At 59.5% G+C, this 53,713-nt stretch carries 64 protein-coding genes and 2 tRNA genes (2 of these 66 cut by a window edge); 10 read left to right on the top strand and 56 right to left on the bottom strand.

Annotation, left to right across the window (positions count from 1 at the left end; genetic code table 11):
* From rlmN to trmJ, 12 genes are all read right to left on the bottom strand, one after another.
* A protein-coding gene (gene rlmN, locus AC1MEK_RS06640) for a dual-specificity RNA methyltransferase RlmN (protein ID WP_480395468.1) crosses the window boundary here: on the bottom strand, positions 1–893 show its 5' portion. 256 nt of this gene lie to the left of the window's left edge; 893 of the gene's 1,149 nt are visible here — the first part of the coding sequence; it begins with the start codon at positions 891–893; its stop codon lies off the left edge, out of view.
* Between the two features lie 27 nt (positions 894–920).
* Complete coding sequence (gene ndk / locus AC1MEK_RS06635; protein ID WP_404637306.1) at positions 921–1,346, bottom strand: nucleoside-diphosphate kinase; 426 nt, start codon at positions 1,344–1,346, stop codon at positions 921–923.
* Between the two features lie 90 nt (positions 1,347–1,436).
* The gene (gene iscX, locus AC1MEK_RS06630) at positions 1,437–1,637 is read right to left on the bottom strand and encodes a Fe-S cluster assembly protein IscX (protein ID WP_274134052.1); all 201 of its coding nucleotides are present in this window, start codon (positions 1,635–1,637) and stop codon (positions 1,437–1,439) included.
* 13 nt (positions 1,638–1,650) lie between these two features.
* A complete protein-coding gene (gene fdx / locus AC1MEK_RS06625) occupies positions 1,651–1,992 on the bottom strand; it encodes an ISC system 2Fe-2S type ferredoxin (protein WP_480395467.1) in 342 nt (113 codons plus the stop codon).
* Between the two features lie 3 nt (positions 1,993–1,995).
* Entirely contained in the window at positions 1,996–3,858 is a 1,863-nt protein-coding gene (hscA, locus tag AC1MEK_RS06620) for a Fe-S protein assembly chaperone HscA (RefSeq protein WP_480395466.1), read from the bottom strand.
* 45 nt (positions 3,859–3,903) lie between these two features.
* Positions 3,904–4,422, bottom strand: coding sequence for a co-chaperone HscB (gene hscB, locus AC1MEK_RS06615; protein ID WP_480395465.1), 519 nt, complete (start codon positions 4,420–4,422; stop codon positions 3,904–3,906).
* A gap of 8 nt (positions 4,423–4,430) precedes the next feature.
* Positions 4,431–4,754, bottom strand: a complete 324-nt coding sequence (gene iscA / locus AC1MEK_RS06610) for an iron-sulfur cluster assembly protein IscA (protein WP_400598025.1) — start codon at positions 4,752–4,754, stop codon at positions 4,431–4,433.
* 40 nt (positions 4,755–4,794) lie between these two features.
* The gene (gene iscU, locus AC1MEK_RS06605; RefSeq protein WP_133752242.1) at positions 4,795–5,181 is read right to left on the bottom strand and encodes a Fe-S cluster assembly scaffold IscU; all 387 of its coding nucleotides are present in this window, start codon (positions 5,179–5,181) and stop codon (positions 4,795–4,797) included.
* A 93-nt stretch (positions 5,182–5,274) separates the two neighbouring features.
* Entirely contained in the window at positions 5,275–6,489 is a 1,215-nt protein-coding gene (locus AC1MEK_RS06600; RefSeq protein ID WP_480395464.1) for an IscS subfamily cysteine desulfurase, read from the bottom strand.
* Between the two features lie 44 nt (positions 6,490–6,533).
* Positions 6,534–7,025, bottom strand: coding sequence for a Fe-S cluster assembly transcriptional regulator IscR (gene iscR, locus AC1MEK_RS06595; RefSeq protein ID WP_404616970.1), 492 nt, complete (start codon positions 7,023–7,025; stop codon positions 6,534–6,536).
* 168 nt (positions 7,026–7,193) lie between these two features.
* Complete coding sequence (cysE, locus tag AC1MEK_RS06590) at positions 7,194–7,985, bottom strand: serine O-acetyltransferase (RefSeq protein WP_480395463.1); 792 nt, start codon at positions 7,983–7,985, stop codon at positions 7,194–7,196.
* Positions 7,985–8,758 carry a tRNA (cytosine(32)/uridine(32)-2'-O)-methyltransferase TrmJ gene (gene trmJ / locus AC1MEK_RS06585; RefSeq protein WP_480395462.1) on the bottom strand — a complete coding sequence of 258 codons (774 nt, stop codon included), beginning with the start codon at positions 8,756–8,758 and terminating at the stop codon, positions 7,985–7,987. The genes cysE and trmJ overlap by 1 nt, the downstream gene beginning before the upstream one ends.
* 226 nt (positions 8,759–8,984) lie before the next feature.
* On the opposite strand from trmJ, the gene suhB reads away from it, so the two are divergent.
* Positions 8,985–9,800 carry a type III secretion system regulator SuhB gene (suhB, locus tag AC1MEK_RS06580; RefSeq protein ID WP_480395461.1) on the top strand — a complete coding sequence of 272 codons (816 nt, stop codon included), beginning with the start codon at positions 8,985–8,987 and terminating at the stop codon, positions 9,798–9,800.
* A gap of 154 nt (positions 9,801–9,954) precedes the next feature.
* Here suhB and AC1MEK_RS06575 read toward each other — a convergent pair whose 3' ends face one another.
* A complete protein-coding gene (locus AC1MEK_RS06575) occupies positions 9,955–10,884 on the bottom strand; it encodes a LysR family transcriptional regulator (RefSeq protein WP_480395460.1) in 930 nt (309 codons plus the stop codon).
* Positions 10,885–11,016: 132 nt separating this feature from the next.
* Here AC1MEK_RS06575 and AC1MEK_RS06570 point away from each other — a divergent pair, with 132 nt between their 5' ends.
* The gene (locus AC1MEK_RS06570; RefSeq protein WP_480395459.1) at positions 11,017–12,228 is read left to right on the top strand and encodes a cation:dicarboxylate symporter family transporter; all 1,212 of its coding nucleotides are present in this window, start codon (positions 11,017–11,019) and stop codon (positions 12,226–12,228) included.
* A 111-nt stretch (positions 12,229–12,339) separates the two neighbouring features.
* Here AC1MEK_RS06570 and AC1MEK_RS06565 read toward each other — a convergent pair whose 3' ends face one another.
* From AC1MEK_RS06565 to queA, 8 genes are all read right to left on the bottom strand, one after another.
* Complete coding sequence (locus tag AC1MEK_RS06565) at positions 12,340–13,941, bottom strand: argininosuccinate lyase (RefSeq protein WP_480395458.1); 1,602 nt, start codon at positions 13,939–13,941, stop codon at positions 12,340–12,342.
* A 64-nt stretch (positions 13,942–14,005) separates the two neighbouring features.
* Positions 14,006–15,244: an OprD family porin gene (locus tag AC1MEK_RS06560; RefSeq protein ID WP_480395457.1), complete on the bottom strand. Its 1,239-nt coding sequence runs from the start codon at positions 15,242–15,244 to the stop codon at positions 14,006–14,008.
* A 286-nt stretch (positions 15,245–15,530) separates the two neighbouring features.
* On the bottom strand, positions 15,531–16,079 hold the full coding sequence (locus AC1MEK_RS06555; protein ID WP_480395456.1) for a glycine zipper 2TM domain-containing protein: 549 nt from the start codon (positions 16,077–16,079) through the stop codon (positions 15,531–15,533).
* Positions 16,080–16,200: 121 nt separating this feature from the next.
* Positions 16,201–17,112, bottom strand: coding sequence for a protein translocase subunit SecF (gene secF / locus AC1MEK_RS06550; protein ID WP_480395455.1), 912 nt, complete (start codon positions 17,110–17,112; stop codon positions 16,201–16,203).
* Between the two features lie 9 nt (positions 17,113–17,121).
* Positions 17,122–18,990, bottom strand: a complete 1,869-nt coding sequence (gene secD, locus AC1MEK_RS06545; protein WP_480395454.1) for a protein translocase subunit SecD — start codon at positions 18,988–18,990, stop codon at positions 17,122–17,124.
* A gap of 62 nt (positions 18,991–19,052) precedes the next feature.
* A complete protein-coding gene (gene yajC, locus AC1MEK_RS06540; protein ID WP_480395453.1) occupies positions 19,053–19,391 on the bottom strand; it encodes a preprotein translocase subunit YajC in 339 nt (112 codons plus the stop codon).
* 53 nt (positions 19,392–19,444) lie between these two features.
* Positions 19,445–20,560 carry a tRNA guanosine(34) transglycosylase Tgt gene (tgt, locus tag AC1MEK_RS06535; RefSeq protein WP_480395665.1) on the bottom strand — a complete coding sequence of 372 codons (1,116 nt, stop codon included), beginning with the start codon at positions 20,558–20,560 and terminating at the stop codon, positions 19,445–19,447.
* 14 nt (positions 20,561–20,574) lie between these two features.
* Positions 20,575–21,645 (bottom strand): tRNA preQ1(34) S-adenosylmethionine ribosyltransferase-isomerase QueA, encoded by a 1,071-nt coding sequence (gene queA / locus AC1MEK_RS06530; protein ID WP_480395452.1) that lies wholly within the window; start codon positions 21,643–21,645, stop codon positions 20,575–20,577.
* Between the two features lie 107 nt (positions 21,646–21,752).
* Between queA and AC1MEK_RS06525 the strand changes: the two genes are divergently transcribed.
* A tRNA-Leu gene (locus tag AC1MEK_RS06525) sits at positions 21,753–21,837 on the top strand.
* Between the two features lie 165 nt (positions 21,838–22,002).
* Positions 22,003–23,256 carry a tyrosine-type recombinase/integrase gene (locus tag AC1MEK_RS06520; RefSeq protein ID WP_480395664.1) on the top strand — a complete coding sequence of 418 codons (1,254 nt, stop codon included), beginning with the start codon at positions 22,003–22,005 and terminating at the stop codon, positions 23,254–23,256.
* Between the two features lie 20 nt (positions 23,257–23,276).
* On the opposite strand, the gene AC1MEK_RS06515 is transcribed toward AC1MEK_RS06520, so the two are convergent.
* The 35 genes from AC1MEK_RS06515 to AC1MEK_RS06345 form a co-directional block, all read right to left on the bottom strand.
* Entirely contained in the window at positions 23,277–25,274 is a 1,998-nt protein-coding gene (locus AC1MEK_RS06515; RefSeq protein WP_480395451.1) for a hypothetical protein, read from the bottom strand.
* 65 nt (positions 25,275–25,339) lie between these two features.
* Positions 25,340–25,741 (bottom strand): hypothetical protein, encoded by a 402-nt coding sequence (locus AC1MEK_RS06510; protein WP_480395450.1) that lies wholly within the window; start codon positions 25,739–25,741, stop codon positions 25,340–25,342.
* Between the two features lie 2 nt (positions 25,742–25,743).
* Positions 25,744–26,034, bottom strand: a complete 291-nt coding sequence (locus AC1MEK_RS06505) for a hypothetical protein (RefSeq protein ID WP_480395449.1) — start codon at positions 26,032–26,034, stop codon at positions 25,744–25,746.
* A 57-nt stretch (positions 26,035–26,091) separates the two neighbouring features.
* The gene (locus tag AC1MEK_RS06500) at positions 26,092–26,577 is read right to left on the bottom strand and encodes a hypothetical protein (RefSeq protein WP_480395448.1); all 486 of its coding nucleotides are present in this window, start codon (positions 26,575–26,577) and stop codon (positions 26,092–26,094) included.
* A 62-nt stretch (positions 26,578–26,639) separates the two neighbouring features.
* Positions 26,640–29,210, bottom strand: a complete 2,571-nt coding sequence (locus tag AC1MEK_RS06495) for a hypothetical protein (protein WP_480395447.1) — start codon at positions 29,208–29,210, stop codon at positions 26,640–26,642.
* Entirely contained in the window at positions 29,210–30,955 is a 1,746-nt protein-coding gene (locus tag AC1MEK_RS06490; RefSeq protein WP_480395446.1) for a hypothetical protein, read from the bottom strand. Before AC1MEK_RS06490 ends, AC1MEK_RS06495 begins: the two co-directional genes overlap by 1 nt.
* Positions 30,952–33,057 (bottom strand): hypothetical protein, encoded by a 2,106-nt coding sequence (locus AC1MEK_RS06485; protein WP_480395445.1) that lies wholly within the window; start codon positions 33,055–33,057, stop codon positions 30,952–30,954. Before AC1MEK_RS06485 ends, AC1MEK_RS06490 begins: the two co-directional genes overlap by 4 nt.
* A gap of 4 nt (positions 33,058–33,061) precedes the next feature.
* Complete coding sequence (locus AC1MEK_RS06480) at positions 33,062–33,532, bottom strand: virion core protein, T7 gp14 family (protein WP_480395444.1); 471 nt, start codon at positions 33,530–33,532, stop codon at positions 33,062–33,064.
* Entirely contained in the window at positions 33,520–33,996 is a 477-nt protein-coding gene (locus AC1MEK_RS06475) for a hypothetical protein (protein WP_480395443.1), read from the bottom strand. The genes AC1MEK_RS06480 and AC1MEK_RS06475 overlap by 13 nt, the downstream gene beginning before the upstream one ends.
* On the bottom strand, positions 33,977–36,298 hold the full coding sequence (locus tag AC1MEK_RS06470; RefSeq protein WP_480395442.1) for a phage tail protein: 2,322 nt from the start codon (positions 36,296–36,298) through the stop codon (positions 33,977–33,979). The genes AC1MEK_RS06475 and AC1MEK_RS06470 overlap by 20 nt, the downstream gene beginning before the upstream one ends.
* Positions 36,298–36,930: a phage connector family protein gene (locus AC1MEK_RS06465; protein WP_480395441.1), complete on the bottom strand. Its 633-nt coding sequence runs from the start codon at positions 36,928–36,930 to the stop codon at positions 36,298–36,300. Before AC1MEK_RS06465 ends, AC1MEK_RS06470 begins: the two co-directional genes overlap by 1 nt.
* 55 nt (positions 36,931–36,985) lie before the next feature.
* Positions 36,986–37,363 (bottom strand): hypothetical protein, encoded by a 378-nt coding sequence (locus AC1MEK_RS06460; RefSeq protein WP_480395440.1) that lies wholly within the window; start codon positions 37,361–37,363, stop codon positions 36,986–36,988.
* An 11-nt stretch (positions 37,364–37,374) separates the two neighbouring features.
* A complete protein-coding gene (locus tag AC1MEK_RS06455) occupies positions 37,375–37,833 on the bottom strand; it encodes a Bbp16 family capsid cement protein (protein WP_480395439.1) in 459 nt (152 codons plus the stop codon).
* A 10-nt stretch (positions 37,834–37,843) separates the two neighbouring features.
* Positions 37,844–38,848 carry a major capsid protein gene (locus tag AC1MEK_RS06450; RefSeq protein WP_480395438.1) on the bottom strand — a complete coding sequence of 335 codons (1,005 nt, stop codon included), beginning with the start codon at positions 38,846–38,848 and terminating at the stop codon, positions 37,844–37,846.
* 12 nt (positions 38,849–38,860) lie between these two features.
* Positions 38,861–39,574, bottom strand: a complete 714-nt coding sequence (locus tag AC1MEK_RS06445; RefSeq protein WP_480395437.1) for a hypothetical protein — start codon at positions 39,572–39,574, stop codon at positions 38,861–38,863.
* On the bottom strand, positions 39,571–39,876 hold the full coding sequence (locus tag AC1MEK_RS06440) for a Bbp19 family protein (RefSeq protein ID WP_480395436.1): 306 nt from the start codon (positions 39,874–39,876) through the stop codon (positions 39,571–39,573). Before AC1MEK_RS06440 ends, AC1MEK_RS06445 begins: the two co-directional genes overlap by 4 nt.
* A complete protein-coding gene (locus AC1MEK_RS06435) occupies positions 39,877–41,565 on the bottom strand; it encodes a portal protein (RefSeq protein ID WP_480395435.1) in 1,689 nt (562 codons plus the stop codon). It abuts the gene before it with no gap.
* Positions 41,566–41,568: 3 nt separating this feature from the next.
* Positions 41,569–41,889: a hypothetical protein gene (locus AC1MEK_RS06430; protein ID WP_480395434.1), complete on the bottom strand. Its 321-nt coding sequence runs from the start codon at positions 41,887–41,889 to the stop codon at positions 41,569–41,571.
* A 10-nt stretch (positions 41,890–41,899) separates the two neighbouring features.
* Complete coding sequence (locus AC1MEK_RS06425) at positions 41,900–43,390, bottom strand: terminase (protein WP_480395433.1); 1,491 nt, start codon at positions 43,388–43,390, stop codon at positions 41,900–41,902.
* Positions 43,371–43,904, bottom strand: coding sequence for a terminase small subunit (locus AC1MEK_RS06420; protein WP_480395432.1), 534 nt, complete (start codon positions 43,902–43,904; stop codon positions 43,371–43,373). Before AC1MEK_RS06420 ends, AC1MEK_RS06425 begins: the two co-directional genes overlap by 20 nt.
* A gap of 9 nt (positions 43,905–43,913) precedes the next feature.
* Positions 43,914–44,159, bottom strand: a complete 246-nt coding sequence (locus tag AC1MEK_RS06415; RefSeq protein ID WP_480395431.1) for a hypothetical protein — start codon at positions 44,157–44,159, stop codon at positions 43,914–43,916.
* Entirely contained in the window at positions 44,156–44,662 is a 507-nt protein-coding gene (locus AC1MEK_RS06410; protein ID WP_480395430.1) for a DUF2514 family protein, read from the bottom strand. Before AC1MEK_RS06410 ends, AC1MEK_RS06415 begins: the two co-directional genes overlap by 4 nt.
* Positions 44,659–45,168, bottom strand: a complete 510-nt coding sequence (locus AC1MEK_RS06405; protein WP_480395429.1) for a lysozyme — start codon at positions 45,166–45,168, stop codon at positions 44,659–44,661. Before AC1MEK_RS06405 ends, AC1MEK_RS06410 begins: the two co-directional genes overlap by 4 nt.
* The gene (locus AC1MEK_RS06400; RefSeq protein ID WP_480395428.1) at positions 45,155–45,367 is read right to left on the bottom strand and encodes a DUF7940 domain-containing protein; all 213 of its coding nucleotides are present in this window, start codon (positions 45,365–45,367) and stop codon (positions 45,155–45,157) included. Before AC1MEK_RS06400 ends, AC1MEK_RS06405 begins: the two co-directional genes overlap by 14 nt.
* Positions 45,364–45,594 carry a hypothetical protein gene (locus tag AC1MEK_RS06395; protein WP_480395427.1) on the bottom strand — a complete coding sequence of 77 codons (231 nt, stop codon included), beginning with the start codon at positions 45,592–45,594 and terminating at the stop codon, positions 45,364–45,366. The genes AC1MEK_RS06400 and AC1MEK_RS06395 overlap by 4 nt, the downstream gene beginning before the upstream one ends.
* Complete coding sequence (locus AC1MEK_RS06390) at positions 45,591–45,908, bottom strand: hypothetical protein (protein ID WP_480395426.1); 318 nt, start codon at positions 45,906–45,908, stop codon at positions 45,591–45,593. Before AC1MEK_RS06390 ends, AC1MEK_RS06395 begins: the two co-directional genes overlap by 4 nt.
* Positions 45,909–45,973: 65 nt before the next feature.
* Positions 45,974–46,050 (bottom strand) — tRNA-Met (locus AC1MEK_RS06385).
* Between the two features lie 321 nt (positions 46,051–46,371).
* A complete protein-coding gene (locus tag AC1MEK_RS06380; RefSeq protein WP_480395425.1) occupies positions 46,372–47,001 on the bottom strand; it encodes a hypothetical protein in 630 nt (209 codons plus the stop codon).
* A 189-nt stretch (positions 47,002–47,190) separates the two neighbouring features.
* A complete protein-coding gene (locus tag AC1MEK_RS06375) occupies positions 47,191–47,634 on the bottom strand; it encodes a RusA family crossover junction endodeoxyribonuclease (RefSeq protein ID WP_480395424.1) in 444 nt (147 codons plus the stop codon).
* Complete coding sequence (locus tag AC1MEK_RS06370) at positions 47,627–47,869, bottom strand: hypothetical protein (protein ID WP_480395423.1); 243 nt, start codon at positions 47,867–47,869, stop codon at positions 47,627–47,629. The genes AC1MEK_RS06375 and AC1MEK_RS06370 overlap by 8 nt, the downstream gene beginning before the upstream one ends.
* Entirely contained in the window at positions 47,866–49,293 is a 1,428-nt protein-coding gene (gene dnaB, locus AC1MEK_RS06365) for a replicative DNA helicase (RefSeq protein WP_480395422.1), read from the bottom strand. The genes AC1MEK_RS06370 and dnaB overlap by 4 nt, the downstream gene beginning before the upstream one ends.
* Positions 49,286–50,122: a hypothetical protein gene (locus tag AC1MEK_RS06360; RefSeq protein ID WP_480395421.1), complete on the bottom strand. Its 837-nt coding sequence runs from the start codon at positions 50,120–50,122 to the stop codon at positions 49,286–49,288. Before AC1MEK_RS06360 ends, dnaB begins: the two co-directional genes overlap by 8 nt.
* Positions 50,112–50,330 (bottom strand): hypothetical protein, encoded by a 219-nt coding sequence (locus AC1MEK_RS06355; protein WP_480395420.1) that lies wholly within the window; start codon positions 50,328–50,330, stop codon positions 50,112–50,114. The genes AC1MEK_RS06360 and AC1MEK_RS06355 overlap by 11 nt, the downstream gene beginning before the upstream one ends.
* Before the next feature lie 2 nt (positions 50,331–50,332).
* Positions 50,333–50,590: a CII family transcriptional regulator gene (locus AC1MEK_RS06350; RefSeq protein WP_480395419.1), complete on the bottom strand. Its 258-nt coding sequence runs from the start codon at positions 50,588–50,590 to the stop codon at positions 50,333–50,335.
* 53 nt (positions 50,591–50,643) lie between these two features.
* Positions 50,644–50,880, bottom strand: coding sequence for a helix-turn-helix domain-containing protein (locus AC1MEK_RS06345; RefSeq protein WP_480395418.1), 237 nt, complete (start codon positions 50,878–50,880; stop codon positions 50,644–50,646).
* Between the two features lie 115 nt (positions 50,881–50,995).
* On the opposite strand from AC1MEK_RS06345, the gene AC1MEK_RS06340 reads away from it, so the two are divergent.
* The 6 genes from AC1MEK_RS06340 to AC1MEK_RS06315 form a co-directional block, all read left to right on the top strand.
* Complete coding sequence (locus AC1MEK_RS06340; protein WP_480395417.1) at positions 50,996–51,679, top strand: helix-turn-helix domain-containing protein; 684 nt, start codon at positions 50,996–50,998, stop codon at positions 51,677–51,679.
* A 12-nt stretch (positions 51,680–51,691) separates the two neighbouring features.
* Positions 51,692–51,988, top strand: coding sequence for a hypothetical protein (locus tag AC1MEK_RS06335; protein WP_480395416.1), 297 nt, complete (start codon positions 51,692–51,694; stop codon positions 51,986–51,988).
* Positions 51,989–52,527: 539 nt separating this feature from the next.
* The gene (locus AC1MEK_RS06330) at positions 52,528–52,815 is read left to right on the top strand and encodes a hypothetical protein (RefSeq protein ID WP_480395415.1); all 288 of its coding nucleotides are present in this window, start codon (positions 52,528–52,530) and stop codon (positions 52,813–52,815) included.
* Positions 52,812–53,018, top strand: coding sequence for a hypothetical protein (locus AC1MEK_RS06325; RefSeq protein WP_480395414.1), 207 nt, complete (start codon positions 52,812–52,814; stop codon positions 53,016–53,018). The genes AC1MEK_RS06330 and AC1MEK_RS06325 overlap by 4 nt, the downstream gene beginning before the upstream one ends.
* 127 nt (positions 53,019–53,145) lie before the next feature.
* A complete protein-coding gene (locus AC1MEK_RS06320) occupies positions 53,146–53,418 on the top strand; it encodes a hypothetical protein (protein WP_480395413.1) in 273 nt (90 codons plus the stop codon).
* 119 nt (positions 53,419–53,537) lie between these two features.
* Positions 53,538–53,713 carry the 5' portion of a hypothetical protein gene (locus tag AC1MEK_RS06315; protein WP_480395412.1) on the top strand. The gene runs 124 nt beyond the window's last position, so only the first 176 of its 300 coding nucleotides appear in the window; it begins with the start codon at positions 53,538–53,540; its stop codon lies beyond the right edge, outside the window.

Here is a 53,713-nt window from a genome sequence, read left to right as displayed (position 1 = left end):
AGGTTGATCTTGCAAGGGGTGTCCTTGAGCAGCTCGATCATCTCGACGGCGTGCTCGGGACGGTCGTTGACGTCCTTGAGCAGGGTGTACTCGATGGTCAGGACGCGCTTCTCGCCCAGGGCCGACATGTAGTTGCGGCAGGACTCGAGCAGCATCTTGAGCGGATACTTCTTGTTGATCGGTACCAGCTGGTTGCGCAGCGCGTCGTTGGGCGCGTGCAGCGACAGGGCCAGGGAGACGTCGATGTGCTGCGCGAGCACGTCGATCATCGGTACCACGCCGGAGGTGGACAGGGTCACCCGGCGCTTGGAAATGCCATAGCCGAAGTCGTCCATCATCAGACGCATCGCGGAAATGACATTGTCGAAGTTCAGCAATGGCTCGCCCATGCCCATCATCACCACGTTGGTGATGGCGCGGTCGATGGTGGCCGGGACACTGCCGAAAGATTTGTTGGCAATCCACACCTGACCGATGACTTCGGCGGCGGTGAGGTTGCTGTTGAAGCCTTGCTTGCCGGTGGAGCAGAAACTGCAGTCCAGCGCGCAGCCCGCCTGGGAGGACACGCACAAAGTGCCGCGTTTGCCCTGCGGGATGTAGACGGTCTCGACGCAGCTGCCGGACGCCACACGAACGACCCACTTGCGTGTGCCATCGCTGGAGATGTCCTCGCTGACGACTTCAGGACCACGAATTTCGGCACGGCGCTCGAGCTTTTCGCGCAGCGCCTTGCCGACGTTCGTCATGGCTTCGAAATTGTCGACGCCATAGTGGTGAATCCACTTCATGACCTGCCCGGCACGGAAGCGTTTCTCCCCGATGGACTCGAAGAATTTTTCCATTTCCGGCTGGGTCAGACCCAACAGGTTGATTTTGCCAGTTGTTTCAGTCATGGATTCACCCTCACTCGAAGCGCAAGCTTAGCGAGTGGTTACCTCGGTAGCAGCGAAGAAGTAAGCGATTTCGCGAGCAGCAGCGGCTTCGGAGTCCGAACCGTGAACGGCGTTGGCGTCGATGGACTCGGCGAAGTCAGCACGGATGGTGCCTGGAGCCGCTTCTTTAGGGTTGGTAGCGCCCATCAGCTCACGGTTTGCCAGGATGGCGTTTTCGCCTTCCAGAACCTGAACGACAACAGGGCCCGAAGTCATGAAAGCAACCAGGTCACCGAAGAAACCACGGGCGCTGTGCTCAGCGTAGAAACCTTCTGCTTCGGCTTTGGACAGTTGCTTCAGTTTCGAAGCGACGACGCGCAGACCAGCTTTTTCAAAGCGGGTGGTGATCTCGCCGATTACGTTTTTAGCAACGGCATCAGGCTTGATGATCGAGAAAGTACGTTGAACAGCCATGGTGTAACTCCAGAAACGTTGAGTTTTGCGAAAAATTAAACCCGCGAATTATACGCGGGTTCTCATGTATTGCCTAACCTGCAGAGACGATCAGTCTATTTCGTCGACCCAAAGGGTCTGGACCGCTTCAAGGACCTTCTCGCCGACGCGGCCAGAGGTGTCATCGAAGTCCGGCAATTGCTGGATCATCTGTTGCAACTTGACGAACCCCACCGAGTACGGGTCGACGCCCGGATGGGCTTCGGCCAGTTCTTCGGCGATGCGTTGTACGTCATTCCAACCGTAGCTCATGACAATCCCTCGGTCAGTGCGGCGCTTCGGCTGCATGGTTTAGCGAATATTTCGGAATCTCGACGGTGAGGTCCTCGGTCCCGACCTTGGCCTGGCAAGCCAGACGCGATTGCGCCTCAAGGCCCCAGGCACGATCAAGATAGTCTTCTTCCAGCTCGTCGGCCTCTTCCAGCGAATTGAAACCTTCGCGGATGATGCAATGGCACGTGGTGCAGGCGCAGACACCGCCGCAGGCACTTTCCATCTCGATGTGGTGTTCGTGAGCGAGCTCCAGGATCGAGGTGCCAGGCTCAGCCTCGACCACCAGCCCGTCCGGGCAGAACTCGTGGTGGGGTAGAAAAATCACCTGCGGCATCAGTTATTCCTCAATCTCATTCAGGTTGCGCCCTGCCAAGGCGGCTTTCACCGTCGAGTCCAGGCGGCGGGCGGCGAACGCGTCGGTCACCTGCGACAGACGCTTGGTCTGCTGCTCGATGGCCATACCGTCGGTGCCCTTCATCAATTCACGGAGTTCGTCGACCTGCATGTCGATGACCATGCGCTCTTCGGCGTCGAGCAGGCGCTCGCCATCGACCGCCAACGCACCTTCGACCGCCTCGATCAGGCGCTGGGCATCGACCTGCTGCTCGCGCAGCACACGGGCGACCTTGTCGTCACCGGCATGCTGGAACGAATCCTTGAGCATGCGGGCGATTTCGCCATCGGTCAGGCCATAGGACGGCTTGACCTGGATGCTGGACTCCACGCCCGACGCCAGTTCGCGAGCGGAAACGCTCAGCAGACCGTCGGCATCGACCTGGAAAGTGACACGAATCTTGGCGGCGCCCGCGACCATGGCAGGAATGCCACGCAGGTCGAAACGCGCCAGTGAGCGGCAGTCGCTGATCAGTTCACGCTCGCCTTGCAGCACGTGAATCATCATGGCCGACTGGCCGTCTTTATAAGTGGTGAATTCCTGCGCGCGGGCCACCGGGATCGTGGTGTTGCGGGGAATGACCTTTTCCATCAGGCCGCCCATGGTCTCAAGACCCAGGGACAGCGGAATCACGTCGAGCAGCAGCAGTTCGCCACCATCGCGCTTGTTGCCTGCCAGGGTATCGGCCTGGATCGCCGCACCGATGGCGACCACCTGATCCGGGTCGATTTCGGTCAGCGGCTGGCGACCGAACAGCTCGGCGACCGCATCACGCACGCGCGGCACGCGGGTCGAACCACCGACCATGACCACCGCTTCGACTTCTTCCAGCTCGATGCCGCTGTCACGCACGGCGCGGCGGCAAGCCTTGAGGCTGCGCGCGATCATCGGCTCGATCAGCTCATCGAAGGCGCTGCGGGTCAGGGTGCCGGCCCAGGCGCCATAAGTGACTTCGACCGACTGAGCGTCGGTGAGTGCTTCCTTGGCCGCGCAAGCGGTCTGCATCAGGCTGCGCTGGGCAGCCGGGTCCAGATCGTCGGACAGGCCGGCCTGGGCGATGATCCAGCTGGCGATGGCGTAGTCGAAGTCATCGCCGCCCAGCGCACTGTCGCCGCCGGTGGCCATGACTTCGAAGACACCGCCGGTCAGGCGCAGAATCGAGATATCGAAGGTACCGCCGCCCAGGTCGTAGATCGCCACCACGCCTTCGGCGTTCTGGTCCAGACCATAGGCCACTGCCGCAGCGGTCGGCTCGTTGAGCAGGCGCAGCACGGTAAGGCCCGCCAGCTTGGCGGCGTCCTTGGTGGCCTGACGCTGGGCGTCGTCGAAATAGGCAGGCACGGTGATGACCGCACCGACAAGATCACCACCCAGCGTGGCTTCGGCACGCTGGCGCAGGACCTTGAGGATGTCGGCCGACACTTCCACCGGGCTTTTCGCGCCCTGCACGGTTTCGATGAACGGCATGTGCGATTCGCCGCCGACGAAGCGGTAAGGCAGTTGCTCACCCAGATGCTTCACATCGGAGACACCGCGGCCCATCAGGCGCTTGACCGAGATGATGGTGTTCAGCGGGTCAGTGGCGGCAGCGTCCTTGGCGGACTGGCCGACTTCCACGCGATCGGCGTGGTAGCGCACCGCTGACGGCAGAATGACTGCGCCATCGGCATCCGGCAGCGGTTCGCTGATGCCGCTGCGCAGGGCCGCGACCAGCGAGTTGGTGGTGCCCAGGTCAATCCCGACGGCAAGACGGCGCTGATGAGGTTTTGGACTTTGGCCGGGTTCGGCGATCTGCAGTAGAGCCATTGCTGTTCTGATATCACTTGCGCGCCGCCCAAGGGCGGCGCGGGGTTAATCGTCGAGGCGCTCTTCGAGCTGGCGCACTTCGTAGGAGAGCTTGTCGAGGAACTGCATGCGGCGCATCAGCCTTTCGGCGTGCTCACGCTGTGCAGCATCATCCCAACAGGCCGCGAAGCTTTCGTTCAGTGCTTCCTGAGCCACCTTGAGCCGACGCTTGAAAGGCGCCACGCCATCGATGTCCGCTTCGTCCTGCAGGTCTTCGAGCTCTTCGCGCCATTGCATCTGCTGCATCAGGAACTCGGGGTCGTGCACCGTCACTTCGAGCGGTACTTCGCCCTTGAGCGCCAGCAGATAACGCGCCCGTTTTGGCGCGCTCTTGAGCGTCTGATAGGCGTCGTTCAGGCTTGCCGAGCGCTCCAGCGCGACACGCTGCTCACGCTCGGAAGCGTCGGCGAAGCGGTCCGGGTGAACGCTGCGGGCAAGCTCGCGATAACGCGTGGCCAGCAGATCGAGGTCCAGCCGGAAACCCGGCTGCAGATCGAACAAGGCAAAATGACAAGGAGTACCCACGTTAAGCCTCAGACGTTGAAGCTTTCGCCGCAGCCACATTCACCGCGCGAGTTGGGGTTGTTGAACTTGAAGCCTTCGTTCAACCCTTCCTTGACGAAATCAAGCTCGGTGCCGTCCAGGTAAACCAGGCTCTTGGGATCGATGATCACCTTGACGCCGTGCTGTTCGAACACCGTGTCTTCGCTTTCCGGCTCATCGACGAACTCGAGCACGTACGCCAGGCCAGAACAACCTGTGGTGCGAACACCCAGGCGAATGCCGTCACCTTTGCCGCGCCCTTCAAGGGAACGACGCACGTGGTTGGCGGCAGCTTCGGTCATGCTGATAGCCATCAGGACTCCTTACCTCTAACTCGCGGGATGAAGTCTGCTCTCAGAGCAGGCCTTTCTTCTGCTTGTAGTCGTGAACGGCGGCCTTGATGGCGTCTTCAGCGAGTACCGAGCAGTGGATTTTCACTGGCGGCAGGGCCAGTTCTTCAGCCAGCTGGGTGTTCTTGATGGTCTCGGCCTCAGCCAGCGTCTTGCCCTTCATCCACTCGGTGGCCAGGGAGCTGGAGGCGATGGCGGAACCACAGCCGTAGGTCTTGAACTTGGCGTCTTCGATGATGCCCTGCTCGTTGACCTTGATCTGCAGACGCATGACGTCGCCGCACGCCGGCGCGCCGACCATGCCAGTGCCGACATCAGGATCTTCCGCGTTCATCTTGCCGACGTTGCGCGGGTTTTCGTAGTGGTCGATGACCTTTTCGCTGTAAGCCATGATGCAATCCTCAACAGGTTCGTCGCTCTTGGCGACACTTCAAAAACAGATCAATACGTTTTCAAAGCGCCGCATTCATGTGGCGACTTCGAATTAGTGTGCTGCCCACTCGATCTTCGAGATGTCGACGCCGTCCTTGAACATGTCCCACAGCGGCGACAGAGCGCGCAGCTTGGTCACGGCTTCGCAGACTTTCTGCGCGGCGTAGTCGATTTCTTCTTCGGTAGTGAAGCGGCCGAAGGTGAAGCGGATCGAGCTGTGTGCCAGTTCGTCGTTGCGGCCCAGGGCGCGCAGTACGTACGAAGGCTCAAGCGACGCCGAGGTGCAGGCCGAACCGGACGAAACGGCCAGGTCCTTGAGCGCCATGATCAGCGACTCGCCTTCGACGTAGTTGAAGCTCAGGTTCAGGTTGTGCGGCACGCGGGCGGTCAGGCTGCCGTTGACGTACAGCTCTTCCAGGTGCTCGACCTGCTTGTAGAAACGGTCGCTCAGGGCCTTGATGCGCTGGTTTTCAGCGGCCATGTCTTCCTTGGCGATACGGAAGGCTTCGCCCATGCCGACGATCTGGTGAGTGGCCAGGGTGCCGGAACGCATGCCGCGCTCGTGACCGCCGCCGTGCATGGTCGCTTCGATGCGCACGCGAGGCTTGCGGCTGACGTACAGCGCGCCGATCCCTTTCGGGCCGTAGGTCTTGTGCGCGGAGAAGGACATCATGTCGACTTTCAGCTTCGACAGGTCGATCTCGACCTTGCCGGTGGACTGGGCAGCGTCGACATGGAACAGCACGCCGCGCGAACGGGTCAGTTCGCCAATGGCAGCGATGTCGTTGACGGTGCCGATTTCGTTGTTCACGTGCATGACCGACACCAGGATGGTGTCGTCACGCAGGACGGCTTCAACCATGGCCGGCGTGATCAGGCCGTCTTCGGTCGGGTCAAGGTAGGTGACTTCGAAACCTTCGCGCTCCAGTTGGCGCATGGTGTCGAGTACGGCCTTATGTTCGATCTTGCTGGTGATCAGGTGCTTGCCCTTGGTGCTGTAGAAATGCGCAGCGCCCTTGATGGCCAGGTTGTCGGATTCGGTGGCACCGGAGGTCCAGACGATTTCACGCGGGTCGGCGTTGACCAGATCGGCGACCTGACGGCGGGCATTCTCGACCGACTCTTCGGCTTTCCAGCCAAAGACGTGGGAACGCGAGGCCGGGTTACCGAAGTTTCCGTCAACCAGCAGGCAATCGCTCATCTTCTGCGCGACACGTGGGTCGACCGGGGTTGTCGCGGAATAATCGAGGTAAATCGGCAATCTCATTGAATATCTCCTATCGGGCAGGCGCGCCGCGCGTTCATCTGCGTTCACTCAACGGCGGATGTTTCAATCTTGTCCAGAAGCTGGGCCTTGTTGTTGCAACGACGCAGATCCTGACGTTGCGCGACTTCCTGCACTTCACGGCGAGTGACGAGGTCGGCCAGGCTGATGCCGCTTAGAAATTCGTGAATCTGCTGGCTGAGGTCACACCACAAGTGGTGGGTCAGACAGGTATCGCCGGCATGGCAATCACCGAGCCCCTGGCAACGCGTGGCATCGACCGATTCGTTGACCGCATCGATCACCTGCGCCACCTGGATCCCCTGCATGTTGCGCGACAGCTGATAGCCGCCACCAGGACCCCGCACGCTGGACACCAGATTGCTGCGACGCAGCTTGGCGAACAGTTGCTCGAGATAGGAAAGGGAAATCCCTTGCCGCTCGGAGATGTCGGCCAGGGACACTGGCCCATGCTGCGCGTGTAACGCCAGGTCGAGCATGGCGGTTACGGCGTATCGGCCCTTTGTAGTCAATCGCATGACGTGTACCGCGGAGGTTCGGAATGAGGGCGAGTATGATATTCCCGAGTATTTAAGTCAACTATAAGACCTAGTAAAGCACTCGGGATTACCCGCAAAAACGCGGCGGTATGGTAGCAAAGACTGCGGCAAAAGGCATGCTTGCATTTTGCCGCGTGCGTCGGTCGCTTATTCCTGAGCGACCTTGCCTTCGCTGCGCTCCTTGATGCAGTCGAACACTTCCTTGTGCAGTTGTGGCAGTTCCTTCTCGCGGTACTCGCAGCCCAGACTCTTGAGCGCCTTGCCCATGTCTTCCATGCGCACGTCCACGGCCTGCAGGTGATCGAGCAATTGGCCAATGGCTTTGGCGACCGGGTCGGGCATGTCTTCGCTGACGCCGTAGGCATCGAAGCCGATCTTCTCGGCCATGGCCTTGCGCTTGGCTTCTGCGGCATCCGGCTCATCGCCGGACTTGACGATGATCTTGCCCGGAATGCCCACCACCGTCGCACCGGCCGGCACCGGCTTGGTGACCACCGCATTGGAGCCGACCTTGGCCCCCGCGCCTACGGTGAACGGGCCGAGCACCTTGGCGCCCGCGCCCACTACCACGCCGTTTTCCAGCGTCGGGTGGCGCTTGCCTTTATTCCAGCTGGTGCCGCCCAGGGTCACGCCCTGATACAGCGTCACGTCGTCGCCGATCTCGGCGGTTTCACCGATGACGATGCCCATGCCGTGATCGATGAAGAAGCGCCGACCGACCTTCGCCCCCGGATGAATCTCGATGCCGGTCAGCCAGCGACCGAAGTTGGAGACCATGCGCGCCGGCCATTTCAGGTCCTTGCGCCACAGCCAGCCGGACGCCCGGTGCAGCCAGATCGCGTGCATCCCGGGGTAGCAGGTCAGCACTTCAAAGGCATTGCGCGCCGCCGGGTCACGGTGAAAAACGCTCTGAATATCTTCTTGCAGACGCTCGAACATCACTGATCCTTCCGCTTGTAGGGCTCACCGTGGGCAACTTTCTGGGTCTCGGTGAGGATGCCACGCAAAATGCTCATTTCCGACCGACTGATTTCCGAGCGACCGTACAAGCGGCGCAACCGGGCCATCAGGTGGCGCGGTTTTTCCGGATCAAGGAAACCAATGTCCACCAGGGTGCTTTGCAGATGCTCATAGAATTTCTCCATGTCATCCATGGCCACTGGCTCGTCGGTGCCGGTAGACGTCGACTCGGGTTTCTTGAATGTGGTGGGCTGACCCTGCGCCGCCAGCCACGCCATGCGTGCTTCATAGCCGAGCACCTGAACTGCGGCCGCCAGATTGAGCGAGCTGAATTCCGGGTTGGACGGAATGTGCACGTGATAATGGCAGCGCTGCAGCTCTTCATTGGTCAGGCCCGCATGCTCGCGACCGAACACCAGGGCGATCTCTTCACCCTGCCCCGCATGCTCGATGGTCTTGACCCCGGCTTCGCGCGGGTCGAGCAAGGGCCAGGGAATCTTGCGATCGCGTGCGCTGGTGCCCATGACCAGATTGGCGCCCACCAGCGCGTCTTCCAGCGTGGCGACAACCTGGGCATTTTGCAGGATGTCATCGGCGCCGGAGGCTCGGGCATCGGCATCGGCATGGGGAAAATGAGCCGGGTTGACCAGCACCAGACGCGACAGGCCCATGTTCTTCATGGCCCGCGCGGCGCCACCGATATTCCCCGGATGACTGGTTTCGACCAGGACGACACGAATGTTTTGCAGCACTGGCGCAGTCTCGCTAGCAGGTGAAAAGGGGGACGGATGTTACAGAAGCACCCGGCCCAAGGCTACGAACCCGTGCTTCCCGATAGAGGCATACACCCGACGACACACCTTTGACCAGAGCCTGTGAGGCGACCGGACGCATGGCAAAGCCGGTTCTCGCGCTGGAAATCGTCGCCAAGAACCCATAGAATGCCCGGCTCTCTTTAACGACCTAGGTGATACATCCATGCAGCCCATGCTGAATATCGCGCTGCGCGCCGCCCGCAGCGCCAGCGAATTGATCTTCCGCTCCATCGAGCGCCTGGATTCCATCAAGGTCGACGAAAAAGACGCGAAAGACTACGTCACCGAAGTCGATCGCGCCGCTGAAAAAGTCATCGTCGACGCCCTGCTCAAGGCCTACCCGACTCACGGCATCCTCGGCGAAGAAAGCGGCCTGCACGCAGGCAGCGGCGAAGGCGCCGACTACCTGTGGATCATCGACCCGCTGGACGGCACCACCAACTTCGTACGTGGCGTTCCGCACTTCGCGGTCAGCATCGCCTGCAAATACCGTGGTCGCCTGGAACACGCCGTGGTTCTGGACCCTGTCCGCCAGGAAGAATTCACCGCCTCCCGTGGCCGTGGCGCCCAGCTGAACGGCCGCCGCCTGCGCGTCAGCCCGCGCAAGAGCCTGGACGGCGCCCTGCTGGGCACCGGCTTCCCGTTCCGCGACAACCAGATGGACAACCTGGAAAACTACCTGAACATGTTCCGTTCGCTGGTCGGCCAGACCGCTGGTATCCGCCGCGCAGGCGCTGCGAGCCTGGACCTGGCCTACGTGGCTGCCGGCCGTTTCGACGCGTTCTGGGAGTCGGGCCTGTCCGAGTGGGACATGGCAGCCGGCGCCCTGTTGATTCAGGAAGCGGGGGGCCTGGTCAGCGACTTCAACGGCGGCCACGAATTCCTCGAGAAAGGCCACGTCGTTGCGGGCAACACCAAGTGCTTCAAGGCCGTACTGACCTCGATTGCACCGTTCGTCCCGGCTTCGCTGAAGCGCTAAGCCTCAGTCGCAGCAGAAAAAACCGGCCAATGTGCCGGTTTTTTTTGTGCCCGTGAGATCGCCCCGCCGGCAAGCCGTGCTGCTACGGTACAGTGTGAATATCAATCCGTAGCAGCACGGCTTGCCGGCGGGGCGATCTTGAATGCGCTATCAATTACCGCAACGAACGACGCCCACAAGCTTTGCGTGACAACGCGATGAAATTCTGCAACGGCGGCAACTGGTTGAAACTGCGGCACACCAGGGTAATCGGCGCATGCAAGCGCGGGCGGGCGTCGCGGATTCGGCAATAGACCACGCTTTCCTTGTGCACATCACGCATCGACGCCGGCACGATGGACACGCCCTCGCCTGCCGCCACCAGGCTCACGTTGGTCAACATGCGCTCGACCTCGAAGGCGATCTTCGGATTGAAACCGGCGTTGTGACAGGCCTTGATCAGGTTGGCGTACATCCCCGGCGCGCCCGGCCTGCGCACAAGAATGAACGGCTCCTGCGCAAGATCATGCAGGGAAATCACAGGCGGCTCATCGACGGCGTCCTGCCCGGCCACCAAGCGATGGCCCACAGGCAGGGTGAACAGCATCTCTTCGTTGAGCAGCCGGTGAAATTCAAGGCTCTGATGACGCCCCACCGGCGCGCGCAAAATGCCGACATCGACACTGCCCTCGATGGCCGCATCGGTCAGTTGCTGAGCACTGCCTTCCTTGAGCGACACCGCAACGCCGGGAAAGCGCTCGCGATAGGCGCGAATCAGTTGTGGAATCAGCGGATGGGCCGCGGCCGAACTGGTGAAGCCGACGCTCAGCTGCCCTTCGATGCCATGGGCGGCGCGGGACGCCTTGAGCGAACCTTCCTGCACCCTCGCCAGAATCTCCTGGGCCTCTTGCAGGAACACTTGCCCGCCCGCTGTCAGATCCACACCTTTGGGGTGGCGCTTGAACAGATCGAAGCCCAGTTCCTCTTCCAGCGCGCGGATCTGCTGGCTCAACGGCGGCTGCTGCATGTTCAGTCGCGCGGCGGCGCGGGTGAAATGACGCTCTTCGGCCACCATGACGAAATAGCGCAGATGACGAAGCTCCATAGTGGTCTATCCCGCAGCGAGGTTTTATGATGGCCGCCCGGTCGATGCGACATTGGCCGGCAAGCGTGCCCAATCCGCCTCGCGCTGACAAGGCAGGCCCATAACAATAAGCACACCCGATCCGGAACGCCGATGCTCCAAAGGCTTGTTCGCAGTACCACGCTGCAGCTTCTGCTGGCCATCATTTGTGGCGCGCTGCTTGGCGTCTTCGAACCGGCACTGGCGGTGACGATGAAGCCGCTAAGCGACGCGTTCATTCGGGTGATCGGCTGGCTGATGCCGCTGATGATGTTCCTGCTGATCGCCTCCGGCGTCGCCGGTTTGCAGGTGCGCCAGCGCGGGCTGGCCGGCAAGGTGTTCGTGTATTTTCAGGCGATCGCGCTGCTGTCGCTGACACTGGCAGGCCTGATGGCCGAGCTCTTTCACCCTGGCATCGGGGTTATCACGAACACTTCAGTCAGCGCCCAGGAGGCGAGCGAGTTTTCCTGGTCGGCATTCGGCTCGCTGCTCACCCGCGGGTTGACCCACAACCCCATCCTGCAGGTGATGCTCGCAGGCCTTGTGACCGGCGCCATTCTCGGGCGCGCCCGAGGCCGTCGTCACGCCGACGCCCTGTGCACGACGCTTGAGAAAGTCGTCGAGTGGCTGTTCAAGGGCCTGAGATTGATCCTGCGCTTCGCCCCGCTGGCCGCGTTCGGCGCCATCGCCTTTACCATCGGCAAGTTCGGCCCTGCATCGGCCCTGCCGCTGCTCAAGTTCGTCGCGGTGATGTACCTGACATCCGCAGCGTTCATACTGCTGGTGCTGGCCCCTGTCGCGCAGTTGTCGGGCCTGTCGCTGTGGGCGCTGGTGATGCATCTGAAAGACGAACTGCTGCTGGCGATCTTCACCGGTTCTTCCGTCGCCGCGCTGCCCGGCTTGATCGGCAAAATGCAAATGCTCGGCTGCGATCGTCAATTGACCCGACTGGTGCTGACCACCGGCTACACCTTCAATCTCAGCGGTTCGAACATTTATCTGATCACGGCGGTGGTGTTTCTGGCGCAGATGGCGGGTATCGAGCTGAACGCGGCGCAACTGCTGACACTGCTGCTAATTTCGCTGGTGACATCGCTGGGCTCGACCAGCATGGCGGGCTCGGCCTTCTTCACCCTGATCGCCACGCTCAATCTGCTGAACCTGGTGCCGGTGGAGGGTGTGGGGTTGCTGCTGGGCGTGGAGCGCCTGATGAAATGCCGGGTGCTGACCAACGTGCTGGGCAATTGCGTGGCGTGCCTGGCGATCGCGCGGTGGCAGACCGCACGAGATGGGTTGAGGTTGAAGCGAATGAACCACACGCTGTAGGAGCGAATTCATTCGCGAAGATTGGACAGGCGATATAGATGCATCGTCTGCCCTATCGCATCGCGAATCAATTCGCTCCTACAGGTTTTGCGTATCGTCACATTGCGGTGGTCAACCTTTGGAAGACGACAACAACTTCTCGAACGCCCGATCCAGATTGCCTTCGGCCTGGGTCAGCTTCTCGCGCCGCTCACGCAGCCACGCCTGATCGGCTTCCAGGTTCTTGTGGGCCTCGGCCAGCATGCGCTTGACCTCCTGCGGCTGCGGCCCGCCGGTGCCCTTGCGGGTGTTGACCATGTTTTCTGGCGAAAGCGCCGCGCGGAAGGTCGCCTCATCCAGCGGCAGGGTGTTCTGCTTCCACTGATATTTGTCCGCCGCCTTGGTGTAGAGCTTTTGCGCATCGGCATAGGGGAAGGTCTTGGGCGTCAGGCCCTCGCTGCGCGCCTGCTCGACGATCAGCGAAGCGAAGCTGTGGCCGATGCGGAACGGCACTTTCTGGGTGCGCTCCAGGGTGTCGGCCAGCTCCATCGAGGTGGTCCACTCGTTCTCAAGTTCTTCGCGAGCGCGCTGCGGGTTGACCTGCAAGGCTTCGAGCACCGCGTCCACGGCACCGAACATCTCCTTGGTGGAATCGAACACGCCCAGCGAGTCGAAGGCGAACTTGTAGTCGGTCATCCCGGTGGTGACGTTATGCGCCCGCAGGGTCACGGACTGCGCCAGTCCTACCACATCCGATGCGCTTTCCCGCGCACGCATCAGCAAGCCCGGGTTGCGCTTCTGTGGCATCGCGCTGCTGGTGTAGGTTTTTTCTTCATCGAGCAGCAGCCACGGACGGATCTGATGGTACTGGGTGTGGATGTCGCCAATCATCGCGCCCACGCGAATCGCTGACGACGACGCAATATTGGCCGCCTCGATCGGGATGTCGTAGGTCGACACTTGGCTCGAATCCAGCGAATTCTCGCGCACGCCATCGAAGCCCAGCAGCTCGGCCAGACGTTCGCGATTGAGCGGATACGCCGAATTGGCCAGCACCGCCGTGCCCATCGGGCTCAGGTTCAGACGCTGATACAACTCGCGAATGCGCTGGCCGTCCCGGTCAAATGCCGCTTCGAACGCCAGCAGATAATGCGCGTAAGTGATCGGCATCGCCTGCACGCCATTGGTGTAGGCCGGAATCAGCGTGTCGACGTTCTTGTCGGCCAGCTCCAGCAGGCGCTTGCGCGTGGCGTTCATGGCTTCGCTGTAGGCCAGCACGTCGGAACGCAGCTTGGCCAGGCGATAAGTGGCGAGCATGTCCTGACGGCTGCGGCCGGAGTGGATCAGCGAGGCTTCGGGGCCGATCTTGTCGGTCATGATCTGCTCAAGCTGCAACACGTCGCTCGGGCGCTTGCCGTTGGGCTGGTCGGCCTGATCGATGGCATAACGCACGCCGCTGGCGATCTTCTGCCCCATCTCCGGCTTGACGATGCCCTCTTCGGTGAGCATCACGATCGAGGCCTTGTTGATGCGGTTCAGCCAGGAGAACTGGCTCTCGCTCTTGCTGCCCTTGGTCCTGGACTTGTCGACCGTGGCACCGATCTTCGCCGCCTGGGCGGCGCATTGTTCGGTGGTAGCACAGGGCACCTCGGCGGTGTTGGCTGCGTAAGCGCCATAGCTGTTGAACAGCGCAAAGGCGACTGCGAGGTGGATGAGTGTCTTTCTGATGGGCATTTCAGGCTCCGTTGCGGCCACAGCCGCGGGTACGCGTTTGAGGAAAAGTGTGAAGGGATGCGACTCAGAGCAGCGGCAAGGTGTAACTGACGATGACCCGGTTCTGGTCGATGTTGTTGCCGCCATTGCTGCGGTAGGTGCCGTTGCGCCACTTGAGTTCGAGGTTCTTCAGCACACCGCTCTGGAACACGTAGGCGATGTCGGTGTTGCGTTCCCATTCGGTGCCTTCCTTGGCGCCACGGGCGAAGTTGTCGCCCTGCAGGTAGCGCGTCATGAAGCTCAGGCCCGGCAGGCCGACCGCCGCGAAGTCGTAGTCGTAACGGGCCTGCCACGAGCGCTCGTCGGGGTTGGCGAAATCCGGGGAAATCATCACGTAGTTGACGAGGAAGGAATCGGTGCCCGCGAGATGCGGAAAGCCGGTGTCGCCGTTCATGCGTTGGTACGCCACGCCAAAACCGTGGCCGAGCACGTTGTAGGTGAAGCGCGCGCCGACAGCGGTGTTGTCGACGTTGGTGTTGCCGTCTTTCAGGGAGCGCGCATAGCGCAGGTCGCTCTTGAGCGACTGCGACTCGCCCAGCGGAAAGTTGTGCACCAGGGTGACGATGTGTTGCTTGTAATTGTTCTCCAGCCCGCCGTAGTTGTAGGACGTGGTCAGCCCCTTGCTCCAGTTGTAACTGGCGCTGGCGAAATCGAACTTGTCGCTGGGGCGACCACCCTTGATCCCCTTGCCTTCGGCCTCGATGTCTTCGTGGCCGCTGTCGTTACGCTCGCTGTTGCTGGTCAGCCGACCGACGTTGAGGGTCATGTCGGTGATGTCCTTGGACGTCACCTGAGCGCCACGAAACGTCTGCGGCAGCAGTCGTCCATCGTTGGGCAGCACGGTAGGCAATTTCGGCATCAACGTACCGACCCGCAGCACGCTCTTGGAGATGCGCGCCTTGGCGGTGACGCCTGCGCGGCCATAGTCGTCCGGCGCCTTTTCGTCGCCCACCGGCAGCAGGCCGGAATTGCGGCGGTCAGGGCCGGAATCGAGCTTCAGCCCGAACAGACCGATGGCGTCCACACCAAAGCCGACAGTGCCTTCGGTGAAACCGGATTCGTAGTTGAGGATCAGGCCCTGGGCCCATTCATCGCGCTTGGACTGGCTGGCGCCGTCTTGGCGGTAATCGCTGTTGAAGTAGAAGTTGCGAAATTCCAGATCGGCCTTGCTGTCTTCCAGGAAGTCGGCTTCGGCAAAGCATGGGATCAGGCTCAGTCCGAAGGCAGCAGACGTGAGGCCGAGAGAGATTGGGCTCTTTTGCATTGTTGTTTTCCGCATGGCGTAGCTGTTTTTTATTGGTTTTGTCAGGTGGCTTGGCACCTGGGAAAAGCTTACGCGGCGGGATTTCAAATAAAAAATATATAGTTAATACCAACTTGATATTTATTACATATGAATGCTTTTCGTAGCAGCACGGCTTGCCGGCGGGTGCGATCTTGAGAATGTCCCCGCCGGCAAGCCGTGCTGCTACGGGGTTGGTTGAAGGCTAAAAATCAGGCAAAAAAAAACGCCCCTGCATGAGGGGCGTTTTTGGGGGAACTGCCGAGGCTTATTGCTGGCCGGCCTGGCTCAACTCCAGCTGGCCGTCCTTGTTGACCGGAATCTGATTGCCCGGATCGCGGTCCATGCGCACTTGCCCGACCTTGTCGTTGAGCTTGTACTTGACGTTGTAGCCCACGACCTTGTCGCTGATGTCGTTGACCGTGTTGCAGCGGGTTTCGGTGGTGGTGTAGGTGTCACGGTTCTGCATGCCTTCCTGCACCTTATTACCGGCATAACCGCCGCCGACCGCACCGGCCACAGTGGCGATCTTCTTGCCGTTGCCGCCACCGACCTGGTTGCCCAGCAGGCCACCTGCGAGGGCACCGACCACCGTACCGACGATCTGATGCTGGTCCTTGACCGGCGCGCGGTGGGTGACCGCGACGTCCTTGCACACTTCACGCGGCGTCTTGATCTGTTCTTTCACAGGCTCGACGGCAAGTACCTGAGCGTACTCAGGGCCGTTGTTCTTAACGAGGCTATAGGTGGCCAAAGCGCCGCCGGCGGTCACACCGACAGCACCCAATACCGCACCAACTAGCAACGATTTGTTCACGTGAACCTCCTGACCGTATTCAGCGCAACAATTTCTTACGCTACTCCCAGCCTTGGAGCACAAAAAAAGGCGCGAGTTCACACTCGCGCCTTCTAACGTGATGACCGGTCAGATCAAATCGTTATGGACGGTCGTCCACCTGCTCGGCAGTGACCGGTGGCAACAGGTCTTCGGTACGCAGGTTCAGCCAGATCAACACCACGTTGGCGATGTAGATCGAGGAGTAGGTACCGGCCAGCACACCGATGAACAGCGCCACGGAGAACCCGTGCAGGCTGTCGCCACCGAAGATCCACAGGGCGATGATCGCCAGCAAAGTGGAGATCGATGTCGCCAGGGTCCGCAGCAGGGTCTGGGTGGTGGAGATGTTGATGTTCTCGATCAGCGACGCCTTGCGCAGCAGACGGAAGTTCTCACGAACCCGGTCGAAGACCACGATGGTGTCGTTGAGCGAGTAACCAATGATCGCCAGCACCGCCGCCAGTACCGTCAGATCGAAGGTGATCTGGAAGAACGACAGGATGCCCATGGTCACGACCACGTCGTGGATCAGCGAGATGATCGCGCCAACCGCGAACTTCCACTGGAAGCGGAAGGCCACGTAGACCAGAACGCCACCCAGCGCCAGCAACATGCCCAGGCCACCCTGGTCGCGCAGCTCTTCACCGACCTGCGGGCCGACGAACTCGACGCGTTTGACGGTGGCCGGGTTATCGGCACCGGTCTTGCGCAGCGCGTCCGCGACCTGGGCGCCCAGTTGCGGGTCTTCACCCGGCATACGGACCAGCAGGTCAGTGGTGGCGCCAAAGCTCTGCACCACCGCTTCGTGATAACCGGCGCTGACCAGCTCTTCACGCACCTTCCCGAGATCGGCCGGGCGCTCGTAGGTCAGCTCGATCAGCGTACCGCCGGTGAAGTCCAGACCGAAGTTCAGCCCTTTGTGGAACCAGCTGAACAGCGCCAGTACCGTGAGGAGCATGGTCAGGCCGAACGCAACGTTGCGAACGCCCATGAAGTTGATTGTACGTAACATGGCAGCCCCTTAGATCCACAGCTTCTTGAAGTCACGGCCGCCGTAAATCAGGTTGACCATTGCGCGGGTCACCATGATGGCTGTGAACATCGAGGTAAAGATGCCGAGCGACATGGTCACGGCGAAGCCTTTGACCGGGCCGGTGCCCATGGCGTAGAGAATGCCGCCGACCAGCAGCGAGGTCAGGTTGGCGTCGAGAATCGCCGTGTAGGCGCGGTCGAAACCTTCACTGATTGCACGTTGCACGGTCATGCCATTGGCCAGTTCCTCGCGAATACGCGAGAAGATCAGCACGTTGGCGTCCACCGCCATACCCATGGTCAAGACGATACCGGCGATACCCGGCAGGGTCAGCGTCGCGCCCAGGATCGACATCAGCGCCAGCAGCATGACCATGTTGAAGGCCAGTGCCACGGTCGCGATCAGGCCGAAGAAACGGTAGATGGCGATGATGAACAGCGACACGAACAGCATGCCCCACAGGGAAGCGTCGACACCCTTGGTGATGTTGTCGGCACCCAGGCTCGGGCCGATGGTACGCTCTTCAGCGAAGTACATCGGTGCGGCCAGACCACCGGCACGCAGCAGCAGCGCCAGCTCGGACGACTCACCCTGGCCGTTCAGGCCGGTGATGCGGAACTGCGCACCCAGCGGCGACTGGATGGTCGCCAGGCTGATGATTTTCTTGTCTTCCTTGAACGTCTGCACCGGCACGTCTTTCTCGACGCCGTCGACCATCTGCTTGACGTAGGTGGTCTGCGGACGCTGCTCGATGAAGATCACCGCCATGCTGCGACCGACGTTGGCGCGGGTAGCGCGGCTCATCAGGTCGCCGCCGTGGCCGTCGAGCTTGATGTTCACCTGCGGACGACCGTGCTCGTCAAAGCCCGCCTTGGCGTCGGTCACCTGGTCACCGGTGATGATCAGGCCACGCTCCACCGCGGCTGCCGGACGACCGCCTTCGCGGAACTCGAACATCTCGGTGGTGGCCTTGGTGTCATCCGGGCCTGCACCCAGACGGAACTCCAGGTTGGCAGTCTTGCCCAGAATACGCTTGGCTTCGGCAGTGTCCTGCACGCCTGGCAGCTCGACCACGATGCGGTTGGCACCCTGGCGCTGAACCAGCGGCTCGGCCACGCCCAGCTCGTTGACCCGGTTACGCACCGTGGTCAGGTTCTGCTTGATCGAATATTCGCGGATCTCGGCGACCTTGGCCTGGGTCATGGCCAGACGCAGGATCGGCATCTCGCCACGGTCAGCCGTGGTGATATCGAAATCGCTGTAATCCTTGCGGATCAGGCTGCGGGCCTGTTCACGCGAATCGGTGTCGCTGAAGCCCAGCTGAATGGCATTACCATCCTGCGGCAGGCTGCGATAACGCACTTTTTCCTTGCGCAGCAGGCTCTTGACTTCGCCTTCGTAGACGTTCAGACGCGCACTGAGTGCCTTGTCCATGTCGACTTCCAGCAGGAAGTGCACACCGCCGGACAGGTCCAGACCCAGTTTCATCGGGCTCGCGCCCACGTTGCGCAGCCACTTTGGCGTGGTCTGTGCCAGGTTCAGTGCAACGACGTAGTCGTCACCCAGCGCCTTGCGCGCGACATCCTTGGCCGGCAGCTGGTCTTCCTGTTTGGTCAGACGCAACAAACCGCCCTTGCCATTCTCGGCCAGAGACGCGCCCTTGACCGCGATGCCAGCATCGGTAAGCGCCTTGCTCACGCGATCCAGATCAGCCTGATTGACCTGCAGCGCAGTGCTTGCGCCGCTGACCTGAATGGCCGGGTCGTCAGGGTAGAGATTGGGTGCGGAATAAATAAAGCCGATGCCCAGTACAACCAGGATCAGGATGTATTTCCACAGTGGGTATTTGTTCAACATCACGCCGCCTGCTTATAACGCGGGGCGCCTTGCGCGCCCCGTCGATTGGTAAAAGACTGGAATCAGATGGCTTTCAGGGTGCCTTTAGGCAGGGTGGCAGCGATGGCGCCCTTCTGGATCTTCAGTTCAACAGTGTCGGAAACTTCGATCACCACGAAATCATCAGTCAGTTTGTTGATCTTGCCCGCGATGCCACCGGAAGTAACGACTTCATCGCCCTTCTGCAGGTTGTTCAGCAGGTTTTTCTGTTCTTTGGCACGTTTGGCCTGTGGACGCCAGATCATCAGATAGAAGATGACCAAAAAGCCGACCAGGAAAATCCACTCGAAACCCGAACCCGCCGGACCCGCAGCAGCAGGCGCAGCAGCGTCCGCCATGGCGTTGGAAATGAAAAAGCTCATTTAGCACTCCAGTTGCATAATTTTAATAAGAAGCGATCAAGACCGGCTGTCAATCAACCCAGCGGCGGCGTGGCAAGCCCGCGCTTGGCATAGAACGTATCGACAAAGGCGGCCAATGTACCCTGTTGAATAGCCTCGCGCAAACCAGCCATAAGCAGCTGGTAATACCGCAAATTGTGGATCGTATTGAGCATGCTACCCAGCATTTCGCCGCACTTGTCCAGGTGGTGGAGATAAGCGCGGGAGAAGTTCTTGCAGGTGTAGCAGTCGCATGTCGGATCCAGCGGCGAATCATCATGGCGATGGAACGCGTTGCGAATCTTCAGTACACCGGTGTCGATGAACAGATGACCGTTGCGGGCGTTGCGCGTAGGCATCACGCAGTCGAACATGTCGACTCCGCGGCGCACACCTTCAACCAGGTCTTCGGGCTTGCCTACACCCATAAGGTAACGAGGTTTGTCAGCGGGCATGCGGCCGGGCAGATAATCCAGCACCTTGATCATCTCGTGCTTGGGCTCGCCCACCGACAGGCCACCAATGGCCAGGCCGTCGAAATCCAGTTCGCTCAGGCCTTCCAGCGAGCGCATGCGCAGGTTTTCGTGCATACCGCCCTGGACGATGCCGAACAGTGCCGCGGTGTTGTCACCGTGGGCGATCTTCGAACGCTTGGCCCAGCGCAGCGACAGCTCCATGGAGGTGCGCGCCACGTCTTCGTCGGCCGGGTACGGCGTGCATTCGTCGAAGATCATCACGATGTCAGAGCCCAGATCGCGCTGGACCTGCATCGACTCTTCCGGGCCCATGAACACCTTGGAGCCATCGACCGGCGAGGCGAAGGTCACGCCCTCCTCCTTGATCTTGCGCATCGCGCCCAGGCTGAACACCTGGAAGCCGCCGGAGTCGGTGAGAATCGGGCCTTTCCACTGCATGAAATCGTGCAGGTCGCCGTGGGCCTTGATCACCTCGGTGCCGGGACGCAGCCACAGGTGGAAGGTGTTGCCCAGAATGATCTCGGCGCCGATGGCCTCGATATCCCGCGGCAGCATGCCCTTGACGGTGCCATAGGTGCCGACCGGCATGAAGGCCGGGGTTTCGACGGTGCCACGGGGAAAGGTCAGACGACCGCGACGCGCCTTGCCATCAGTGGCAAGCAGCTCGAAAGACATACGACAGGTGCGACTCATGCGAGATCCTCGGGGGCCGCATCTGATCCTTGAGGTGCAGTCGGCGCCGGATTGCGGGTGATGAACATGGCATCCCCGTAACTGAAAAAGCGGTAACCGTGCTCCACCGCCGCCGCGTAGGCCGCCATGGTTTCCGGGTAACCGGCGAATGCCGAAACCAGCATCAACAGCGTGGATTCAGGCAAATGGAAATTGGTGACCAGGGCATCGACCACATGAAACGGCCGGCCTGGATAAATGAAGATATCGGTGTCGCCGCTGAACGCCTTGAGCACGCCATCACGCGCCGCGCTCTCCAGCGAACGCACACTGGTGGTGCCCACTGCGACCACCCGGCCACCGCGCGCACGGCACGCGGCCACGGCATCGACCACGTCCTGAGTGACTTCCAGCCACTCGTTGTGCATGTGGTGATCCTCGATCCGCTCCACGCGCACCGGCTGGAACGTCCCCGCGCCCACGTGCAGAGTGACGAACGCAGTCTCGACGCCCTTGGCGGCAATCGCGTCCATCATCACCTGATCGAAATGCAGCCCCGCCGTCGGCGCCGCCACCGCACCGGCGCGCTGCGCGTACACGGTCTGATACCGCTCGCGGTCGGCGTCTTCGTCCGGACGATCTATATAAGGAGGCAACGGCATGTGCCCCACCCGCTCGAGCAGCGGCAGCACCGGCTCGGCGAAACGCAACTCGAACAGCGCATCATGCCGCGCGATCATCTCGGCCTCGCCCCCGCCGTCGATGAGGATCATCGATCCGGCCTTGGGCGACTTGCTCGAGCGCACATGGGCCAGCACGCGATGCTGATCCAGCACCCGCTCCACCAGAATCTCCAGCTTGCCGCCCGAGGCTTTTTGCCCGAACAAACGCGCCGGAATCACCCGGGTATTGTTGAAAACCATGAGATCGTCAGGGCGCAAATGCTCCAGCAAATCAGCGAATTGGCGATGCGCCAGCGCCCCGCTCGGCCCATCGAGGGTCAGCAGGCGGCTGCCACGACGCTCAGCCAGCGGATGGCGAGCGATCAGTGCATCAGGGAGGTCAAAGGTAAAGTCGGCGACACGCATGATGGGGTTCGTCTAGCAGGGCCGGGAAGTTTAGCGGAAAAGTAAAAAATTGACCATGAAACGTGATTGACCAACGGTAGGCACCTCTCTATACTCCGCCGCCACAAGCCCTGATGGCGGAATTGGTAGACGCGGCGGATTCAAAATCCGTTTTCGAAAGGAGTGGGAGTTCGAGTCTCCCTCGGGGCACCAACCATCTATTTCTGGCTGTTTCACTCTGTGCCAGAAACCCAGCAAACCCGGCCACCGCGCCGGGTTTTCTGTTTCTGTGTGTCTGCCTCTGTTTCCCTGTGTTTCTTGTCGCCGTGTATGGTCCCGTGTATGTTCGCGAAAACCACGGACTCGGCCATACAAGAATTGAAGCGATCAGACATCAAGCGTCGGCCTCTTGCTGACACCGTCCTTGCCTCCCTTGAACCCGAAGCAAAAGAGTATCGCGAAGCCTATGGCATTGATCGGCTCTACTTCGTCGTGTCCGCGAATGGGCGAAAGCGATGGGAGTTCCGATACAAGAAGCCGGACGGCAAATGGTCATGGCATGGACTTGGCGCCTATCCCGACACCTCGGCCAAGCGTGCAAGGGAGAAAGCGGCGGATGCCACCGACCTGATCGAGAGCGGCGTGGACTTGGCCAATCACAAGCACTCGGCGAAGAAGGCGCAGGACCTGGCCAGCGCCAGCACGTTCCGGGCAGCGGCTGAAGTCTGGTATCAGCAGAAAGTCGATTCAGGCCTGGCAGAATCCAGCCTCGACAAGATGCGCACCTACCTGGATAAAGACATCCTGCCAGCGCTGGGTGACATGCAACTGAACGACATCCACCGCCGTGACTGTGCAGCCTTGCAGGCGAGCATCGAGAAGCGCAACGCACACAACGTCGCCAAGAAGGTGCGCGGCTGGCTGCAAAGGATCTTCAGCCACGCCATTGCCCGCGGGCTGTGCGAGAACAACCCGGCCTCTGACCTCGTCGCGATCTCAGCTCCGGCGCCGAAAACGGTTCAGTACCCTCACCTGCTTGAGCCTGAATTGCCTGAGTTCATGAAGAGGATGAGGAACAGCAAAGCCCGCCCTGTCGGTAGAACGGCCACATGGCTAACAATCTGGACCGCAAGCCGTCCCGGCATGGTACGGCATGCTGAATGGCGTGACATAAATCTGGACACTGGGACGTGGGAGATCGATGGCGAGCGCATGAAGATGGGGCGTGACCACATCATCCCACTGTGCACGCAGGCTGTCGCAGCGCTGAGGGAGTTGCACGCTCAGACCGGACGCCATCGTTACGTGTTCCCCGGGGTTGGGCCAAAGAACGCAATGATCAGCGAGGGCACCATCAATCAGGTGCTATCTAAGGTTGGATATAAAGGAAGACTGGTAGGCCACGGAAGTCGACACACAGCAAGCACGCTGCTGCGTGAACATGATTGGCCGAAGGATTATGTCGAGGCTCAGCTCGCGCATAAGGAGGAAGGGATGGCAGGCGTCTACAACAAAGCAGCCTACCTGAAGCAGCGGCGGGAGATGATGCAGTGGTACGCGGACTACCTTGACGCTCTGGCCGAGGGGATGACCCCGGCCATGCGCGAAGATTTTGCCGCGAGAGTGATTTAGTGAAGGCGCGTAGCCTTCGTTTATGAAACAGAGGCCGGAAGCAAACTCGCAGTACTCAGCGCGATCCGAGTGGTGTCAGGCGTGAAAATTTGCCAGCACCATCCGGATGGAACCCTGAATACGAGTGGGCACTGCGATGTTGCAGGAGTGCTCACGGGTCCCTCATAAGCGCCAGCCATCTCAGTGAGGGTGGCCGGCGTTTTTCCAACTCGGATCCTGGCCTCAGCCGCGACAGTTGTTGTAGGAGTGAGCGTTGCTGAAATATGCACGTTGACCGGCACACCATAGGTATTGGTGTAGGTGTTGTTCGGAGACTGAGCAAGTGCCGTCGGAATAACACCGGCATTCGGCCCGGCGGTCTGCATGCTGTTCATGCCGCTTGTCTGGTTGTCGAAAAACGATGCTCCCGTTTGAAAGTTGTTTCCTACGGACACGGCGTTGCTGCCACCAGGAGCGACAAGCGCAATCGGAGTCGACGAGTAGCGGCAATAGAAGTCGTTGAATGATCCGCGAATCTCCACCCCAGATCCGCCGCTGGTGTTTCCCTCCATCGCAATCACGTTGATCTGGTTGTTATTCGTGTTGTTATCCAGTCCATTTGTGTCTCCCAGAATCATATGCTGGAAGTTGGTTATCATGTTTTGCACCGTAATCCGGTTAACCTGCACCGCACCAAGCGCTGCGTCGGCAGACGGGGCATAGACGCCAATCCCGTTATAGGCGATCTGGCCAAGGATGATGTCGTTGTCCTGGATGTGCTGACCAGAGAAGACGTTGTTTGAAGAGTTCAGGAAAACGCCATAGCCCTTAAAGGCAATAACCTGATCAACTCTTACGCGAGAAAACTGGATCGACCGCATTTCAATCCCGCTCTGGGCAGCGGTGATGCCCGTAGGGTTCCCGGTGTTACCAATGGAAGGGTTGCAGCGCAGACCTGCGAAGTAGAGGTCGTAAAAAGTATTGGTACGCGTGGGAACAACGCCGCCAACAAGCACGGCCGAACTTCCGGGAACGGTGCAAATGAGAGGCCCATTGATTTCCAGCTTGATCGGGCAAGGGATCTTCAGCTGGGCGGTGATGTAAAGCGTTAGTCCATGTGGAGAGACCACCTTGTAGATAGGCCCCTCGGCTGTAGCAGGGTTCTGAGCAATCGCCCAGTCGATGGCCGCTTGAATGGCTGGCGCATCGTTTGACGAGGATCCGAGCGCACCAAAGTCGCAAACGCTGATGGTGCTGTTGAACACTTTTCTCTTCCAGCGCCCACCATCAATGGCAACGACAACGGTTCCGTTGTTATCAGTAGTGGTTGTATCGGTAGGGTCGTAATAAAAAAGCCCACCCCCACCAAGCTTGGCGGTACTGTGATCCATCACCTGAGCGATCTGATTTCTTGAAGATGAGAGAAGCCGCAAAGCCGCAAGGTTCGCCACCACCCTTGCGTTGCTGAACCTCAGAAAATCGAATAGCGTGCCACCGTCGTAAGCTATTCCTGTGGTGTTGTTTACGAGTCCGCTCACGCTATCGATGTAACTTCCGACCCATCCACGTGTCACAGCGTCCTGTTGGGCAGTGGGATCGCCGAGGTTGGCAATCCTATAGCCCTGGGCATCGAAATAACTTTTGCCAAGTGGGCGCAGCAAGGCGCGAGAAAAAATAGATAACCCTTGCTGGATAAGCATCGTTAGGCGATCAAATACATTCTCCTGAGTCTCTGCCAAATAGCGACCCTGATTGCGCAGATCAGTTTCCTGCGTGGGAATAAGAGATCTATCAATCGCAAGCGAGGATCCACCTAAAGCCAGGACTCCTGCAGCATAGGAGGAAGTCAGCGTCCCACCTTCTGCGTTGTCTGTACCCGTGACCGTGTACTGGGATCCGAGTGATAGCGTTTCTGTCGTCTGATCTGGTCTAACGAGGGTAACGACCAGATCCTCATTTTCCAGAAATCGGAATGGCACCGGAAAGGCAGGGCCTCCGGACGCGTACTCAACCGAGCTTTCAGTAGTCGATACCGTCAATTTTCAATGCTCCAGAAATGCAAAAACCCGCACAAGGCGGGTTCTTTGGGGGGGGGTGGTATTCTTCAGTCGGTCTGCTGGATGGCGAAGACGTTGACGGCCACAGAGGCAGTGACCGGCGGGTTTAGCGTAAGCGCACCTAGGGAGATAGTCAGGTTGACCAACTGCCTGGTTACCTTGATGGTGCAGCCATTGATATCGCACGCTGTGACGCGGGCCTTATAGACGTAGGTCGTATCGCTGGTAACAACCGTGGGGTCCGGCATGATCGGGACGTCGCTGAACCGCCCAACGGGCCAGGTCACAGTCAAGGTGTCGGGCGTGCCTGCTGGGGTTAGGTGCTGCTTTGCATAGCGCGGCACTACAGTGCTGTTGATGGTGGCTGGCGTAGTGAAGCCCGAGTCGTTCAAGAGCTGAGAAAGCCGGCGAACGAGCTGTCCGAAGATTGAACTGCTGGTTACGTCCATGATCAGCTCCCCCAAAACATCGTGGCCGTGCCGCCGGACACGCCAGTCAATCGACCGCGCACCATGGGGAAGAAAGTCTCAAAGGTTCCGCCATCCGTGGCATAGGCATTACCAGAAGCTGCCAGCGTGGCAATGTTGATCCAGCCCTGACCATCGTGCGACCCCTCAAGAACAGCATTGGCCGACACTGTGCCAGCCCCAGTTACAGATAGCTGCAGACTCATCTTCAACGACTGATTCACCGTCAACGCAGCCGATGTGACGGGTACTGCCGAGTTGATTAGCTGGGGCATGACTTTCTCCTTGGTAATAAAAAACCCGCCGAAGCGGGTTTATTGAAGATCTACCGATCATTCCTTGTGTCTTTTTAGGTAGGTAACAGCATCGGCGAATTGCTCGGCTTGCTTTAGCGATCTGAGTCTGACGGTACGGATTTCTGATCCATCCGCACCACGAAGGACAACGGCAAATCGGTTGCCCTTCATCTTGTGCTGGTACACGCCAGTGTCAGCAATAGAATCAAAATAGATTCGCTGGCCCGCGGCCTTGGTAACGTATGTCGAATTACCTGCTGCGATCACAGAGTCACCAAGCGGAGCGGCGCTACCAAAGCTTGAACCCCTCGATACTATCCCGTCTGAAAGCAGGATGAAGTCAGGCGTTACGCTGACTGACTCTGGCCTGGTCTTGCCAGTGTCTTCGTAGAAGGCGCGCTCCACGACTTGAACGGCGGCTTGACGATTCATCGAATCGCCAGCGGGTGAATAGTCGACTCGCTTATGACCGCATCCTGCAAGCGCGGCCATCAGGAACAACGCGACAATAGCTTTCTTCATGGTGAATCCCTTCGGTGGCTTTGGCGCACTATAGCGAGCGCACGCCGCGGCTGAACACCCCTTCACCGTGCGATTCCAAGGGGGTCGGCGTAGCTCTGAGACGGGCGAATCAGGAACGTCTGTGCGTTCTGCTGTTGAATGCGTTGCTCAGTACGGCGCAGCGATCCTGGATTCATGGCTTCTTGTACCGAGAACAGAAACAAGTGATCCAACGCGATCCGGGTGTAGAACAGGTTCAGGAACGGCGTATTGTTCAGCGCCAGGCGAAACGCCGAGGATGAAGCATCGTCACCGTTGCGGATGTTGTTCCAAAGGTTTGCCGCGTTGGCAGCGGTACCAAGCACCGGGCCTGCCGCTGATTCCAGCGCGGTGTTGCCAAAACGGCTGGCCTCACCAAACAGGTAATCACCAAAGATGCCAAGTCCACCGCCTTGCGCCATTGCGGCCACCCACGTTTTCGGGTCTTCAGGATCGCGCGGTGTGCGTCCTTTCGCCGTGTCCTTTGCCGCCATCGACAGGTAGCCGAAGGCAGTTGTCCACAGCATTAGCTGTGCAATGCCCAGCTTTTCACCATTCCCGTTGCGCAGTGCCGCGACCAGGTCTCGACCGCCACGGAAGTTTTGCGACAGCCCAGTCGGGGCGTACCCGCGCCCATACAGCTCGCGCCCCAGCGTCTTCTGCATATAAGCAGCAGGGAAGCTCTTGAACTGGGTAACAAAGCGCAACAGATCGCCGGGAATGGTTCCGGGCTGCGTACCTTGGTTCATGATTGAACGGGTTCGCGCATCAGGCTCAAGGACGGCGTAGGTTACGCGGTCGTTGACGTAAGTTCGCAGCGATTGCTGGAGGTCGGCACGCACGTCGCGCACGGCGCCTTCACTGACAGGTCGACCTACCGATGCCAAGTAGTTCTGGATTTGGTCGCCAGGAATGCTGGCAACGCCATCTGCGGTCATGTACTCGCGGCCGTCAGCCATTTTTGTATCCATGCCGCGCAACAAATCCCACTTGCCCTCATCAAGTCCGTACAGGCTCAGGGCGCGGCGGTAGTTATCGTCCAGCCGAGCCCAGCCGCGCCCTTTGTTCTGTGCAAGGTTGTGGGCCATCATCAGCCCTGCACTGGCCTTGTTGGCGTCGGTCCACCACGACAGGCCGTTCAGTTTGAAGAACAGGCTCATGCCGCGTGACATCTTGCCACCCACCGAATCATCGGCAGAGAAGCGGCGCATGATTTCGCCGCGCATAGAGTCGGCGTACACGCCAAAGCTCGCCAGGATCTCGCGTTGCTCGGCGGTGCCGCGCCCCTTCAGCAGACCACCAGCCATTTCGCCTAGCGAACCCAAGAACGATTTGCCCTGATACCGGAACTCGCTCGCGGCAACGGGCAGGTCGGTGAAGCTGGAGAGTAACGCGCCCCCCAACTTTGACAACGACTGCCACGCACGAACGTTTGCCGCGATGCGAGCCTGTGTGGCGTTGCCGGGGATGCGGGTCTGCCCGCTCACCTCTTTGAATCGGTTGGCAACCGTACCGCGAGCTGCGTCATTGAAGTTCTTTAGCGCATCGTTGTCGCCGGCTTTTCTGACATCCTCGCGCAGCACATCGACCACCATGTTCAGATTGGCTTCCGGATTGGTGCCCAGTCTCCGCATCAGGGCGGTGTTCTGTCCTGACATATCGAGACCGCGCAGCACGGCCTCACGCAGGTTGCCGGTACCGTAGAGCTGGTTGTATTCATGCCAGGCCACGCCGTCTTTGAAGTGCAGGACGCGCTCTTGGCTGATCTTCTTGGCCAAGTTCGCAGGGCCTTTAAATCCATTCGGCGCCTGATCGCTTGGCGACTTCAGATGGTCGCCAGACTCAAGGCCATTGAAGACATTGCGCAGGAACTGATTCACATTGGTAACGCCTTCAAACGTCGAAGGGTCAAGGCGCGGTAGGATGTCCTGTGACCACTTGTCAAAACCAGCTGCGCCGATCTTCTCGCCATCATGGCTTTGTCGTGCGATGTAGCCCGGAAGTTTGCCAATGCTTGCGCCAGCGCGATTCGCATCAATGCGGGTCGCCTCCTGGTACTTCTGGATCAGGCGGGCAATCTCGACCACCTGCGGGTTAAGTTTGCTGGTGTCGAGATCCTTTCCAATACGCCACAAAGCGTCGGCGATGTCCTGGTCTGAATCGCCCTTGGCCAGAACGGCGGTAAGGTCTGCGCGATCAAGATCGGCCAGCAGGCCACCTATGTAGGCATCACCCAACGCCTTCTGCTCGGCAGCGATCGATGATCGAGAGCCCTGACGGGCGACGTTCGTTCCCACCAGCAGAGATTCAAGGCCAAGGTCTGGCCGGTCAGCGAAGTTGCTGCGAACGAAGCTGATAGCTTGCGCCCGAGCCTTGGTATTCAGCAGCGCGTTGCGCTTTTCGATGATCGCAGCGTATTCAGCCTGACGGGCCAGCTCATCAGCGGCACGCAGTGCAGCCTGCTCGCTGCTCAACGAGCCCTCGCGAGCCATGATCTCCGCTTGGCGACCACGCAACAAAGAGAAGATTTCCTGAATCTCATTGTCTTCAATATCGCCCACGGCAGCGCGCACCGCGTCGGCGCAAGGGCTGATGCCTGCTGGTAGCTGAGCCATTAACCGTTCCTCAATTCGCAGACTGCCGCAGCCTTATAGGCCTTGGAATATTGTTCGGCTTTGGCGGCATAGGCATCAGCCGCCTCGTTCAGGTCGCGCCCTATGTCTTGCACGGCTTGCCTGGCTTCGTCGTCGAGCTGTGAAAGCAAGTCGTTGACGTGGGCCTGCTCATCGGCAAGCGCGGCGCGAGCCTCGTCCAGGTCGTCACGCGGTTCGCCTATGGCGTCGACGCGCTGGCTCTCTGCGGCCCCGGCAGTATCCACCCGGCGCGCCTGTGGCTGGCGCAGAGCATCCATGGCGGCAGGCGCTTTCACTGGATCTGCCAGATCAAACAGGTTCTGCACATCAACGTCGCGCCCGCTTACGGCCTGAGAGACCGCGCTGCGCAATGCGGCTTCCCGAGTCGTCCAGTGCGCTTGCGCTGCGGTTTCGCTGGCCGTGGCAATGGCAGAGCCCAGTGGCCGCTGCTGGAAACCCTGCATGATCTGCCGGGCTCTAGCTTCGATTTGCGGGGCCAATCGCTCTGGAATCTCCCCGCGATACAGTCGACCGATATCATCGTCGCTCAAATTGCCAGATCGAACTCGCTCTAACTGGCCCTCAATCTCTGCCTTACGAACCTGAATGCGGTTCTTCTCTTGGGCAATGTAATCCTTGGCAGCCCTTGTGGTTGAGCGATCCTCGCCTGACCTCGGCAAGTCCCTTTCGCGATTAGAAAGTCGTATGTATCGATCTGTCAGGTCAAGACTTTCAAGCCTTAGATCTCTGGCATTAGAGATGTATTCACTTGTTGCTGATGGCCTTATTTCATCAATGGCCTGTGCCTGCGCGCTCTGCCGAAGGTTGGCTTCGTCGGCCTCCAGTCCGCGCTGCAACGCTGCGCGCAACCCCGCTTCAGGATCGGTATCAAGCAGACGGCCTACATCGACCGACCGGGCCTGGGATGCCGGTGCGCCACCTGGTGAGTCATTTAGAACCGTGTCGACGCGGCTTTCTGGCTCTACCTGGCTGAGTCGACGGCGCAGCGCATCAGATACAGCGCCGCCAACCGTGTGCAGTCCGCCACCCAAAACGCCGCCCATGGCGATGTTGGCCAGCGAATCGGACAAGCCGTATTCAGTCTGATCCTGCTGGGCGGCAAGCAAAGGCAGCGGTTCAAGGATCGCAGCACCCACGGCGCCATCGGCTGCGCCGACTCCAGCGCGAATGCCAGCCCTGCCCAATGCGCCAGACGCACCTTCCAGCAGTTGTGCATAACGCGCCTCACCAATCACCGGCACGAAAGCAGACGCGATGTTCAGAGGATCGAGCAGCGAGGCGCCGAGACCGGCAGCGATCTGAGCAGGCAGCGTGCCCTGTCCAGCTCGGGCCATAACCTGTTGACGGGCGACCTGCTCACGCTGGCGCTCTATGAGGATGTCCAGCGCACCTTGGCGAATGCCTTGATCGGGGATCTTCAGGTCAAAGCCCGCGGCCTTTGCTTGGTCACGCGCCTGACTCGCATCGATCAGCGGCGTTTCTGGCTCCTGCCGCCCGGCGTTCTCAGCCAGGTAGGATTCAGGCCCCATGACAACAGCCCGCCCCTGCTCCTGTGTATTGAGAGATTCCATACGGGCAAGGGCGGTTGATGGGTTTGTGCTGAATGCCTCATCGAATGCAGCACTCGCCACGTCGCCAGAGTCGGCAGGAATATCGAGCAGCGTCCGCCGATCAAGCGTCAGCGCATCACCGGCATAGATCGTCATGGTGTCACCGTCCACGGATACACGACGTTATCCTTAGCCTTGGTGATTTTCTGGCTTTCAGTCTGGAGTTGCTGCCAGGTGCGCTGAACCAATCGTCCGTCCTTGTCACGCAGGGCGTAGCCGTTCAGGGTCAGGGTCAAACCAGTCTCATCGCCATTGGTTACCCATTCACCGTTGTCGCGAACTGCCGACTCAAGCTGGCGGGCGTTTTCCTCTGGTGTCACACCACGCAGCCCAGGCAGCGGAGCAAGATCTGCTGCGCTGATATCGTCCAGCGCACGACTTGCACCGCGGCGAATTGATCCAGTGTCCAGAGCTTTAGGCACGCGGTACGTGTCGAAGAAATCGTACTTGTCGTTCACCATCCCGGCGGCGACTTTCTGGGCGGCCTTGTCAGGCGACATGCCTTGCAGCACGTAGGCCGTGGCCGTACGCACACCAGCGTTGTACATGGTGGCGTAGGTATCGATGCCGCCTGCCTGACCGCGCAGGGTCTGAGCGAAATCGGCCATGGCCGAGGCAACGTTCTGTTTGATCTGGTCGGCCTGTCCCTTTTGCAGGCCCTTGTTCAGCTCCTCGTCCTTGACGGGGGCCACCGCCGCCATGCGCTCGGCCACGTCTTTTGGCAAGCCGGTGGCGATCACTTGAGCCTCTGACGGCAGCTTATTGCCCAACTGGCGAACAACAGGGCCAAAGTTCTTGCCGAACTGTTGTTGCATCTGCTCGATCAGTTGAGCAGCGTTGTCGCCCTCACCGCTTGCCACCTGGTTATTGAAGTTGGCGGCGATCTGCCCAGCCATTGCGTCTGGGAGCAGCTTTATATTCTGAACGCCCTGACGGCGCTGCTCAGAGGCTGAGGCGTTGAAATACGATGTCCAGGCATCAGCAGTGTTCTGCTGCTGCGCATTAAGTAAGGCTTGCCGAACCGGCGGCGCATATTGCGCAACAAATGCTGCGGGATCGTTTTGCCGCTGCTTCTCCAGAGCACTATTCACGTTTGTGAGGTGCTGAAAAAGCTGATTCTTCTGTGCAAATCCTTCACCCGCTACGCCATCGTCAGCAGGTTTGAAGTTGTCCAAAATTTCCTTGCGACCAGCCGCGTCGGCCGTGGCGAGCCCGTTGATAGCTGGCGCGATAGCCTGAACGCGCGAAAACTCTTCGTACTGCTCGCCCCCTTTGTCATTGCCATAAGCCGCATTGAAGTCCGCCCTGTTCGGCGGATTGGCGAACTGGAAACCCTGGCTATAGGCCGCGCTGGCATCTTGAACGCGATCATGCAGCTCGGCGCGGGCAATCGCCTGCAGTTGGCGCTGCTCGATCAACCGTTGACGCGCTTCGGCTTCCTCGCGGCGCTGCGCTTGCTCGATGGTGCTGCTTAAGCGGATCTGCGCTTCAGCGTTCAGACCGGTCTTCGAGGCTTCGTAATACTGCTTGGCCTGAGCAGAGCTGCCGTCAGCCATACGCATGATTGCGCCGGACAGAACCTTGCTGCTGGCGTCGATACGGGCTTGCTCCAGGCGTTCAGGCGACCACCCGTTGCGCTGGCCCTGTGAGTCGACAATCGCCAGGGCTTTATCGCGCTGCTGCCCGATCTGTTTGGGATCACTGTAATTCAGGGTGGCAGTGTCGATCGCAGTGCTGATGGCGGCCGTATCGGTCTCGTCCTGGTACCTCTGGATCTGGCCGAACTGATACTGGCTTGCAGTGTTCATCAGCGATTCGCGCTTACTGGCTGCGAGCGCTTGGAACCGCTTGCGTTGGGCGTCATTGTTCAGCGTCGAAAGCGTGTCCTGCACGTGCTGGTCGTACGCTGACAAGGTGCTATCAACGGCACCGATGGCGTCCTTGCCCTTTTTGGCGAACAGGCCGGTCTGCTGGTTGTACAGCAGATCATTGGTGTTCTTCGTGAGACTGGTATCGGCGCCGATAACTGCTGTGGTGTCGGCCTCCTGTTTCTGCTTTATAGCCAGATCTGCAGCGACCTCGCCGACCTGAGATAGGCCGCGCTGCAATCCGGATGTGTCCACGAACTGCGGCGTTGCCCGAACGTTGGGCAGTCCCTGCTCTGCAACTCTCCGCTGGTACTGTTCGACTCTGGCCATTTTCTTAGCTCATCGCACTGTAAGCCTTCGCACCTTGTGCGCCGGCGGATAGGAGGGAGCCAAACATTCCTGCCTGACCGGATGATCTGGCATTTTTCGCGGCCAGAATGTTTTGCTGTGATTGAGTGCGGTATCCCCAGGCTTCGCGTGCAGCGTTGTTGCGGATGGTCAATGCATCAAGCTCGCCAAGCGCAGCCGTATCGTCTTGGATGTTCGCCGCAGATCCGCTGTTCACGTCGACACCGTTGGCAGCGAAGCCAGCACGCTGAGTGCCGATTGTTGCGCGGGTTTGCAGGCGTTGTTGATCCGACTCAAATTCACCACGCCTGATCGCATCATCTGCGGCCTGGTCGGCGTACGCGGCGTTCTGAAGGTTTGCCTCTGCAGTTGCATTGCCCTGCGCTTGGCTTTGCTGGGAGCTCAACAGGGCGGACGCCCCCATGGCGATGAACGGAATCGCGGCTACTGCGCACATTTGGCGCCCTCCATCTGGAACGGTAGGAATGGTTCGCCGTGCACGCCATATGGCACCGCAGGCAGGAAAGTGAAGCCCAGCCACTTCAGCCAGCGGATGGCCAGAGTGTTGCGGGCGTCGACAAGATTGATAAGAGCGTGGTGACGGCTGCGCATGGCCTCGATCACAGACCTGCACTCACCGAGAAACTGGCGCCGGTACTGCTCGATCCAGACGCTGCTGGCCATCCAGGGCAGGCCGTACACTTGGTCATGGCTGCTGTCACCGAAGATCGCTACGACATGGCCGTCAACGATGCAGGCTGCACAGCTGACTGAGTTTTCAATTGCGTGCCGGACTTCCTTCTCGGCAGTCCAACCACGAATGGATTCAAGCTCCAACTTGTCAGCTGGCCGCAGATCAGCCAGCAGCGCGCGGATGTGCCGCTCACGCACGGGCACCAGGTTAGCCACCGGCTTGGACATTGAGCACCACCCCCAGAATCGTGAGTGGTAGCGGGTCTGTCTGGCGGATGAATATCCGTCCCTCCTCGCTCCATTTCGCCTGGATCTCGATCTCTGCGCGACCGGTAAGCAACTTGATTGGCTCACCAAAGTTCTCGGTGCTGCGCTGCTTGTACTCGCGCAAATGGTCGGCGTCAGGCCCGGCGAAGATCCCACGACTCTCGGTACAGATAACTGTGACCGAATTGATGCGCTTGCGATTGGCAATGAACTGAGGGTTGTTCGCCATGCTGATATCGAGCGTTTCAAAGTCTGCTGTGATCGGCAGGCCGATGTGCGCAACAAGTGACGGGGCGTCCAGTCCAATCGATCCGGCAGTGACAACCTGCTGTGGGGCAACGTTTCCGTCTGCCAGGATCGAAACGGTCTTGCCCTCTAGGTGACCAAGGCCACTGATCGTCGAGGCAGCTACTCCCCACCGGGTAGCAGATACGGCGCGCAGCGTTTCAGGGACGATTGTTTGCGGAACGACCGTAACGACTGTGGATGAGGTGTAACCGGTTATAGCCACCGTCAGCAGATCGCCAGGGTTATCCCGGTCGCCGCCGCCGTAAAGAATCACGCTACGGCCAATCATTCCGGCGTCAAAAGTGGCAGCGCCGACGGTCAGCGTGAGTGGATTTGGATATTTCCAATCCGTTCCACCGCTGAGAACGGCCGTTCCGGTGCGGCGCCCGTCGTAGGTCAGGCCAGCATCAACAAAGAAAGCCCGGTCAAACCAGTAATCGGAGGTGTCATAGCGGCGCAGTTCGCGTGACGCCATCCGCTCCACGTAGCGCTTTGTAACGCCGCCTATGGTGCGCTGCACGATCGTATAGACCGCGTCTTCATCTTGTTCAGGGATCGATGCCATGGATTCGAACACTCCGTCTGTATCGTGACGGTGCCAGCTATAGACATCCTGTGCAGGCAGATACGTGAAGCCCAAAGCCACGCCGTCATTGCGCACACACCACAGCAAGCTGTTCGGCACCTGAGACAAGACCATGTCCTTGATCTCGTAGCCGCGCACCAGGTGCGAAGATAGAACGGTCAGGTCTTGCCCTTGGAATCCGTCGCTGGTGTAGCTGTAGGAGAGGTCGGCCAGCTTCTGGCCACGGGCCTGAACGTACAGCGCAGTGTTCCCGTACACAGCCGGCGGCACAGTGCTGGAGCCGATATAACTCTGGAAGATCGCCTGCACGTTGGTCGGCTTGATGCCAGTCGCATCCCCGGTCACGGTCACTTCGGCACCGGAGGTCAGCACCAGCAGCTCGCGCAACGGTACCAATGCACGGATCCGGTTCACCTGCCGAGACGCAAGCGTCATCGTGATGGCGTCATCGTCCTTGGTTGGCGTGGAAAACCCGAAGTTATGGAAAGCCCCTACCCGGCTGAACCAGAGGGTTTGCGGGTTAGCATTACTGGCACCGAACACCAGCCTTTGCTGGTAGTAGCCAACAACGCCAGGGTTATTGCCACCAGCGAAAGGGTTGTCGTAGCTGGGTGGCGTATCGTCTTTCTCAGGCGAGATATTCAGGTCGGTGAACGTGGTACTGGTGGCTTGACCGATGAAGCCAAACACGCCCGATCCGTTGTTCTCTTTGTACACGTTGTAGTGATCGGCACCGGCGACGGCAGTCCATGACAGGTTTGCCCCGGACTTGTTGTCCCACGCGGCAACCGTGGCCGCTGCTGATGGCTGAGATTCCTCCGCCGACTCGTCTGACGAAACCGCTGTAACCACGTAACGGAACTGGGTTGTCGCACCACTGCCGCCACTCAACGGAGTTGCAGTCAAGCCCGTCGGTGATGCGATCGATGGCAGGAAGCTGATTGCGGTGAGAGTCCAGTTCGTCGCGCCCAGACGCTTCAGCTCCATCGGTGCGTAGCTAGGGTGAGCAATGGTCAGCACGTCAGCCGACTGAATGAAGTTCAGCGCGAACAGATCCGTCTCGATGTAAGGCGTGGCGATCTCGTAGGCCACGCCGCCGCTCAGGAGCTGACCACCGTTCGTGTAGAAGCGCATGTACAGGTGCCCGACCTCAATCACGTAGGTCTGCTCGGTACTGAACTGGAACGGAATCAGTCGACTCTTACGGTCGCTGACCTTAGTCTCCGCCAGAAACTTGGTACCGGCACGGTTACGTGCTCCGCCTTCAGGCATGACCATGAAGTTGCGGCAGGTGCGCAGTCCTGTGAAATACCGGTTCAGGTCAACGCGTGCATAGGTCGCAGGCGCAATTTCACCGGCACTGAACGACGGCTGGATCATGTCAACCATCAGCAGCGCCCCATAATGAAGCTGGATTCAAAGTTCAGATCGGTAGTCCCTTCGTTCATAGCTGCGGCAGCAGCCTGATTGATCTGAGCCTGATAGGCGGCTTGGCAGGTCTGTGCAACGCCAGGATCTTTCGCAAGTGCAGGTGCGATCTGCGCGGCCAGATACCAGGAGAGTGCTGACACAAAGTCAGGCTCAAACATCTCTGACGATGTGACCTGAAGCGTGTACTCAAGCTTTGCGGGGTTCACGTTCGTGGCGATCAGGCTGTTGCTTGAACCGTTGATCACGCGGTATGGGATGCGCGGAACGTTCGGGCGCCTTGCATACCACTCACAAGGCCACGCCGACATCCACGGCAAGGCTGTGTTCACAATCTGCCGGACTCTCAAGCAGTCAGTGGGCATCGCGTATGCGTACTGATAGACCGGATCAGGATTCGTGGCGACCTCGGCCAAATCGGCAAAGGCTGTGGCAAACCCCCACGGATGATCACGCAAAACAAAATCCCGCGAGTTTTCGTAGAACAGGCTGCACTGCTCTGCCTGCTCGCTCGCTTCGTCCAAAGCGTCGATGCGCTGGCCGTTGCCGATATGCGACAAAGCCATGTTGCAGATCTCGACGATGCTCGACATGGGATGACCTCAAAAAGAAAAAGGCCCCGAAGGGCCTTGGTGATGCGGAAGGTGATCAGGCGTCTGGAAGACCGTCGTCTTCGTTGGTCTGATCGGGTTCGGCTGGTTTCTTGTACGGCTCGCCGCCTGCATTCAGGCGAACGGCCTCGGCTTCCGCTTCTTCACGGGTGCCGAGGAAATCGCTGAACCACTCGCCATCGGCGTCAACAATGGTCCAGCGCCCTGCTGCTTTGTGTTTGGCGGTGTACTGAGCCGATTCGTCCTTGTCGGTTTTGCCGTCCTTGACAGCGGCCTTTTCGCCGCCCGACAGGCGCTTGAGATTGGAACCAATGGTCCCGCCCTCGCCGGGGTCGTACATGACTTCCTCCCCCGGTTCGTGCAGCCGGTTGTTGATGAAGCTGTGCGCAAGCACAAGACATTTGATTGCGGCCATGGCCAATCCCCTTAGAACTGATAGCCCTTGGCGTACGCGCGGAACGCCTGGACATCTTTGGTGAGGAAGGCAGAGAACGCACCAGCAGTCAGTGGGCCGGTTGCCACGGTGTAGCGCACGCCAACGTAGCGGTTGTACTGCCCGGCAGGCAGCTTGATCGCCAGGATGGTGGTGCCGCCAGCGAGAGCGGCCAGTGCCAGCGCTGCCGATGCAAAGTGCACCGTTGGGGTGGTGGCCAGATCTGCAGTGCTGGAAGACTCCAGCGTGACAGTGACGGTTGCTGCGCCAGCAGCTGTTGCTGTGGTGTCAACCTGCACGACCAGGTACACGTCCTCACCAACACCGATGTCGCGGGTGATGTTGGTATTGACAGCGTTACCACGCGGGTACAGGTCAACGACGTTGGTGGAGACAGCCGTTGCGGTAACCGCCTGGCTGTCGGAGAACTCCAGTTGCTTATCGACGTACATTTCGGGCTCCTTAAACCACGCGGGCTTCGGTGTTGAGGATGGCGTCGACACGGCGCACCGGCACCTCACCAAACATCAGCGCAGGCTTGCCGGCGACGTTGTCGTACATGAGGGTGCCGGATGCCACTTTGTTGACGGTTTGGCGGCGCAGGAACGAGCGAATCCGGCGGTCGACGTAGAAGGCTGGAGTTACGCCAGTCAGACCTTGAATCAGCTCCAGGCCCTGGGTCATCAGGTCGATGATGTCGGCGCCGGTCGCACCGTTCTTGGTCAGGCCCGAAACATCGACGTTCGCGATACGAACGATGTAGCGCCAGTCCTTGACCGCAATGCCGCACTTCCATTGGTACTGGTCCATGAAGGCGCGGAAACGGTTGCCGTTGGCGTCGAACGCATCGCCCTCGCCCAGGTCGTTGTGCACCAGACCGGCCTGCGAGCCTTTCGGATAGATGCCGTGCACGGTTTTCTCGCCCCAGCCAATGAGCCAAATCGAGGTGTTGGTACTACCGGTACCGCCAGCATCGATGACGTTGTTGGCGGTTTGAGCTGTTGCGGTGTTCACGGTGCTGAACCGTGGAGACAGCCCCATGAAGCTCTCAGGAGTGGCATCTGCGTTTCCGTAGATAACACCGCGCTGCATGGTCTGGTTCATCGACTCAGTGAACGCGCTGGCCTCGGAGAGGCGAAACGCAGCGGTGTTACCGTTCAGCAAGGCCAAGTCTTTATCGACCTCGCCGCGACCCTCCAGGATGCCGCAAGCCTCATCGACTTGAACGGTGGTCGATTTGCTTTTTGGCACACCGGCGTTGAGTTTGCGGTACACGACATCCGGCAGGCCGGTGCGCTGGGTAACCCGTGAGCCGGTCGGCAAGTTGCCTTCGTACCACGGCATGTCCAGCAACATTTCGTTGTCTTGGGACAACAGCTCAGCAATCGGCATGATGCCGCCGCCATCCGGGTTCATTCGTTTCGCCACATCAAGCAATGTGACGGCGTTGGTTGCAAGCGTGGCCATGGAGGCAGCTCCTTATGCGAGGTTGGGGTACATGCGGTTGGCGAGCGGTTTGTCGCCGGGAACTTCGTTGGTGGTGCGGTGAAGCCTTCCTTCGGTGAGCTCCTGCCCAACCTTGTGGAAGAAGCGAACCAGTGCAGGGTGCGAGCCGAGGCCCGTTTCCTTGAGTGCCTGGTTCAACTCGGGGGTGCCGTACGTAGCCAGCGCTTTCTGCGCGATAACAACGTTGGCGTCGAACTTGGCGCCGCCGAACTCTGGGTCTGCCTTGAGCTGGCCAACCCATTCGCCCAACTGTTGCTGGCGGGCTTCGGCGAACTGCTTTTCCATGGCCTGAGCAATGCCTTGGCTGCGCTTGGCGTCGGCGGCGACGAGCTTGTCGACCTGATCTTGACTCAGGCCCATGTCCTTGAAGGTGGTGGACCACTCAGTTGCCGCTGCCTCGTCGAGCATGTAGCCCTCGGGCAGGTTGGCGAACTCGTATTTTTCCGGTACGGCTGGTGCATCAGCGGGCTTTTCGTTTGGTTTGGCCGGATCTGTTGCAGGTGGATCGGTAGGCTTGGCTGGATCACCACCCAACAGCGTGTCGCCGGCCAGTGTTGCTGCTGGCGCCGTGGCCGTTGCGTCAGGTGTTGCAGCCGGTGCCGGCGCAGCACCACCAGCAGGAGCGCCGTCAGCAGGCGCTTCGTTCATCAAGAAGTGGCCAAGTGCGCGATGCACAAACAGATTCATTGGTCTGCCTCATTCGTCGTCTGGGTGTTTTCCTGCGCCATGACCACGTAGTGGTGGGGACACAGGCGGTTGATGTCTTCCAGCAGCTTCAGTCCGCTGCTGCGCACGCCCTCGTTGAAGCTCATGACCCCGGCGTGCTGGTCGAAGGTGGAGTGAAAAACGTTGGCTCTGGCGAGTTGGCGCCAAACGAAGCGACGGCCCTTCGCGTCGGCCATCAGCCACTTGAAGTCGTCGTCGGCTTGCCTTTGTTGCAGGCGCGCCTTTTCCTCCCGCGCTTGCAGGATCTCTTCGTCATCAAACATTTAGGCTCCGGTGAGTCGGCCCAGAACGTTGTCCGGGGTTACTTGAGTTTCCGAAAGGAGCTTGGCGCCTTGGATGCCTTGATTGATCTGCTCTTGCAGAACCTGCTGCTGGGCCTGCTGTGCGCGTTGCTGACGGATCGCATCGACTTCCTCGTCGCCACGCACAACGGTCGGTACAACGCCAGCGGCTTCGGCGTACTCGTCGACCCACTGATCAGCATTGAACTTGTCCTTGGCTTCAGGGAAAGCGGCGGAGATGTTGCCGATGGTTGCGGCGAAGCGCTCAAGGCTGACAATGGCCTGAGCCTTCTGAGCCTGGGCAAGGATCGAGATGTAATCGGCTTCGATCTCATTGTCGCCCAGCTCTTCAGGCGGCTCTGGAAACCACGGCTCCCCATCGATGATGCCCTGCCAGATCGGCGCCGACTGACGGATCATGATCCCGGTTACGCGTTCGATCACAACGTCGAGGCCTTCAAAGTCAATGCGTTCAACAACCGGCCCGAGCATGGCCATCTTCTCTTCTTTGCGGGCTGCGACTTCTGTTGCGGTTCTGACGTCATCCAACTGGCTGATCATCAGGAACAAGTCAGTGAAGAACGATCGGCGAATGCGCTGCTCGATCTTGGCGATCTTGCCTTCGATAGCCTGCATCCAGCCGAAGTTGGGCTGGTAGATCGGCGCAATCTGGTTCTGGCCACCGATCATGTCGACGTAGGTGATACCACCCGGGAGCATCGACGACGGCTGGCCGCGCAATGCGGCTGGCGCTTGGAGTGGCGGATTCGATCCCATCTCGGTGATGCGAGCCGATGAGCGCTCGTACAACTGCAAGGCTTTGATGTCGCCCAGGCAATTGCGGCCAGGCCCAGTGCCGTAGCAATCACCTGGCAACGCGTCCCAGCGCATGACGGCCACTGGAAACTCGTGAAAACCTTTGTTCTCAAGAACCTTCTCAGGTGGAGATACCTTTTCCCAAACCAGCCCAATGAACTTCAGGTGCTTGCTTGCTCGGCTCTGCGGGTGGTAGTCGTCGTTCGGCTGCACCATCTGCACGCAATCAAACCAAGCATCCTGCTTGTTCTCTTTGACGGCGTTCTGCGCCTGCAGGCTGAGAGCATCAAGGCCGAACCGTTCCTGCATCTGGGCAGCAGTCAGCTTGAATTCCCGGTAGAAAGTGTTGGCCTTGCCATCAGCACCGTTGGCAACGTAGTACTCGCCAGCGGTGAACACCTCACAGCTGACAACCTTCTCGTCGTCCTGGTCGATCCAAACCGCGCCGGTACCGAACACACCCATTTCCAGATAGGCGACGTGCATGCAGTTGTAGAAGTTGGAACGCAGCAGAGCGGCGCGCTCACGCTCGGTGGCCTCGTACAGCCAGTCACGCACCGGGCCGAACTCCATCAGCTTGTGCGACTTGATTTCGAGGTTGAACCAAGGCCGTGAGCGCGACGTCTGCCCATTCATCATCCCCGCAGACAGCGAGAGAGCATCCTCTGTCGCCTCGTTGTTGATGATCTTGTTGTTGCGCCGGTCGCCCTTGTTGACCTGCTGATCGCACAGCAGGCGTGAGCGCATCGGCTGGATGAAGTCCGACAGCTCGCGCCAGCCAGGTTCCCACGATGTGCGCTCGTTCTTGAGCATGGCGAGGCGCTTCTCGCAGCGCTGGCGCAGGGTTTCAGCCATGGCTCATTGCCCCAACAGCGTTTTCGTGCCGGTCACGGTGCCAGCCGTGCTTCCGCCAAGGATTGTGCTCGACAGGCCAGCAGCGGCAGCGCGGCGGCGCTTCTCATCATCGCGCGCGGCTTGCACATCTGATGCGACGTTCGTGACCTGGTCGGTGCTGGCGTCCCCGGTCGACAGAACCTGGTCATTCGTGGTCATCAAACCGTTCTTGTCTCCGAGAAGGGACGGCAAGCCCAGCTTGTCGAGGATCACGTCGCCGCCTCGAAGCGGGTCGATTTTCTTGATCAGGTCAGCACCTGGGAGCTTGATTCCGCCGCCGCACATGGTGGATTCCTCAGTCGAAGGGGTTGTAGTCAGATTGGTGGTTCGCAGGAATTCCACTGCTGCGGTACTGCTGCTTCATCACCGGCATGGTGTATGTCAGGGCCAGTGCGTCAGCATCGTCAGGGCTGATACCGAGACGAGTCTTGATGTCTGCCTTTTTCTCCAGCGCGATCTGGTCACGCTGGTTGTGGGTGTACTCCGGGCTGGTCAACTCGGTTTCCAGCTCGGTGTCATTGCCGATGGCAAGACCGGCCCGCAGGCCTTCGCGCAACTTCCACCAGATGTACGTACGCATGTTTGCGTAGTGCCGGTCTGGCGCAGCGCTGGCGAAGTTCACATCGATGATCACGACTCCCGGCATCAGCCTGCGGAGCTGGTCGGCCACTGGACCACCAACACCAGTGGAGTCAACGAACACGGCGTCAGGGCGCTGTTCCTGCACAACCGTGCACACCTTCGCGATGAACAGCGTGGTGTCACGCGTCTCGCTGCCAGGAATGCGAATGGGCTTGATGCTCTTGGCGTCCAAACCACGACGAAAGCGGATCACGTTGTTGTCGGCGCCGCCTCGGGCGATGTCGATGCCGCAGACAAGTGCATCGTCCAAGCCGTAAGCGCCATCCCGCTTCATCGCGGAGGCTACCCAGTCGGTCGGGATTAGTTGCAAATCGGAAGCCCTCGGGAACATGCCGCGCACACGGATGCGGACAAAGTCACTGTCCTCGCCGTAGTCGGCGATCCATTTGGCGATCTGTGTCTTGTTGGTGCCGTCGACAGTTCGACTGTCAACCTGCAGGTGGCGCCAGCGGTGCTTGAACTTCGTGAAGCACTCGCGGAAGCGCCCGGTGTTCTTGGTTGGGTTGCCGAAAGCCGCCCAGATGATCTCTGTGCCTTCGTCGGTCAAGGCGCCTTCGGCCACTTCCCAAACAAGGTCGGCAATCGCTGACGCCTCGTCGAAGATCAGCAGGATTCGCTTGCCTTCGTTGTGAAGGCCCGCAAACGCCTCTGTGTTGGTGTCCGACCATGGCACGGCGTCGATACGCCAGTTCTTTTCGTGCTCCTCATCGTTGCTGATGAGCGCGGTGCCGGTCAGCCTGAACCAGTGCGAAGTGATCGAAAGCCGATTCCACTTCGCGACCTCTGGCCAAGTCTTGGTGCGCAACTGAGTCTCTGTGTTAGCCGTGACTACGCCGCGTGTATCGACGGCTGTGTCGAGCGCCCACTTGATGATCCAGGACACCAGCGCAGACTTGCCGATACCGTGGCCGCTGGCTACGGCTTCACGAATGACCTCACCGGTGTCTTTGGCCCCTGCCCGCAGTTGCTGGCCAATCGAATCAAGAACATCACGCTGCCACTTACGCGGCCCGGTCTTGTTGGCCAGCTCAGTGCCTTCCTCACCCCACGGGAACGCATACAGCACGTAACCCAACGGCTCATCAGCAAAGCTGGCTATATCATCAGCGAGCTGTTGTTCGTAATCATCGCCCTCGCTGGACACGTTCGCGTCCCTTGGCCAGGCGTGCCGCAATGCCGGTCACGTTGACGTCAACCTGCTCTTTGAAGGCGTTGACGTTCACGTGCTTGCCCAGCAGTTCAAGGTTCCGGATCTTGTCCGGCCACTTGATCTTCTTGAGGATGCCGACCATGTCCCGATCCTTGCCCTGGCCTTCAAACAGCTCGGCCAGCTCAAAGCCTGAAAGGTATTGGCGCCAGACCTTCGGCCATTTGCGCACAGGCTTCAATGATCCGTCGTCTTCCATGATGTCGATGAAGTCCATCTGGTCGATCTCGGTGAGGCGCTGCAGCACATAGTCGGCGTCGACCTTGGTGCGCTTGGTGCGCTCTTCCATAGCCGCCCGAATTGCCTCGACGATCTCCGGGTTCTGCATGAGCTGATACGCCTGATCGCCCGCATGTTTCTTCGCATAGCCCGCCCGAATAGCTGCCTGAGTCGCGTTCAAATCAACCAGGTACTCGACGACAAAGCGCCGCTGCTTGGCGGTCAGGGTCATGACAAATCCTTACTCGCCCGTCGCTACGGGGGTATCAACGGTGCTGGCGCCGGCGTCGGCGGCAGGTTGCTCGGTGGTTGCCGCTGATTGCTCAGCGACAGCAGGAACAACCTGAAGCCAGTCGAATGTGGTGAACAGCGCCATGGTCTTGTTCTCATCACCAATCAGCTTCAGGCCGCTGGAGTCGATGACGTAGGTATTGGCGGTCACGGTGTGCACGCTGCCGTCATTGGTCTTGATTCGGTACTGGGTCATTTGGCTGATCCTTGTGGTTGACTGTCTGACACGCTGCGAATGGTCAAGGCGTCGTATGCTCGCTCACAGGCGAATCCGGACCGACGACTTGCTGTAAGCGCTGACGCCAGTTCTCCCGCGTACTTGTCAGCCTCTGTTCGCAGGTCGGCGAGCAGATCGGTAAGGTCATTGATTGTCTTGCCTCGGGCGGCAAGCTTGGAATTGAGGGCGGCTCGGTCGGCGAGCAGCTTATTGGTCTGGTCCCGCAAGAGCTGCCCATCAGCAACAAGCTGAGCGGCAGCAGCGTCATCAGCAGCTTTCTGTGTTTGCGCATCGGATCTCACCTTGTCGATGGCGGCTTGGCGCCGCTGTTCTTCCTGTCTGGCTGCCGATTCAGCAATGCGGGCCTCGCCCTCGATCTGCGCGACGTAATCGGCGTGGGCGGCTTTCATGCTCTCCAAGCGATAGGTCTGCATCCCGCACAGGATGACCAGCGCGACGATGGCGCCGATCAGCAAGTTCATTGCGCTGCCCCTTCCAGACACACGCGCATCTCGTCGTTGCGCCGGTTCGTCAGCCCCTGCACGACCTTTCCGCCAGCCCTGTTCCAACGCGGCAGCTCCTTGCAGGCGCCGACACGATCACCGGCGTTCAGCTTGGCCTGGAGCGTGGAGCCGCACACCAGCGATGGCCCGAGGTTGTAGCCGCCGGACACATAGGCGGCACGCTCCTTGGAGCTGATCGGCGTGGTGATGCACCGATCGATGTAACTGTTTGCAAGCTGCAGCTCTGGTCCCAGCTTGCTGTCGCATTGCGCGGCGGTGTACTGGGCGCCCGGCTTTACACCACGTGTAATGCCGTCACATGCGGTCCATACACCAACGATGTCCTGGTACGCCACGTAGCGCTTGCCGTCCGGCATCATGATTGCCGTCTGGTCACGGCCTTCCCATTGCGAGACAAGCCCAATGGCGATGGCCAATGCGGTACCAGCGAGCGCGGTCCCGGCCTTCTGGTTACGAGTTGCCATTGATGTCTCTCACTTTGGGTTGGTAAACGAAGCGGGCAATCAATGCGATCACCAGCGCGCCCCGGTACAGGATCAGATCCGTGGTGGTCGGGTCGTAGTGCATGAACAACTGAACGACGTCCGGCAGGAACTGGAGCAGGAACAGCGCCTGCACACTGGTGAATCGCCAGGCGCTGCGCCATTCGGGGATCAGTTTCATTTGGCTGGCTTCGCTGCGGGGAGCTTTTCGAGGCTTTCGGCGTAGCGCTTCCATTCGTCACGGCTCTTGGTCATGGCCTTGAGGCGAGCACTTTCAGGCTCAGGCTTGTCGCACGCATGAGATGTGAATCGGTAGACGGTGGTGTTGGTCGTCGCAGAGGCTGGTTGTTCGATTGGTTGTCGTGCGCAACCGGCCAGCATCAAGACCAGCACCAAGGCGCGTTTCACTTTGGCCGTCCGTTCAGCACCAGCGTCTTGAAGCTTTCACTGAGGCTGTTGATCTGGAACTTCGATTCAGCTGTGGTGCTGCGAATGGAGTCGGTCAGCTTCTCGCTGGCGTCCGCGCGGCGCTCCAGAGATTCGACGCGCTGAATCACCAGGGCCTGCTGCGTCTGGTACTGGTTCAGGGCCGTCTGCATCGAAGACAACGAGCCCGATACATACGTGAATGCACCGATAGCAGCGGCTGAGAAAACAGCTTGCAGCACTGGCATCACCAGTTTGAACGCCGTGCTGTCAGCGATGCGAGATACGTCGGTCATTGGGCTTTCCGAATAAAAAGGCCCGTCAGGTGCCGGGCAAGGCGCTGGAGGAGTAGCAGTGGATCTGGTAGCGAGATTCGGAATCGAACCGAACTAGATGGGCTTATGAGACCCACGACATCACCAGACAGTCGATCTCGCCAGAAAGCAAAAAGCCCCGCTCGATGGCAAGGGCTTCAGGAATGTTCAGGTAACAAAAACCCGCTCGATGGCGGGTTTCTGGGAATCAGGCGTAACTACACAACTTGGGAAAACTATCCCAGAACCCGCACAACGGCGTCAAGGGGCGCATTTCAGCGGTGTCACTTACGAGATCTGCCGCCGAGAATCAGATTCTCCTGCCAGCAGTGCCAGGCCTCGCGCATCGTCAGCCCCGACCCAGTCGCGCCCTGCCCCGAGCAGACAAACGCTGCGCTTATTCGCGAAAGCCTGATTCTTGGCTTTTTGGTTTTGACTTTCATGATCATGCCGCCTCCCGCTCTTCTGCCAACACCTGGCCGACAGGGCCAAGCACGAAACCATCGATCTCCCCCGCAACGTCGAACATGAGCTGAATCAACCAGCCCCAGTTGCGCGCCCAATTACGGCTGTCCAGCTCAATGCCGTGGCGATCGGCGAGCCAGCCACGGAACACCCACGGGTCGGCCATCGGGTCGGGATTGGCGCCCATGCCGCCCTGCACCATGTGCCGATACCGGACCAGCACGCCACGCGCCACGAAGTACTCACGGCTGAACTCAATGCACTTGCGCTTCTCGTTGCGGCGCTCCAGCACCAGGCCGACGCGGCCAGACAGCAACGACAGCGCTGCCTCTTCCCAGGCATTCGACTGGGCCGTGCTCTCGACCGGCGCATACAGGTGGTGGCCGAAGGCCTGGTAACACTTCGGCAGGCTCGCGATTGCTGACTGAACCCGCCCCGCCAAAGCCTGATGCACAAGTCTCGACATGCTGCCGTCGTAGCCGGTCGGGCTTTCGTTTGGCACATAGCCCCGCATCGCCAGCTTGGCGTTCTCAAGCCCCACGTGCATGACGCTGTCCCAAGGCGTGTAGAACGCGTCGTGCCAAGCAATCCGTGCCGATCCAAGTTTCATAAGACCTCCACACCGAGTTTTACGGAGATGTCGCAGTCTCTCGACTCGATACAGCGCGATTCGTCAAGCACCCCACGATGCGACATCAGAACTGACAAATCGCACCTCCAGCGCGCAGGTAAACGTTCATGGCGATCATCAGCCACGTACCAGTGGCGACGGCGAGGCACAGCCAAATAGTTTTCGTGCTCATGACGGCTTCCCTTCCAGCGGTACGATGCGAACGGTCACGCCCGGGGTTTCTCCGAAACGCTTGCTCATCGAGACATTCACGACCTGGACGTCATCCTTGAAAACGATTCCGTTGATGCCGTCGCAGATCGCTTTCAGGACGTTGTCAGCGTCGGGCTTCTTGGTGGGCATGACCTCACCGGCCAGCGCTTCAGCGGTTTTGCGCTTCGACCAGGACGCGGCAACGGGGACCACGATGCGCAGTTCCATCAGCACGGGGCCTGCGATCAGGTCTCGCCCTGCCATGGCTTCGTGCGCACAAACAGCGATCAGCGATTCGTAGTTGGCCGTCTTGGTGGGCGTGAACATGCGTGCGTGTCCACCTACACGGCCAATCTTCGGTCGGCCCTTGCCGATGGGTTCGCCTGGCACCACGAACGAAACGGGTTTGGTCTCAGACATGGCCGATCTCCTTGCGCAGACGTTCGATCTCGGCATGAGCCTCACGCAACTGGCCGCGCAGCATGGTCAGTTCCTGAGGCACCGTCATGGTCCGCTTGGCGTGGACTTTGCGGCTGTGGATCTTTGCGCACTCCACACACAGGCTGTTGCAGCGATAGCGCCGGCCATGCTCGTTGGGGTGCTTCTCGCACAGCTTCCCGTAAACAAAACTGTCCTTCGTAGCGACGGCTGTCATGACCTGTGCTCCCCGTAGTTTTTGTAACGTTCAGCCATGGTGGTGACCTTGGCGGATGGTTGTGCTTTCGGCGCCGACGAGTAATCAGCGTCCTCGTCGAACAGGTCGGGTGGCGGGAGTCCGCGGTGCAAGGCCAGCTCGACAAAGCGGCTGTATCCGCCCTGGTACGCAACGCGCACGGTGCAGGGCTGGATACCGCGAGCTGCGCCGATGATGATTTCGGCAACGCCGCGATCTTCGGTGTTTGGCTCGTAGACCTCGTCGCGGTACACGAACACGATCATGTCGGCGTCTTGCTCGATCGAACCGGAGTCGCGCAGGTCGGAAGGGACTGGGCGCTTGTTCGGGCGCTGTTCCAGAGCGCGGTTGAGCTGCGACAGGGCGATCACTGGCACGTCGAGTTCCTTCGCAAGCAGCTTGAGCTGGCGGGTAATCTCGCTTACCCGCTGCACGGCGTTGGCACGGGAATCGTCGACGTCGACCAGGCCGATGTGGTCAACCACGATCAGGTCCAGCCCGAAATTCATCTTCTGGCGGCGAGCTGCAGCGCGAATGCGGTTCACGGTCACGCCGGTTCGGTCGTACAGCTCGATGGGCGCGGCGTCGATCAGGTTGGCGGCGTCAAGGAACTGTTTGGCATGTGAGCGCAGTGCAGAGCCGTCCTTGAGCGCCCGCAGCGGAATGCTGCCAAGCGACGCCAGGGACTTGTCCATCAGTTCGCTGTGGTGCATTTCGAGGCTGAAAACCAGCACGCGCTTGCCGTCACGGACGGCGTTGTGGTCGACGATGTTCATCGCCAGCGTGGTCTTGCCCATCTTCGGGCGACCGGCGATCACGATCAGTTGACCGCCCTTGAGCCCCATGACCTTGGCGTCGAGCGCGGGAATGCCGGTGCTGAGTCCGTCCATTGCGCCGCCGAGGGCTTCACGACGCTCAAGCTCTGCGATGTGCTGGCGAACAGCTTCGCCCGCAGTGATGGTTTCCGATCCTGCCGAACTGCTGCCGATGGCGTTGATCTCGGCCTGAGCCTGCGTGATCTTGTCCTCGGTGCCGGAATCACCGTTGGCAATCTCGTAAATCGCTTGCGAAGCGGTCATCAGGGCGCGGACGGTGCTGCGTTCGAGCACGGTGTTCGCGTAGGACTTCGCGTTGGCAGCGCTGGGCGTGTTGCGGTACAGGTCTGCGCAGTACGACAACCCGGTCTCGTCCTCGCCCAGGTCACCGATGCTTTCCGCGACCGTCAGGAAGTCAACAGGGAGATTCTTCGCTCTCAGACCGGTGATCGCCTCGAACACGATCCGGTTGTTCGAGAAGAAAAAATCCGATGGCTTGAGATCGGCGGACAGGATGTCGATCAGCTCGGGTTTGATCAACATCGCACCCAGTACGGCTTGCTCGGCTTCGAGGCTGTAGGGATCACGCATGGTAATTACCCTCCACGACCTTCACGAAGTTCGTCGGGGCGATCAGCCAGTCGAACGTGGCGCGGAATGGTTTTCCACCGTCGCGACCAGACACCTTGCCCATCAGGAATTGGGATTGCTTGACCGACAGGAAGTAATCAACCCAGAACTGCTTGTCCTGGTGCACCGGGTTTTCACGCCATCGGGCTTGCAGGTGCTTGCGGCGGGTGTCGTTGATCATCACGACCGCAGGCAGCTCGGGGAGGGCCTTGTGAAATATCTCGACGATGTCCTGAACCGGGCACGGAGGGGTGCCGTTGCCCTTGGTCCGATTTTCATCGTCGGATGTCACGCGTTGACGCTCGGCGTCGACGAGTATCTTTTGATTTATATCTGTATCTGTATCTGTATCTGTATCTGTATCTGTATCTGGTGCGGGGACATGCGTGACAGTGCGTGACTCATCGTGACTTTGTTGTGACTCTTTCTGCCTTGCACGCTGCTCTCTTTTTCTCTCGGCGCTAGATTTGGCGCGGGTTTCAGAGGTTCCGAACTCTTCACGCTTTGGCTGACGCTTTTCCCAGCCCGTGACAACGCCGTCTTTCAAAACGCGATCTTCCATCGCTTTGAGGACGGATTCGATCTGCTCTTCCGTGACATCCAGCGCGCTTGCAAGATCTTCTGTCACGACGAAAACGTGACCACGCGTGACATTTCGTGACGCGTCCACAAGCAGGTGGATATACAGGGCTTGAACGAGGGAAATTGGTTGTCCAGAGATCCGGGCGATGGTCCGCCATTTCGGATCGTTGGGCATGTCGTGCCACAGCCGTAGCCAGCTACTGGACATGATTTGCTCCGGGGGTAAGTGACGCGATCAGATGCGCAACGCACGCGCTACGGGCTTCCTTGCGGGCCTGTTCGCTGTAGCACTGGCGGATCTGTAGGGCGGATTTCATGGCCATGGCCTGGTGATAGTCACGGTCACCAAGACTGACGGATGCGGGCAGTTCGATGCGGCCAAGCACATTGGCTATTAGGCTGTTTGCGCTGGCCATGATCAGTGACGCTCCAATTGATCAGCGTCCTGAATCAGCTCCATGTAGCGCTTCGCCTGGTGCAGAAGGGTTTCAATGTCCTTCTTGTCGAAGCACTGCATCTCCATCGGAACGATCTTCAGGTCGAGCACGGCCAGGATCTCGCTGAACTGCTGGAACTTCTCCGGCTTCATGCGGCTGATCGTTGCTTCGTCGCAACCGACTGCAAGCGCGACCGGGCCACCACCAACAGACGCAAGCCGCTGCATCAGAACGGCCATGTTCTTGCGGGACCTTACAAGCTGCTCTTGGCTTAATTGGTTCGTCGACATGATCAGGCCGCTGCGGAGTCGCCGGTAAAGCGCTCCGGATACAGGATGTGGATTTCGGTGATCTCACCGTCAAACACGCGGCTCAGGCTTTCAGCCAAGGCGGCGGATGCGCGCTGAGCGCCCCGCTCCACCCGGGAAAGGTTGCCTGTGTCGACGTGGTCGCCGATCTGAGCAAGTCGGGCCGAAACATCGGCCAGCGTCCACTTGCGAGCGGTTCGAGCGCGCTTTAGGGGGGTCATAGCAAAGACCTCGGGATGAATGTCACGCAGATTCTGCGCACAGCGCAGATTGATTGCAATAGAAATCTGCGTGCAGCGCTTTGCGCGTCGCGCAGCAAGGGTCGAAAATTAAGTTATGGAAATCGGTCAGAAAATCAGAGAAGCGCGTAAGGCCAAAGGCTTAACGCTGGAAGAACTTGCGAACCAGGTCGGTACAGACACTGGCAATTTGTCACGCCTTGAGCGCGGCAAGCAAGGTGCAAGCCAAGAGCTTTTGCGGAAAATAATGGGCGAATTAAAGATGCAGGTAACCCATATATTGCCCGAAACACATTATGGGAATCTCGGCTCCGAAAATTTAATACTGACTGACTCTAAAGAAAACGCAGCCTCATCAAATAAACGGTTCTCATCTGTACAAAAAAAGTACCCAGTATTGTCTTGGTACGACGGAGAACAATGGGCGCTTGGCCCGGAAGCGTTTTTCCCGCCGGAAGGCGTGGAAGAATACCCCAGTAGTGTTGAGCCTGTACCAGAGGCATTCTGGCTCCGGGTTGCTGGCGATGCCATGGCCTCCACCAGTAATCCGTCTTTTCCGGATGGATGCTTGATATTGGTAGCGCCCTCATCGCAATTAATAAGCGGAAAATATTATGCGTTTTCGATTTGCAGATCTGGAGACTACACGTTTAAGCAATATATTGAAGACGCTGGATACAAATACCTGAAACCACTGAACAATAATTACAGAACAATTGAATTAAAAGATGAGCATCTTCTGATCGGAAGGATCATTGATGTAAAAATGACAGGTCTCTGAGGTATTAATTTCATGGAAAGTCGTGAAAGCTGGAATTCTAGAGACAGAATCGCCAAAGAGCAGACAATAAAGATCAAAGGTCCAGAGCCGAAGCTCAACGAGGTCGTTGAGGCTGTAGTCGCAGCCGTCACTGGCCTGATCATAAGCATGATAACTCTGGCCCTGGCAGCTGTAGCCGGGGATAAATTTGAAACCATCGCCATTGGGGTGGCGCTTCTCTGCGCAGCCGTCACGTACCTTTACCGCAAGCATATGGCTAAGGAATGGTACAAAACCTACCAGTCGTTCATGGATTCAACCGACACCTGATAAGTCCTGCACTTAACGCGCCCACCTTAGTGTGGGCTTTTTTTCGCCTCGATTTTCCTCCCTCTAAAAATCTGCGCTTGACGCAGATATCTTTCTGCGCATAATGCAAATCACGGTCTGCGCTTGACGCAGATTCTGGCTCAACCCGAAACACCCCGAATCAACGTGAAACCGCTCTTTAGCGTCACCGATGCCGGATCACCACCGGCCAGCACAGGCAGCAATGAGTCGGCCTCAACGGCTCAGATGGGGGGCCTCCACCCAAGGCGCGAAGCGTAAAGCGCCAAGACTGGAGAGATCGCGGCAACAGTGCGCGGCGATCTGTCGAGGCCTCAGGCCTCCCGAACAAGCAATCGCCCAGCCGCAGGTGGCGTGTAACAGCGGCCAGGAACAGACGAATTCAGCGCCTTGGCGACAGGGCGCATCGGTGTGGGATCTGGCGCGGAACGGGACCAGGGCCACGTGACCTGGAACGGGGGTTTGAATCCCCCACAGATCTCACACCGATGTACAACACCGCCACATGGAGGGCGACCAAGATGATTTACGAAATTGTCGTTGAAGGGTTCGTCCTCGATGTCGAGGTGACCCACTGCATCAACCAGCCAGGCTGTCCGGGTACTTGGGGCAGCGATTGGGACTTTTACGGCGAGCGCGAGCTTGAGTATGCCGTCGTGTCGGGCATCACCTACGACGATGACGGCGTGCGAATGGATTGCTCAAGCTGGGAGTTGTGGGAAGCCTCACAGCAGCACGATGCGGGAATCCGCACCGCGCTCTGGCATGAGATAGACAGCCAGAACAGGCGCGCACGGTGGGCAGCATGAGTGCCGATGAAAAGATGGTTTCCGATCACATTACGGCTTTCCTGAAGCTGGTCGGGCCACGACCTGGAATTCAGGCCAATGTGCGCGAAGAGTACGCCCAGTACTGCCGGGGGATCATTGGTGGCGCCCTGCTCTACGGGATGTCGATCGACAAGGCCCGCGAGCTGAACAAGCTGGTCGATGATACGAGGGCCTTGCCATGACGATCATCTGCCGCACCTCGAAACAACTGACCGAAGCCCTGCGAAAGCAGGGTTTTTTCTTTGTCACGGACCTACCCCGACCGCTTCGACTTGAAGTGCGGCGCGGGATGATCATTGCGAGGTGGTCATGAGACATCAATTCAATCCTGGTGATCTGGCGCTGACTTTGATAGCCACCGCGTTTTTCCCAGCAATGACGGTGGTTGTGCTGAAAGAACGGTTCAGCGCAGGAGCATATCTGGAGTGCGAAAAAAGCTTTATCGCACGCGAATGTGGTTGGTTTTGCGAACCCCACCATGGCGATCAGGAATACGAGTACGACTACTACGAAAGCCAATTGATGCCCCTTCGCGGTGACTTCGCCCCTGACAAACAGAAGGTTGCGGAGCTGGCGTTATGACCCGCCAACAACTCCGCCGCCGCTACACCTGGCGCGGCTTCGCCCTCGCCCTTCTCGTTTTCACCCTCTGGATTCTGGTCAGCGCTTACGCGAGCCGGATCACTCAATAGGTAATCGACATGACTAACAAAGACACCAGCGGTCCAGCGTTTCCGCTTGCGCTGGGCTGGATCGAAACCGACCAAAACAACGGCAATCAGAAGGTCGTGGATGTCCGCGACGTATCTCACGGTATGAGCCTGCGCGATTACTTCGCTGCCAAGTGCTGCGCGGCCATGGTCTCCACGATTCGCAA

The sequence above is a fragment of the Pseudomonas sp. 2 genome (assembly GCF_056627435.1).
Note: the sequence above shows the minus strand (reverse complement) of the source record. Positions and strands in the feature narration are given on the sequence as shown.

Excerpts from the sequence above, each read along its gene's own strand:
- ndk (WP_404637306.1), bottom strand. The coding sequence starts at position 1,346 with ATGGCTGTTCAACGTACTTTCTCGATCATCAAGCCTGATGCCGTTGCT.
- iscX (WP_274134052.1), bottom strand. The coding sequence starts at position 1,637 with ATGAGCTACGGTTGGAATGACGTACAACGCATCGCCGAAGAACTGGCC.
- fdx (WP_480395467.1), bottom strand. The coding sequence starts at position 1,992 with ATGCCGCAGGTGATTTTTCTACCCCACCACGAGTTCTGCCCGGACGGG.
- hscA (WP_480395466.1), bottom strand. The coding sequence starts at position 3,858 with ATGGCTCTACTGCAGATCGCCGAACCCGGCCAAAGTCCAAAACCTCAT.
- iscA (WP_400598025.1), bottom strand. The coding sequence starts at position 4,754 with ATGGCTATCAGCATGACCGAAGCTGCCGCCAACCACGTGCGTCGTTCC.
- iscU (WP_133752242.1), bottom strand. The coding sequence starts at position 5,181 with ATGGCTTACAGCGAAAAGGTCATCGACCACTACGAAAACCCGCGCAAC.
- AC1MEK_RS06600 (WP_480395464.1), bottom strand. The coding sequence starts at position 6,489 with ATGAGATTGCCGATTTACCTCGATTATTCCGCGACAACCCCGGTCGAC.
- iscR (WP_404616970.1), bottom strand. The coding sequence starts at position 7,025 with ATGCGATTGACTACAAAGGGCCGATACGCCGTAACCGCCATGCTCGAC.
- cysE (WP_480395463.1), bottom strand. The coding sequence starts at position 7,985 with ATGTTCGAGCGTCTGCAAGAAGATATTCAGAGCGTTTTTCACCGTGAC.
- suhB (WP_480395461.1), top strand. The coding sequence starts at position 8,985 with ATGCAGCCCATGCTGAATATCGCGCTGCGCGCCGCCCGCAGCGCCAGC.
- AC1MEK_RS06575 (WP_480395460.1), bottom strand. The coding sequence starts at position 10,884 with ATGGAGCTTCGTCATCTGCGCTATTTCGTCATGGTGGCCGAAGAGCGT.
- AC1MEK_RS06570 (WP_480395459.1), top strand. The coding sequence starts at position 11,017 with ATGCTCCAAAGGCTTGTTCGCAGTACCACGCTGCAGCTTCTGCTGGCC.
- AC1MEK_RS06565 (WP_480395458.1), bottom strand. The coding sequence starts at position 13,941 with ATGCCCATCAGAAAGACACTCATCCACCTCGCAGTCGCCTTTGCGCTG.
- AC1MEK_RS06560 (WP_480395457.1), bottom strand. The coding sequence starts at position 15,244 with ATGCAAAAGAGCCCAATCTCTCTCGGCCTCACGTCTGCTGCCTTCGGA.
- secF (WP_480395455.1), bottom strand. The coding sequence starts at position 17,112 with ATGTTACGTACAATCAACTTCATGGGCGTTCGCAACGTTGCGTTCGGC.
- secD (WP_480395454.1), bottom strand. The coding sequence starts at position 18,990 with ATGTTGAACAAATACCCACTGTGGAAATACATCCTGATCCTGGTTGTA.
- yajC (WP_480395453.1), bottom strand. The coding sequence starts at position 19,391 with ATGAGCTTTTTCATTTCCAACGCCATGGCGGACGCTGCTGCGCCTGCT.
- tgt (WP_480395665.1), bottom strand. The coding sequence starts at position 20,560 with ATGTCTTTCGAGCTGCTTGCCACTGATGGCAAGGCGCGTCGCGGTCGT.
- queA (WP_480395452.1), bottom strand. The coding sequence starts at position 21,645 with ATGCGTGTCGCCGACTTTACCTTTGACCTCCCTGATGCACTGATCGCT.
- AC1MEK_RS06510 (WP_480395450.1), bottom strand. The coding sequence starts at position 25,741 with ATGGACGTAACCAGCAGTTCAATCTTCGGACAGCTCGTTCGCCGGCTT.
- AC1MEK_RS06505 (WP_480395449.1), bottom strand. The coding sequence starts at position 26,034 with ATGCCCCAGCTAATCAACTCGGCAGTACCCGTCACATCGGCTGCGTTG.
- AC1MEK_RS06500 (WP_480395448.1), bottom strand. The coding sequence starts at position 26,577 with ATGAAGAAAGCTATTGTCGCGTTGTTCCTGATGGCCGCGCTTGCAGGA.
- AC1MEK_RS06495 (WP_480395447.1), bottom strand. The coding sequence starts at position 29,210 with ATGGCTCAGCTACCAGCAGGCATCAGCCCTTGCGCCGACGCGGTGCGC.
- AC1MEK_RS06490 (WP_480395446.1), bottom strand. The coding sequence starts at position 30,955 with ATGACGATCTATGCCGGTGATGCGCTGACGCTTGATCGGCGGACGCTG.
- AC1MEK_RS06485 (WP_480395445.1), bottom strand. The coding sequence starts at position 33,057 with ATGGCCAGAGTCGAACAGTACCAGCGGAGAGTTGCAGAGCAGGGACTG.
- AC1MEK_RS06480 (WP_480395444.1), bottom strand. The coding sequence starts at position 33,532 with ATGTGCGCAGTAGCCGCGATTCCGTTCATCGCCATGGGGGCGTCCGCC.
- AC1MEK_RS06475 (WP_480395443.1), bottom strand. The coding sequence starts at position 33,996 with ATGTCCAAGCCGGTGGCTAACCTGGTGCCCGTGCGTGAGCGGCACATC.
- AC1MEK_RS06470 (WP_480395442.1), bottom strand. The coding sequence starts at position 36,298 with ATGGTTGACATGATCCAGCCGTCGTTCAGTGCCGGTGAAATTGCGCCT.
- AC1MEK_RS06465 (WP_480395441.1), bottom strand. The coding sequence starts at position 36,930 with ATGTCGAGCATCGTCGAGATCTGCAACATGGCTTTGTCGCATATCGGC.
- AC1MEK_RS06460 (WP_480395440.1), bottom strand. The coding sequence starts at position 37,363 with ATGGCCGCAATCAAATGTCTTGTGCTTGCGCACAGCTTCATCAACAAC.
- AC1MEK_RS06455 (WP_480395439.1), bottom strand. The coding sequence starts at position 37,833 with ATGTACGTCGATAAGCAACTGGAGTTCTCCGACAGCCAGGCGGTTACC.
- AC1MEK_RS06450 (WP_480395438.1), bottom strand. The coding sequence starts at position 38,848 with ATGGCCACGCTTGCAACCAACGCCGTCACATTGCTTGATGTGGCGAAA.
- AC1MEK_RS06445 (WP_480395437.1), bottom strand. The coding sequence starts at position 39,574 with ATGAATCTGTTTGTGCATCGCGCACTTGGCCACTTCTTGATGAACGAA.
- AC1MEK_RS06440 (WP_480395436.1), bottom strand. The coding sequence starts at position 39,876 with ATGTTTGATGACGAAGAGATCCTGCAAGCGCGGGAGGAAAAGGCGCGC.
- AC1MEK_RS06435 (WP_480395435.1), bottom strand. The coding sequence starts at position 41,565 with ATGGCTGAAACCCTGCGCCAGCGCTGCGAGAAGCGCCTCGCCATGCTC.
- AC1MEK_RS06430 (WP_480395434.1), bottom strand. The coding sequence starts at position 41,889 with ATGTGCGGCGGCGGAATCAAGCTCCCAGGTGCTGACCTGATCAAGAAA.
- AC1MEK_RS06420 (WP_480395432.1), bottom strand. The coding sequence starts at position 43,904 with ATGACCCTGACCGCCAAGCAGCGGCGCTTTGTCGTCGAGTACCTGGTT.
- AC1MEK_RS06415 (WP_480395431.1), bottom strand. The coding sequence starts at position 44,159 with ATGACCCAGTACCGAATCAAGACCAATGACGGCAGCGTGCACACCGTG.
- AC1MEK_RS06410 (WP_480395430.1), bottom strand. The coding sequence starts at position 44,662 with ATGAACTTGCTGATCGGCGCCATCGTCGCGCTGGTCATCCTGTGCGGG.
- AC1MEK_RS06405 (WP_480395429.1), bottom strand. The coding sequence starts at position 45,168 with ATGGCAACTCGTAACCAGAAGGCCGGGACCGCGCTCGCTGGTACCGCA.
- AC1MEK_RS06400 (WP_480395428.1), bottom strand. The coding sequence starts at position 45,367 with ATGAAACTGATCCCCGAATGGCGCAGCGCCTGGCGATTCACCAGTGTG.
- AC1MEK_RS06390 (WP_480395426.1), bottom strand. The coding sequence starts at position 45,908 with ATGACCGACGTATCTCGCATCGCTGACAGCACGGCGTTCAAACTGGTG.
- AC1MEK_RS06380 (WP_480395425.1), bottom strand. The coding sequence starts at position 47,001 with ATGAAACTTGGATCGGCACGGATTGCTTGGCACGACGCGTTCTACACG.
- AC1MEK_RS06375 (WP_480395424.1), bottom strand. The coding sequence starts at position 47,634 with ATGTCTGAGACCAAACCCGTTTCGTTCGTGGTGCCAGGCGAACCCATC.
- AC1MEK_RS06370 (WP_480395423.1), bottom strand. The coding sequence starts at position 47,869 with ATGACAGCCGTCGCTACGAAGGACAGTTTTGTTTACGGGAAGCTGTGC.
- dnaB (WP_480395422.1), bottom strand. The coding sequence starts at position 49,293 with ATGCGTGATCCCTACAGCCTCGAAGCCGAGCAAGCCGTACTGGGTGCG.
- AC1MEK_RS06360 (WP_480395421.1), bottom strand. The coding sequence starts at position 50,122 with ATGTCCAGTAGCTGGCTACGGCTGTGGCACGACATGCCCAACGATCCG.
- AC1MEK_RS06355 (WP_480395420.1), bottom strand. The coding sequence starts at position 50,330 with ATGGCCAGCGCAAACAGCCTAATAGCCAATGTGCTTGGCCGCATCGAA.
- AC1MEK_RS06350 (WP_480395419.1), bottom strand. The coding sequence starts at position 50,590 with ATGGCCGTTCTGATGCAGCGGCTTGCGTCTGTTGGTGGTGGCCCGGTC.
- AC1MEK_RS06345 (WP_480395418.1), bottom strand. The coding sequence starts at position 50,880 with ATGACCCCCCTAAAGCGCGCTCGAACCGCTCGCAAGTGGACGCTGGCC.
- AC1MEK_RS06340 (WP_480395417.1), top strand. The coding sequence starts at position 50,996 with ATGGAAATCGGTCAGAAAATCAGAGAAGCGCGTAAGGCCAAAGGCTTA.
- AC1MEK_RS06335 (WP_480395416.1), top strand. The coding sequence starts at position 51,692 with ATGGAAAGTCGTGAAAGCTGGAATTCTAGAGACAGAATCGCCAAAGAG.
- AC1MEK_RS06330 (WP_480395415.1), top strand. The coding sequence starts at position 52,528 with ATGATTTACGAAATTGTCGTTGAAGGGTTCGTCCTCGATGTCGAGGTG.
- AC1MEK_RS06325 (WP_480395414.1), top strand. The coding sequence starts at position 52,812 with ATGAGTGCCGATGAAAAGATGGTTTCCGATCACATTACGGCTTTCCTG.
- AC1MEK_RS06320 (WP_480395413.1), top strand. The coding sequence starts at position 53,146 with ATGAGACATCAATTCAATCCTGGTGATCTGGCGCTGACTTTGATAGCC.